The 57,671-nt window shown below is 60.3% G+C and carries 43 protein-coding genes and 1 pseudogene (1 of these 44 running past the window's edge); 17 read left to right on the top strand and 27 right to left on the bottom strand.

Annotation, left to right across the window (positions count from 1 at the left end; genetic code table 11):
* Positions 1-1,313: the end of a hypothetical protein gene (locus M5B97_RS00215; protein ID WP_248730347.1), read on the top strand. The gene continues 2,596 nt to the left of window position 1, outside the view; 1,313 of the gene's 3,909 nt are visible here — the last part of the coding sequence; its start codon lies off the left edge, out of view; its stop codon occupies positions 1,311-1,313.
* Between the two features lie 472 nt (positions 1,314-1,785).
* Here the strand turns inward: M5B97_RS00215 and M5B97_RS00210 are convergent, their stop codons facing one another.
* The 4 genes from M5B97_RS00210 to M5B97_RS00195 form a co-directional block, all read right to left on the bottom strand.
* On the bottom strand, positions 1,786-2,202 hold the full coding sequence (locus tag M5B97_RS00210; RefSeq protein ID WP_248730346.1) for a hypothetical protein: 417 nt from the start codon (positions 2,200-2,202) through the stop codon (positions 1,786-1,788).
* A gap of 135 nt (positions 2,203-2,337) precedes the next feature.
* Complete coding sequence (locus M5B97_RS00205; RefSeq protein ID WP_248730345.1) at positions 2,338-3,006, bottom strand: haloacid dehalogenase type II; 669 nt, start codon at positions 3,004-3,006, stop codon at positions 2,338-2,340.
* Between the two features lie 53 nt (positions 3,007-3,059).
* On the bottom strand, positions 3,060-4,415 hold the full coding sequence (locus M5B97_RS00200) for an aspartate aminotransferase family protein (RefSeq protein WP_248730344.1): 1,356 nt from the start codon (positions 4,413-4,415) through the stop codon (positions 3,060-3,062).
* A 26-nt stretch (positions 4,416-4,441) separates the two neighbouring features.
* A complete protein-coding gene (locus tag M5B97_RS00195) occupies positions 4,442-5,527 on the bottom strand; it encodes a phosphotransferase (protein WP_248730343.1) in 1,086 nt (361 codons plus the stop codon).
* Between the two features lie 547 nt (positions 5,528-6,074).
* Here M5B97_RS00195 and M5B97_RS00190 point away from each other — a divergent pair.
* Entirely contained in the window at positions 6,075-6,755 is a 681-nt protein-coding gene (locus M5B97_RS00190; protein ID WP_349292525.1) for a GntR family transcriptional regulator, read from the top strand.
* Between the two features lie 164 nt (positions 6,756-6,919).
* Positions 6,920-8,470, top strand: a complete 1,551-nt coding sequence (locus M5B97_RS00185) for a diguanylate cyclase (RefSeq protein WP_248730341.1) — start codon at positions 6,920-6,922, stop codon at positions 8,468-8,470.
* 126 nt (positions 8,471-8,596) lie between these two features.
* On the opposite strand, the gene M5B97_RS00180 is transcribed toward M5B97_RS00185, so the two are convergent.
* The 7 genes from M5B97_RS00180 to M5B97_RS00150 all read right to left on the bottom strand — a co-directional run bounded on the left by M5B97_RS00180 (position 8,597) and on the right by M5B97_RS00150 (position 16,643).
* Entirely contained in the window at positions 8,597-10,207 is a 1,611-nt protein-coding gene (locus M5B97_RS00180) for a gamma-glutamyltransferase family protein (protein ID WP_248730340.1), read from the bottom strand.
* 126 nt (positions 10,208-10,333) lie between these two features.
* Positions 10,334-11,113, bottom strand: a complete 780-nt coding sequence (locus M5B97_RS00175) for an amino acid ABC transporter ATP-binding protein (protein WP_248730339.1) — start codon at positions 11,111-11,113, stop codon at positions 10,334-10,336.
* A gap of 2 nt (positions 11,114-11,115) precedes the next feature.
* Positions 11,116-11,892, bottom strand: a complete 777-nt coding sequence (locus M5B97_RS00170; RefSeq protein ID WP_248730338.1) for an amino acid ABC transporter permease — start codon at positions 11,890-11,892, stop codon at positions 11,116-11,118.
* Positions 11,893-11,904: 12 nt separating this feature from the next.
* Positions 11,905-12,711, bottom strand: a complete 807-nt coding sequence (locus M5B97_RS00165) for an ABC transporter substrate-binding protein (RefSeq protein WP_248730337.1) — start codon at positions 12,709-12,711, stop codon at positions 11,905-11,907.
* 63 nt (positions 12,712-12,774) lie between these two features.
* Positions 12,775-13,446: a GntR family transcriptional regulator gene (locus M5B97_RS00160; RefSeq protein ID WP_134657218.1), complete on the bottom strand. Its 672-nt coding sequence runs from the start codon at positions 13,444-13,446 to the stop codon at positions 12,775-12,777.
* 280 nt (positions 13,447-13,726) lie between these two features.
* A complete protein-coding gene (locus tag M5B97_RS00155; RefSeq protein WP_248730336.1) occupies positions 13,727-15,862 on the bottom strand; it encodes a TonB-dependent receptor in 2,136 nt (711 codons plus the stop codon).
* A 181-nt stretch (positions 15,863-16,043) separates the two neighbouring features.
* Positions 16,044-16,643 carry a TetR family transcriptional regulator gene (locus tag M5B97_RS00150; protein ID WP_248730335.1) on the bottom strand — a complete coding sequence of 200 codons (600 nt, stop codon included), beginning with the start codon at positions 16,641-16,643 and terminating at the stop codon, positions 16,044-16,046.
* Positions 16,644-16,872: 229 nt separating this feature from the next.
* Between M5B97_RS00150 and M5B97_RS00145 the strand changes: the two genes are divergently transcribed.
* Both M5B97_RS00145 and M5B97_RS00140 read left to right on the top strand, forming a co-directional pair.
* Complete coding sequence (locus tag M5B97_RS00145) at positions 16,873-17,655, top strand: SDR family oxidoreductase (protein WP_248730334.1); 783 nt, start codon at positions 16,873-16,875, stop codon at positions 17,653-17,655.
* 92 nt (positions 17,656-17,747) lie between these two features.
* Positions 17,748-18,746, top strand: a complete 999-nt coding sequence (locus M5B97_RS00140) for an NADP-dependent oxidoreductase (protein WP_248730333.1) — start codon at positions 17,748-17,750, stop codon at positions 18,744-18,746.
* On the opposite strand, the gene M5B97_RS00135 is transcribed toward M5B97_RS00140, so the two are convergent.
* Positions 18,747-20,081 carry an LLM class flavin-dependent oxidoreductase gene (locus M5B97_RS00135; protein WP_248730332.1) on the bottom strand — a complete coding sequence of 445 codons (1,335 nt, stop codon included), beginning with the start codon at positions 20,079-20,081 and terminating at the stop codon, positions 18,747-18,749.
* A 23-nt stretch (positions 20,082-20,104) separates the two neighbouring features.
* On the bottom strand, positions 20,105-21,061 hold the full coding sequence (locus M5B97_RS00130; RefSeq protein WP_134657212.1) for an ABC transporter substrate-binding protein: 957 nt from the start codon (positions 21,059-21,061) through the stop codon (positions 20,105-20,107).
* Positions 21,062-21,342: 281 nt separating this feature from the next.
* Here M5B97_RS00130 and M5B97_RS00125 point away from each other — a divergent pair, with 281 nt between their 5' ends.
* The 5 genes from M5B97_RS00125 (at position 21,343) to M5B97_RS00105 (ending at position 30,014) form a co-directional block, all read left to right on the top strand.
* Positions 21,343-22,941 (top strand): efflux transporter outer membrane subunit, encoded by a 1,599-nt coding sequence (locus M5B97_RS00125; RefSeq protein WP_248730331.1) that lies wholly within the window; start codon positions 21,343-21,345, stop codon positions 22,939-22,941.
* 31 nt (positions 22,942-22,972) lie between these two features.
* Positions 22,973-24,160, top strand: coding sequence for an efflux RND transporter periplasmic adaptor subunit (locus M5B97_RS00120; protein WP_248730330.1), 1,188 nt, complete (start codon positions 22,973-22,975; stop codon positions 24,158-24,160).
* Between the two features lie 9 nt (positions 24,161-24,169).
* Complete coding sequence (locus M5B97_RS00115) at positions 24,170-27,238, top strand: efflux RND transporter permease subunit (RefSeq protein ID WP_248730329.1); 3,069 nt, start codon at positions 24,170-24,172, stop codon at positions 27,236-27,238.
* A 206-nt stretch (positions 27,239-27,444) separates the two neighbouring features.
* On the top strand, positions 27,445-28,314 hold the full coding sequence (locus M5B97_RS00110) for an oxaloacetate decarboxylase (protein WP_134657208.1): 870 nt from the start codon (positions 27,445-27,447) through the stop codon (positions 28,312-28,314).
* Positions 28,315-28,691: 377 nt separating this feature from the next.
* On the top strand, positions 28,692-30,014 hold the full coding sequence (locus M5B97_RS00105) for an OprD family porin (protein WP_248730328.1): 1,323 nt from the start codon (positions 28,692-28,694) through the stop codon (positions 30,012-30,014).
* A gap of 46 nt (positions 30,015-30,060) precedes the next feature.
* On the opposite strand, the gene M5B97_RS00100 is transcribed toward M5B97_RS00105, so the two are convergent.
* The gene (locus M5B97_RS00100; RefSeq protein ID WP_134657206.1) at positions 30,061-31,416 is read right to left on the bottom strand and encodes a PAS domain-containing methyl-accepting chemotaxis protein; all 1,356 of its coding nucleotides are present in this window, start codon (positions 31,414-31,416) and stop codon (positions 30,061-30,063) included.
* 185 nt (positions 31,417-31,601) lie between these two features.
* On the opposite strand from M5B97_RS00100, the gene M5B97_RS00095 reads away from it, so the two are divergent.
* The 3 genes from M5B97_RS00095 to M5B97_RS00085 all read left to right on the top strand — a co-directional run bounded on the left by M5B97_RS00095 (position 31,602) and on the right by M5B97_RS00085 (position 34,834).
* The gene (locus M5B97_RS00095) at positions 31,602-31,982 is read left to right on the top strand and encodes a RidA family protein (RefSeq protein ID WP_248730327.1); all 381 of its coding nucleotides are present in this window, start codon (positions 31,602-31,604) and stop codon (positions 31,980-31,982) included.
* A 447-nt stretch (positions 31,983-32,429) separates the two neighbouring features.
* Complete coding sequence (locus M5B97_RS00090) at positions 32,430-32,714, top strand: hypothetical protein (RefSeq protein WP_248730326.1); 285 nt, start codon at positions 32,430-32,432, stop codon at positions 32,712-32,714.
* A gap of 131 nt (positions 32,715-32,845) precedes the next feature.
* Positions 32,846-34,834 carry a U32 family peptidase gene (locus M5B97_RS00085; RefSeq protein WP_248730325.1) on the top strand — a complete coding sequence of 663 codons (1,989 nt, stop codon included), beginning with the start codon at positions 32,846-32,848 and terminating at the stop codon, positions 34,832-34,834.
* A gap of 64 nt (positions 34,835-34,898) precedes the next feature.
* On the opposite strand, the gene M5B97_RS00080 is transcribed toward M5B97_RS00085, so the two are convergent.
* A complete protein-coding gene (locus M5B97_RS00080) occupies positions 34,899-37,205 on the bottom strand; it encodes a hypothetical protein (protein WP_248730324.1) in 2,307 nt (768 codons plus the stop codon).
* A 135-nt stretch (positions 37,206-37,340) separates the two neighbouring features.
* Positions 37,341-38,243 carry a DMT family transporter gene (locus M5B97_RS00075; RefSeq protein WP_248730323.1) on the bottom strand — a complete coding sequence of 301 codons (903 nt, stop codon included), beginning with the start codon at positions 38,241-38,243 and terminating at the stop codon, positions 37,341-37,343.
* A 109-nt stretch (positions 38,244-38,352) separates the two neighbouring features.
* Between M5B97_RS00075 and M5B97_RS00070 the strand changes: the two genes are divergently transcribed.
* Entirely contained in the window at positions 38,353-38,793 is a 441-nt protein-coding gene (locus tag M5B97_RS00070; protein ID WP_248730322.1) for an Lrp/AsnC family transcriptional regulator, read from the top strand.
* Here the strand turns inward: M5B97_RS00070 and xylB are convergent.
* From xylB to M5B97_RS00040, 6 genes and pseudogenes are all read right to left on the bottom strand, one after another.
* Positions 38,762-40,261: a xylulokinase gene (gene xylB / locus M5B97_RS00065; protein ID WP_248730321.1), complete on the bottom strand. Its 1,500-nt coding sequence runs from the start codon at positions 40,259-40,261 to the stop codon at positions 38,762-38,764. The genes M5B97_RS00070 and xylB overlap by 32 nt on opposite strands.
* A gap of 7 nt (positions 40,262-40,268) precedes the next feature.
* Positions 40,269-41,270: a LacI family DNA-binding transcriptional regulator gene (locus M5B97_RS00060; protein WP_248730320.1), complete on the bottom strand. Its 1,002-nt coding sequence runs from the start codon at positions 41,268-41,270 to the stop codon at positions 40,269-40,271.
* A gap of 22 nt (positions 41,271-41,292) precedes the next feature.
* Positions 41,293-42,225 carry an ABC transporter substrate-binding protein gene (locus tag M5B97_RS00055; RefSeq protein WP_248730319.1) on the bottom strand — a complete coding sequence of 311 codons (933 nt, stop codon included), beginning with the start codon at positions 42,223-42,225 and terminating at the stop codon, positions 41,293-41,295.
* A 34-nt stretch (positions 42,226-42,259) separates the two neighbouring features.
* Positions 42,260-43,237, bottom strand: coding sequence for a ribose ABC transporter permease (locus M5B97_RS00050; RefSeq protein ID WP_134657200.1), 978 nt, complete (start codon positions 43,235-43,237; stop codon positions 42,260-42,262).
* Positions 43,230-44,762, bottom strand: a complete 1,533-nt coding sequence (locus tag M5B97_RS00045) for a sugar ABC transporter ATP-binding protein (RefSeq protein ID WP_248730318.1) — start codon at positions 44,760-44,762, stop codon at positions 43,230-43,232. Before M5B97_RS00045 ends, M5B97_RS00050 begins: the two co-directional genes overlap by 8 nt.
* A 281-nt stretch (positions 44,763-45,043) precedes the next feature.
* Positions 45,044-46,201: pseudogene (locus tag M5B97_RS00040) on the bottom strand (aminotransferase class I/II-fold pyridoxal phosphate-dependent enzyme); the annotation flags it as partial.
* A 253-nt stretch (positions 46,202-46,454) separates the two neighbouring features.
* Between M5B97_RS00040 and M5B97_RS00035 the strand changes: the two are divergent.
* Positions 46,455-51,446 carry a glycosyltransferase gene (locus M5B97_RS00035; RefSeq protein WP_248730316.1) on the top strand — a complete coding sequence of 1,664 codons (4,992 nt, stop codon included), beginning with the start codon at positions 46,455-46,457 and terminating at the stop codon, positions 51,444-51,446.
* Between the two features lie 11 nt (positions 51,447-51,457).
* Here the strand turns inward: M5B97_RS00035 and M5B97_RS27600 are convergent, their stop codons facing one another.
* The 3 genes from M5B97_RS27600 to M5B97_RS00025 all read right to left on the bottom strand — a co-directional run bounded on the left by M5B97_RS27600 (position 51,458) and on the right by M5B97_RS00025 (position 52,382).
* A complete protein-coding gene (locus tag M5B97_RS27600) occupies positions 51,458-51,592 on the bottom strand; it encodes a hypothetical protein (protein ID WP_283100813.1) in 135 nt (44 codons plus the stop codon).
* Positions 51,593-51,603: 11 nt separating this feature from the next.
* The gene (locus M5B97_RS00030; protein ID WP_167659621.1) at positions 51,604-51,765 is read right to left on the bottom strand and encodes a hypothetical protein; all 162 of its coding nucleotides are present in this window, start codon (positions 51,763-51,765) and stop codon (positions 51,604-51,606) included.
* A gap of 71 nt (positions 51,766-51,836) precedes the next feature.
* On the bottom strand, positions 51,837-52,382 hold the full coding sequence (locus tag M5B97_RS00025; protein ID WP_123718277.1) for a hypothetical protein: 546 nt from the start codon (positions 52,380-52,382) through the stop codon (positions 51,837-51,839).
* Between the two features lie 391 nt (positions 52,383-52,773).
* Between M5B97_RS00025 and M5B97_RS00020 the strand changes: the two genes are divergently transcribed.
* Entirely contained in the window at positions 52,774-54,183 is a 1,410-nt protein-coding gene (locus M5B97_RS00020; RefSeq protein ID WP_123718276.1) for a circularly permuted type 2 ATP-grasp protein, read from the top strand.
* Between the two features lie 2 nt (positions 54,184-54,185).
* Positions 54,186-55,136: an alpha-E domain-containing protein gene (locus M5B97_RS00015; RefSeq protein WP_123718275.1), complete on the top strand. Its 951-nt coding sequence runs from the start codon at positions 54,186-54,188 to the stop codon at positions 55,134-55,136.
* Between the two features lie 7 nt (positions 55,137-55,143).
* Here M5B97_RS00015 and msrA read toward each other — a convergent pair whose 3' ends face one another.
* Together msrA and M5B97_RS00005 are read right to left on the bottom strand one after the other, a co-directional pair.
* The gene (msrA, locus tag M5B97_RS00010) at positions 55,144-55,836 is read right to left on the bottom strand and encodes a peptide-methionine (S)-S-oxide reductase MsrA (RefSeq protein WP_248730315.1); all 693 of its coding nucleotides are present in this window, start codon (positions 55,834-55,836) and stop codon (positions 55,144-55,146) included.
* 83 nt (positions 55,837-55,919) lie between these two features.
* Positions 55,920-57,623: a cytochrome c biogenesis protein DipZ gene (locus tag M5B97_RS00005; RefSeq protein WP_248730314.1), complete on the bottom strand. Its 1,704-nt coding sequence runs from the start codon at positions 57,621-57,623 to the stop codon at positions 55,920-55,922.
* Positions 57,624-57,671: the final 48 nt, after the last annotated feature.

Here is a 57,671-nt window from a genome sequence, read left to right as displayed (position 1 = left end):
TGAGCCTGGCCAAGGTATTCGACGAGCTGACCGGCGCCGTTGCCTCGGACCTGCCCGGTTTTCTGCGCGATGTACTAACCCGGATAGCCGTGGGCGGATTGCACAGCTTCGACAGTGACTGGCAGGCTTACCATGATGCACTGAACCACTACGACCTGGCCAAAATCCGCGAGATGTTCGCCGCCGGCGGGATCAACCTGCCCACCGATAGCGGCCAGATCCAACTGATCGTGAACACCCCGGACCAGGAATGGTATCTGCTCGATCTTTCCATGATGTACCACTATGAAATGCAGCGTAACGGACAGCAGATCTCAGTGTCGCTCGAAGCGCAACTGTATGTTGTACCTCAGCAAGTCAGCATCGCCACATTGACGTTCCCACAGGGTTTCCACATCTTTTCCGACATCCAGTTCCTGTTGATCCGAGAACAGATCAAGGTTGAGGTCATGCCTAACAAGGGCATCGGCTTCAATGTCGAGATGGCGCCAATCGTCATCGGCAATGACAAACTGTTCAAGCTTACCGGCGCCCAGGGCTTGGGTGGCCCTAGTGTGTTGCTGTGTACCTTCTCGGACGCCAACAACCCGGAGCCGCACTATCGAGTTCCCGCGTTCCGGATCTCAGGCGAGGCTTATCTGTTGGGGATCGGCCCGCAAATCGATATCGATATCCAGACCGACCGTTGTCATTTCGAAATCAAGGACACCACTTTCGGCGGTTCGACCTTCAACCTCCAGGCCGATATCAACGGTATTGATTCAATCAACGCACAGGGTTCGGCCAGCGTCGGCATCGACCAGTCCATCGATCTGGGACCGCTCGGTACGCTAACCATAGACGACACCATTAATGCTGCCCTGGATTTTGGCTGCACAAAACAGGAAATATTTGCCAACGCCTCGTTCAGCTTCACAGTGGCCAGCAGTACTCATGACATCGCTGCCTTTGACCTGGATATCAACGTCGGTCCGCTGGGCAACCTGCCGGGCATCCTGCTGGACAAGATCAAACAGTTCTTTGTCGGATTGTTCCAGGACACGAAGAAATGGTTGGAATATGTCTACCAAGGCATCTTGAAAGGAATTGAAGGGATCGAGCAAATCGGTAGGGTCCTCAGAGACACCTTCAAACTCGCGTGGAAGCAGGCCGCCATCGTTTTGCAAGCCGTTGGCTATGTTGCCGAGGACGTGGAAAAGATGCTGATTGCAGTCTTCAACAAAACCGCCGAAGAAGCGCAAGAGATTGTCGATTTTCTCTACAACACCATCAAGAATTGCGCGATAAAGAGCGGTCTGCTGGCCGCCGCATGAGAGAGAGGTTGTGTTTCGGCCCAAGCTGATCCAGCGATAGCTACGGAGAAGGCGTTGACTGCTCGCCGGATCACCGATTAAAGGGGATTGATACAGGCTGCGGCCAAGAAACTACGAGGTGCTCAAAGGTGTTATTAACGCCCTCTTTGCTCTTGGGTTTAGCTCAGAGGACGGATTACTTATGAACACACTTTCGTGAACTTCTAGCTCGTTATAAGCACGAGGTCTTCCTATCTATCAATGGCTTGCAATTCTTATGAACGTATCACACCGGCCATAAGTTAAATCACGTGTTATGTCAGATATGTTCGTAAGGTGCCTATCCGCTGATTCGATAAATCTGCTTTTGACGTTCTATCTCCCAACGGGCCATCTCCTTCGCTACCACTGCTCGTACAGACTGCAGATGACAAAACGGCTTGTGACGAAAGCTATTTCCCTCTCGCACAAGCCGCATCAGAACGCAGCCAAATCAGAACTTGAACACCTGGTCCACAAGGTATTGCCCCCCAAGCACCACAAGGCCGCCAACCGACATGACATGCTTCCATGTGTCGTACTGCATCATTGAGATGATCCCCAGCCCGACGCCAATCAGAAACATCGTCGACAGCCAGAAAGGCCATGCTTTCGCGCAGATTTCGATAAGCGTCATGAGGTCTGCGCGCTTCAGGAACTCGTCGACTCGACGCCGGTACTCAGCGCCACGCAGAAAAGCGAGAGCAACCACGACGGCGACAATCGTGAGTGCTACCGCTGGAGAGATGACGGCTTTGGCGATGCCGGCGAACGTCATCGTAAAAGACCCGATAACGGCCAGTGTCGCCATGTACGCGGTTGCCGTCTCGTAGATTGACTTGCCTAAGGTGGGATCGATTCGCTTGTCCATGGAGTGCCTGTAGCGAGAGTGGGTGTAAGGCGATGATAAGACCCTCTGCAAGGAATGCACGCCAAAAGGCCCACTCGGAATTCAGTCACACATACCCACTGCCCTTCCTTTGCCCTATCGACCCCTTCCCCGCCCTCAGAGCCCGACCAACCCTGGCAGGCCGCCGATATCCGGGATCTGGTGGTAGCCGAAGGCGGCGTTGGCAGGCTGTTCATGCCCGCGAGCGACGAAAGCTTTGTGCTTGATCTTCATGTCGTGTGCCGACATCAGGTCGTAGCGGAAACTTGATGACACGTGCAATACGTCTTCCGGCCCGCAGCCGAGGCTGTCGAGCATGAATTCGAATGCCGCCAGGCGGGGTTTGTAGGCTTGGGCCTGTTGGGCGGTGAAGACTTTGTGGAACGGCGCACCGAGCTTGTCGACGTTGGACATGATCTGCTCGTCCATGGCATTGGAAAAGATCACCAGGGGAATCTTGTCGGCGATTTTCGCGAGACCCGCCGGCACGTCAGGGTGTGGCCCCCAGGTCGGCACGGCGTCGTAATAAGTCTGGCCTTCTTCGCGATATTCGATACCCCAGCGCTTGCAGGTGCGTGCCAGTGCAGTCTTGAGGATCTGGTCATAAGGCAGCCAGTCGCCCATCACCTGGTCCAGGCGGTAGGCGGCGTAGTCCTTGATGAATTGCTCCATTCGCTCAGCCGGCACGCGATCGGCAAACAGCTCGCGAGTCAGGGCGGCGGTCTTGAAGTTGGTCAACGTGCCATAGCAGTCGAAGGTGATGTACTTGGGGCGAAGAAAGCTCATGAGTGCGGTCCTGATGGGATATTGAGGTGATAATGCGTCGGTTCAGGTGTGCCCTACAGGGCGTCAAACGCGCTCTCCAGCGCATCAAGCAACCGCCCCGCTTCCTTTGCGGTCCATATCAATGGCGGGCGAATTTTCAGAATGCTCGCATCAGGTCCCGTGGCTGAGATGAGTACGCGTTTTTCACGCAAGTGGTTGACCACGCTCAGGGCGCTTTTCATGTCGGGAGTCTTGCGGGCCTTGTCGGTCACCAGTTCGACGGCGAAATACATACCTGTTCCGCGTACGTCGCCAATCTGCTCGTAACGTCTAGCCAAGTCATTAAGGCCTGCCATGATCAGGCCGCCCACGCGATTGGCATTGAGCATGAGCTGCTCTTCCTGGATCACATCGAGGGTGGCCTGCGCGGCGGCGATCGCCACACTGTTGCCGCCGAAGGTGTTGAAATAGCGCATGTCACGCCCAAAACTTGCGACGACTTCCGGCCGCACCATCAGCCCCGCAACCGGGTAGCCGTTACCCATGGGTTTGCCCATGGTAATGATGTCCGGCGCTACCCCATGGCGCTGATGTCCCCAGAAATGCGTGCCGCTGCGGCCAAAGCCCGACTGCACCTCATCGGCAATGAATAGGCCTCCGGCCTGGCGCACCACCTCGGCAATCGGTCCGAACACATCGACCGGATCACAGAACAGCCCGTCGGACGAAAACAGGCAGTCCGCAATGAACGCCGCCACGCCGCCGCCATGGCGCTGGATATCCTTGATCTGCGCCGCCACCTGGTCGGCCATATAGCGCCCCAGCGCCTCGCGCGGAATGCGGTAGGAGTCGGGTGCCGGCACCCGGCGAACATAGGGATCGAGCTTGGCGTTGACACCCAGCGAGGGTGAAAAGGCAGCCACGGTGGCCGAGTTACCGTGATAAGCCTCGGACGTCACGATAACGCCGGTGTTACCGGTGTGGTGACGTGCAATGCGGATGGCCAGGTCGTTCGCTTCCGAACCGCTGCAGGTGAACATCATCTGGCCGTCAGCCGCCATCTCACCGTCAGTGGTGGCGCGCAATTGTTCGGCATAATCAAGAATCCCGTCCTGCATATACCGGGTGTGGCTGCACAGGGTATTCATTTGTTCGGTGATCGCGGCCACGACGCGCGGGTGGCAATGCCCCACCGACACCACATTGTTATAGGCATCCAGATATTCGATGCCGTCCTTGTCGTACAGGTACGCCCCCTTGGCTCGAACAACGCCCACCGGCTCGTTATAGAAGAGACGATAGCCAGGAGCCAGAAGATTGGTTCGGCGCTGAATATGCTCGCGGGCGGAGGTGTCCAGATGGTCGGTATTGGCCGGGTTGAAGCCGTTGGGCATGTCACCGCGCACCGCTTCGATTTTTGAGTTGCTCATTTTGGATCCCCTCTAGCAAGGATGGGTTATTCGGCGAAGGACATCAGAAGCGAAGACATATGTGACGGTGATCGATTCAGCATCCAGTCAAGCTGTCGCCATCCTGGAGCGGCGTTCCTCAGGATATAGGCGCTGTTATGCGGGAAGAGCTGCGACCGCCAAGTCGTAATCAGCGCCCTGGTGATCAGGCGTGCCATCGCCAGGTGCGGGATAAGCGAAAGCTCGTCAGCGGTCAGGTCGGCGACACGCAAATACCCTCTCAGGAGGTCTTTCGCCGGGGCGAAAATGTCGACGTTGTTGTCATCTTCAACCGCGCCCAATTGGTTCATCATGGCCGTGGACACATCAATGGCGATGGCCGTTTTGACGGTGTCGCCGAAATCGATGACGCCGCTGACAAACTGCGGATGCTCTGCGTCTACCACGATGTTTGAGGTATTGAAGTCGTTATGCAGGACCTGCTTTCGACAGCCGGCGATCAAATGCTCGATCTCGAAAAAACGTTCAAGCGCCCTCTCCAGCAACTGGCGACGCCCAGGCTTGCCCACGCAGCTCATCAACGGTTCAAGCATTCCCAGGTTCTGAACGTCCCAGCAGACCTTGCGCGACTCCCCCGGATGAGAAAAGTCGGCGGTGGCCAGCCTCAACCGGGCGAGCAGTTCGCCAATGTGTTCGCGCCCCTGCGCTTTCACGCTTGTTTTGTCCAAGGGCGTACCGGGCAAAAAGCTCATCAGCCGCACGTGCCTGAGCTCGCCTTGAGTCGTTTCGATTTGAGCCAGGTACTCGCCGCCCAACGCTTGATGCACCCTGGGGATCGGCAAATGCGGCGCCTTGCGCCCAATGTGGCGCATGACTTCGATTTGCAGGGAAAGCTCTACCGGTGCTTCCTGGGGGTTAGCGATCTTGAGCACGTAGGATGTGCCGCTTGCGCTGTCACACCGGAAAGTATCGTCTTTTTCCGTCGCAAAACGCGTCAGATCGGCTTCGATCCCAAATTGCTCGAGCAGAATTCGAGCACCTTCCTCCAGGGATACGGGGGTGAACGAGGTCGCCAAATCGCCTTGCAATGCTGCAAGTTCTACACCGAATGGGGATTGTTGAATAAGGCTCATCGTTGCACTCCTGGCCTGGGCAAGCCACGTAGTGCTCGCTGTCGATGAGCAGATATTGTGCTACAATTTTTGTGATTGAAAGCTGTTTTTTAAAAAAGTTCGGCTTTTGCTGTGTGATATGCATATAGATATTTGATTTATAAGGTTAAAAATTAAAAACCATATTCATGCCTATATTTTCTCTGTAGAACAATTTATGAAATCTAGGTTTTTACCCCATAATGCGGGCCGAAAGGCTAAAGGCTTTTTGTAGAAGCGAGCTTGCTCGCGAAAAACTCACAGGCGCCGCGTTCATTCAGGCAACACGCGTTATCGTTGACGTTCTTCGCGAGCAAGCTCGCTCCTACAGACAGCACTTACGCTTAGCTGACTGGCATTAAGCCGAAGGGCCGGGTTGATGAGCCGCTGCTCGGTGCTCGATAGCTTCGTGATGCGCTTAAAATTATTGCGCAACGCTTATGGAATCCCGCAGCATTGCAGGTGCGCAGTGATCCGGGCACATCAAAATCGCGCGCGTTGTCGAGCCCCTACCCTGGTCGTGATTAACATGATTTTTCCCAGCGCAATCCCTGATACGAACCCAACAAAGCTCTCGGCGGTCGAGGCCTTGTCTGTAAAGCTCAAAGCCAGGATCCTGAACGGTGACTTTGAGCCAGGCGAGTTCCTGCGGGACATCAAGATGGCGGAAGAGTACGGGGTGGCACGCAATACGTTTCGCAGTGCGGCGCAATTGCTGGTGTCATTCGGCTTGTTGTTGAAGGTGCCCAATCGCGGCTTCTGCATACCCGAGTTCGGGCCGGATGACATTGTCGATATCGCTCGATTGCGTGGCGTACTGGAAACCGAGGCGGTGCGCATGATTATTCTCAATGGCGCAGTTCCCGTTGACGCGCTGAACGCCGTGGAAAAACTGCGCAATGCAGCCCCCGACGCCCCTCGTTCAGACATTGTCACCGCCGATGGTGATTTCCACCGTGCAATCATTCGCGCCAGTGGCAGCGCACGTTTGCAGCGCAGCTACGCCATGCTCGAGAGCGAGATTGAACTCCTTTTGGTGCTGCAACAGCCCTGCTATGAGGACCCCAAGCAAATCATCGCCGACCATGAGCACTTGATAGCGTGCCTGCGCAGTCGGGATTTCGAGACCGCGCGAGCCGCTTTTGTCGAGCATTGGGAAGATTTGAGCACGAAACTGCTGAGAGCCAATTTCGAGCGAAAACACGCTTGAGCGCTTTTACCTGATGCCTTGACGCAACCAGGCGCGTGGATGTTCAGCGGCGAACACAACGACCCATAGCGCACGGATGATTAAGTAATCCGAGCAGGTGCCGATAGATAAGGCATTGCCGTTTCTCATGCTCTATCGTCGACGTTCAAGGAACAACAAAGAAGATGCGTTCTCATTTGGGTGCTTTCAAGGTCTCCGATATGATCCTGTGCGCCCTGATCTGCCTCACCGGAATAGCCGTTACAGTCTTGGTGCTGACCTTCTATATAAGGACCGAGCAAGCGACAGCCAGCGTTGCATTCAAACTCGAGGTTGACGAGCGATTCAGTCGCGTACAGCGCCGGTTCAGTGTGCAAGACTTGAAACTGGACACGGTAAAGCGGTTCTTCATCAATGCCGATGACGTGACTGAAAAAGAGTTTATGGGGTTCGTCACGCCGCTGGTTGAGGAAGGCGAAACTTATGGCTGGGTCAGAAGGATTCTTCAGAAGGATCTGGATTCCTTTCGCGCCGCGGCGCTGCTTAATGGAACGTCCGACTTTTCCTATCATGAAGTCAACCCTCTCACTGGCGAGAAGCGCCCCCTCACTGAACGCGCCGAACACTGGATATTGCTCTACCTGCTGTCTCTGGATGATGTAACGATCACCCCAGGCATGGATGTCATGGCCAGCCCGAGTCGCGAGGCGCTGTTCACGAAGGCGCGCGAGAGCCATCAAATGGTCGTGTCAGACCCGCTGAAAATGTCCAACGGTCAGTCCGGCGTGTTCTTTGTTGCCCCCGTATTTCCCCCGGCCTCTACGACCCCCAATAGTGACGACGGCCTGGAGGGGTACGTTGTTTCCACCGTACGCCTGGCGTTCCTGATGGAGCAAAATATCCCATTGGCAAGCATGCTACGACTGAACGTGACGCTCTCGACAACTGACGCGCCGCCCGATGAGTATATTTATCAAAGCTCAGTTCCAGCAGCCTCTTCAACATTGTACGAACGGCGACTGCTCAACGTCGCCGACAATACCTACGTCATGCAATTTCGCCCCGGCCCGGCCTTTTCGGCCGCCAATAGCCACGTATTTTCCCGCAGCCTGATCATTGTATTCGGAGCCGTGTTGACGCTGTTGATGACCGCAATGGTGTTCTTGCTGATCACACAACGCACTCGGGCACTGTCGCTGGTTGCGCAGCGCACGCAAGAATTGCAGACCATGAATATCACCGATCACCTCACCGGTGCGTACAACCGACGTTACTTCGAAGCGTCAATGGAGCGCCTGATCGTTGAGGCAAACACTCAGGGCCGGCCGTTATCGCTGATAATGTTCGACATCGATCACTTCAAGCTCATCAACGACCGCAAGGGGCATTTGTGCGGTGATAAAGTCCTGCAGCTTTTATGCGCCCGGATCAGTGCGGCAACACGTAAAACCGACCTGCTGTGCCGAACGGGAGGAGAAGAATTTGCACTGATATGCCCGGATAGCCAATTGAACGATGCAAGGGCGTTGGCGGAAAAGCTGCGCGTGCTGATAAATGCCCTGCCGTTTGATGACGCCGGGCAAGTCACTTGCAGCTTTGGTGTTGCGACGTGGGTTGCGCAGGAGTCCTTCGATGATTTTATTCGGCGGGTGGACGGCGCTATGTACGGCGCCAAATTCGGTGGCCGCGATCGAGTACAACTCGCCACCCAGGAGGCTCTGGCTCCAAGCGTTTGAAGTACATTCTTACGCGCTTCTCCATCGCCGAGGATTTCGCGAGCGAGCCTGATCACCCGTAACGACCCACCATCCCCTGCATCCCTGACGTGCCCATCAGCGTTCAACGAACACGCCAGGTTTTACTCACCACACCGCGATATGCGAATCCGCCCTCGGCTCCGTACCTCCGCACAGCACGCCGCTGACGGGGTCGCGCAGAATGATTTGCCCGCGACCGTAGTCGGTCAGGTCGCTGGCAATCTGTACTTCATGGCCACGACGTATCAGCGCGTTGGCCAGGTCGCGGGAGGCGCCCTGCTCTATCCCGACCTTCATGCCGCCCAACCATTGCCAACGCGGTGCATCCAGTGCGGCTTGGGGATTGAGGCCGAAGTCCACCAGGTTCATCACCATCTGCACATGGCCTTGGGGCTGCATGTAGCCCCCCATCACACCGAACGGCCCGAGGGCCTGGCCGTCTTTGGTGAGAAAGCCGGGAATGATGGTATGAAAGGTCTTCTTGCCGGGTGCCAGGCAGTTGGCGTGAGCCGGATCGAGGCTGAATTCCTGCCCACGATTTTGCAGGGCGATGCCGCTGTCGGGCAGCACCACCCCGGAGCCGAAGCCGTGGTAGTTGCTCTGGATGAACGAGACCATATTGCCCTCGGCGTCCGCGGTGGCCAGGTACACCGTGCCACTGGCATGGGGGTCGCCGGGTTTGGGCAATTGCGCGTGTTCGCCGATCTGGTCGCGGCGACGGCTGCTGTAGGCATCGCTCAGCAGGTCGGCCACCGCCACGCGCATATGCAAGGGGTCGGTGATGTGGTGCAAGCCGTCGCTGTAGGCAGCCTTCATCGCCTCAAGCTGACGATGCCAGGTCTGCTGGCTGTCACGGTGATCGAAGGTGAAGCCTTCAAGGATCTTCAAGGCCATCAACGCCACCAGCCCCTGGCCGCTCGGGGGGATTTCCCAGACGTCGACCCCCCGGTAATTGATGTGGATCGGCTCCACCCACTGCGCACGGTAATCCTTGAGGTCGCCGGCACGCAGGTAACCGCCGCCGGCGCGGGAGTGAGCGTCCAGTCGTTCGGCCAGGGCGCCGCGATACAAGCTCTCGCAGCGGGTTGCGGCCAGTTCTTCCAGGGTACGAGCCTGGGCCGGGTTGCGGTAAAGCTGGCCGGCCAGCGGCGCGCGCCCGTCGATCAGGAACGTGTCGAACCAGGCGTCCATCGCGGCGTCCCGATGGCGAGTGAATTCGTTCAGGGCGAGCTGCCACTGATGGGCGACCACCGGCGAGACTGGAAAGCCGTCTCGCGCCAGGCTGATGGCAGGCTGCAGCAGTTCGGCAAAAGGCAACTTGCCGAAACGTTGCGACAGTTCCGCCCAGGCTGACGGGCAGCCAGGTACGGTGACCGGAGTCCAGCCGTACAGCGGCATCTGCTCATGGCCTGCCGCCTTGACCGCCTCAATGCTCAGGGCGGCCGGTGCCTGACCGTTGCCATTCAGGCCATGCAACTGGCCCTTGCACCACACCAACGCAAAAGCGTCGCCGCCCAGCCCGCAGCCGGTAGGTTCCACCACAGTGAGGGCCGCCGCCGTGGCGATAGCGGCGTCGATGGCATTGCCGCCCTTTTGCATGACCTCGATGCCCGCCTGGGCGGCTAAGGGTTGCGACGCCGCGACCATGCCGCGATGGGCAAAAACACTCTGGCGTTGCGATGGATAAGGGTATTCGTGAGCAGAAAATTTCAACATGGCAAAGGCTCTTGAAAGACGCTTGGATTCATTGGACGGATTGGATGCAGGTCCATTCCCTGGCTCATCACGCGCCGGATCGTTTCCAGCCGGTCGGTGCGCACGCCAGGGTTTTCCTCACAATGCTCATAACACGCGACTGAGAAAGGCTCGGGTACGAGGATGGTTGGGGCGGCTGAAAATCTGTTCCGGGGGGCCCTGCTCGATGAGTTCGCCCTGGTCGAGCACCACCACCCGATCGGCCACTTCACGGGCAAAGCCCATTTCATGGGTGACTATCACCATGGTCATGCCCTCCTCGGCCAGCTCTTTCATCACCTGCAGCACTTCGCCGACGGTTTCCGGGTCCAGGGCGCTGGTGGGTTCGTCGAACAGCATGGCTTGGGGTTTCATGGCAAGGGCGCGGGCAATCGCAACCCGTTGCTGCTGGCCGCCGGAAAGCATCGACGGGTAATGGCCGGCCTTGTCCGCCAGGCCGACCCTCGCCAGCAGACCACGTGCCTGCTCCAGCGCCTCGGCACGCGGTGTGCCGAGCACTTGGATCGGCGCCTCGATGATGTTTTCCAGGGCGGTCATATGGGGGAACAGATTGAAGCGCTGGAACACCATGCCGATATCGCGGCGCAGCCGGGCGATGTTGCGCTCCGAATCGCGCACCAGGCTGCCGTCACTGCGCTCGCGATAGCCCATGGGGCGGCCGTTGACGCGGATGCGCCCGCCCTGGATGTCTTCCAGCAGGTTGATGCAGCGGATAAAGGTGGTCTTGCCCGAGCCCGACGCGCCAATCAGCACCACCACTTCGCCGCGCCGCACTTGCAGGGTAATGCCCTTGAGAATCTGCAGCTCGCCGAACGACTTGTGAACGTCCAGCGCTTCGATGATCAGTTCTTCACTTTGGTGCGCCATGCTTAACGTCCCCTCAGCAATTTCAAGGTGCTACGCCCGAACATCCGGCTGGATGCCGGCGGCGGCGCGCTGGGCCGGTCGGATTGGCCGAAACGCGCCTCCAGCCAACGCTGGAAAAACCCCCACAGGGTGGTGAGCATCAGGAAATAGATCGCCACCACCAGGTACAGCTCGAAGACACGGAAAGTCGCTGAAGTGACCATCTGCGTACTGAGCAGCAACTCCTGTACGCCGATGACACTGACCAACGTGGTGTTCTTGAGCATCACGTTGAATTCATTGCCCAGCGGCGGCACGATCACCCGGAACGCCTGAGGCAGCACGATGCGCCGCATCAGTTTGGCAAAGCCCATGCCCAGGGAGCGCCCGGCCTCGTACTGGCCCTTGTCCACCGCGCCGATACCGGCCCGGATGATCTCGGCCATATACGCGCCTTCGTTCAGGCCCAGGGCTATGATTGCGGCCTGAATATTTCCCGGGATCACCAGGCCGAACAGGTCGATATCCTCGAAACGGAAAATCCCTCCCGCCGCCATTGCCGTGTACAGAAACACGATCTGCACCAGCAGCGGCGTGCCGCGCATCAGCCACACATACAAACGCACCGGCAGATGCAGCAACGGGTTCTTCGACAGCCGCAGCAACGCCGCCCCCAACCCCAGCAAACAGCCCAGCAGCATCGCCGACACCGCGATCAGGCAGGTCAGCCAGAGCCCGGTCAGGTACACGCCGCTGGGCTGCAGCAGGTACTGCCAGAACACACTCCAATTGAAATTCATCGCAGGTATGCCTCAGTCGAGTGTGTCGCTGCTGACATGCCATTTGTCCAGCAACTGCACGTAGCTACCGTCGCTGCGCATGTCGCTGATCACCTGTTGCACGGCGGCCGTCAGTTGCGGGTCATCCTTGCGTATGCCCAGGCCGGTGAGAATCCGGCTGAACGCCGGCACGCCCTCCTGGAACAGGTCCGGGGCCATTGCCGCGTAATAACCGGCGGTTTCCACGGTGGTGCCGTAGGCGTCGACCTGGTTGATGCGCAGGGCCTGGAAAGCATCGGTATCGGTGTTGTAGACCACCAGTTTCATCGGCGGCTTGCCGGCTTTGGTCAGGCTGTCGTTCTGGGTATCCAGCAGGGTCTTGATGGTGGAGCCATTGAGCACAGCGACTTTGTGCCCCGACAGGTCATCCAGGGTCTTGATGCCCTTGGGGTTGCCTTTTGGCACCACCACCGACTGGCTGGAATACATGTAGTTGACGATGTCGATCACCTGGCGCCGTTCGGGCTTGTCGAACAGTTGGTCGACGATCATGTCGCATTGCTGCGCAAGCAGTGCCGGCACCAGCCCCGAGAACGGAATCACCTTCCACTGCACCTGCTTGTTGCCCAGGCGCTTGGCGATTTCCAGGCCCAGATCGATGGTCAGCCCCCGCGGTTTCTGGGTTTCATCGAAAGACACCAGGGGCGGCGAGTCCATCCCCGAACAGTAAGTGAGCTTGTCGACTTTGAGCAGACGTTCCGGCACCTGGGGCGCGGCAAACACCCATTGGCTGAAAAGACTGAGGGAGAAAGCCACCAGCAAGACACGGCGTTTATGCATGACCAGACACTCCAGTTCGTTGAATAACGGGGCAGGACACAAAGTCAAAACACGACAGCTTTTTTATTGTTTTTCGGATTGCAGGAATTGAATCAGCGCCGGCACCGTGCCTTCGATGTGCTCACGCACCACGGCTTCGGCACGGGCAGCGTCACCGGCGCGAATCGCTTCAAGGATCACTGCATGCTCCTGGCGCGCGCTGAGAGGTTTTTCACCGTGCTGCAACCACAAGCGCATGGGCGCCTCGACCAGCGAGTACAGCGCCGAAATCTGCTTCAGCAAACGCGGTCGGCCGCTGAGGCTGCACAGGTATTCATGAAACGCACGGTGGCGACTGACCCAGGCAGCGCTCTCGTCGCGGTAGTCGTCCATTTCGTCCAGCAGGCGTTCCAGCGCCGCCAGTTGACGCTCGCCGATATGGCCGACCGCGACGCGCACCGCCAACCCTTCCAGGGCGCTGCGCATCTCGAACACCTCATGCAGCTCATCGATATCCAGACCGCTGACAACAGCGCCACGGTTGGGCCGCAGGGTGACGAGGCCCTGGGCATCCAGGCGCCGGAACGCCTCGCGCACCGGCATGCGGCTCATGCCGATCTCACTGGCAATATCTTCGGCGATCAGCCGGTCACCCTTGCGGTAACGTCCGTTACAAATGGCTTCGAGCAGAAAGTTGTAGGCCTCCTCCTCGGCAGTCAGGGGCTGGCGATCAACGTAAGCGGGGGCAAACTGCATGGGCTGCACCTTTGGTTTTTTGTATCCAATTATCCACGGATACACAAAAGCAGAATGCGTGCCATCTATCTTTGAGGAAGGTAACTCTTTGATTCGGCGCGAATAAACGCAACGATCCGGCAAGAGCGCTGAGTGCGGTTAAGACAATGTGCTACCAAATAGCACACGGAATGCGCCAGGAGGGGGCATGCTCCTGGCGTCGTAACAATCGATTTGCTACCCAACGAGGCAACCGCTGACCGAGACGGCGCATTGCACGCCGTGTTCTATTGGCCAGTGATTACAGGGTGTAGGAAATCCCCACCTGGACCGTACGCGGTTCACCAGGATAGGCATAGAAGTTCAGGAACGAGCCTTCTTCGTACTCACGATTGAACAGGTTCTTCACGTCAAGATTGAGCCTGACCTTTTCATTGACCTTGTAGTAACCCAGCAGGTCGACGACCGTGTAAGACCCCATCGAGAACGTGTTGTTGGCAGTCTGGCCGGCACGCTCGGCCACGTATTTGCCCCCGGCGCCCAGGCCCAACCCTTTAAGTGCGCCGTCCTGGAACTCATAAACGTTAAGCAGGCTGAAGCTGTTGCGCGGGATATTTGCCAGGCGCGTACCGGTGCGAACGGTCGTGTCCTTGGTCACTTCGGCATCCACATAGGCGTAGCCGCCGATCACCCGCCACTCGGGCGTCAGGTTGCCGGCCACGTTCAGATCGAAGCCGCGACTGCGCACCTGCCCCGTCGCGACATTGAAGGCTGAGTCAACGGGGTCGACGCCTTGAACATTTTTCTTGTCGATCTGGTAGACCGCCGCGTCGACGCTCAACTGCTGGTCAAGCGCTTCCCACTTCACGCCCATCTCATAGGACTTGCCCTCCTCCGGATCAAACCCGCCGCCTTGGCGACTCGCGCCCGTGTTGGGCTTGAACGAGCGCGCGGCATCAGCGTAGATCGCGACGGTGTCGGTGAGGTCATACATGACGCCGACCCGTGGGGTAACCGCGTTGTCGGCGGCGTTCCAGCTTTTGACATTCGGTACGTAGGATTCGTATTCGTGTTCGAAGCGCTCGAAGCGCGCGCCCGCCAGCAGCTTCAGACGCTCGGTCAGCGCCACCTGGTCCTGCACGAAGGCTGCGTAAGTCTTGAGGTTTTCTTTATCGTGGGTCGGCGTACGGGTCAGGGCCGGCCGTGGCTGACCATAGACCGGGTTGAAGATATCGATCGGGAATGTCCCCGCCGCAGCGCTGGAACGCTGGATGATTGACTTGTAATCGTAGTCTTCATACTCAATTCCGGTGAGCAGCGTGTGCTCCAGGCCCCCAGTGGAGAAGTGCCCGGTCAGGTTGAGCTGGTAGTCCTTGTCGGTCCATTCCAGCTTGCGGTAGTTGAAGTTGCGCTGCAGGGTACGCCCGTCGGCATTCAGGCTCGTCGGGTCGTTCGCCTCAACGCCATTGCCTTTCATCGTACCGTCAAGCCACTGGAAGCCACCGGCCAGGGTCCAGTTGTCGTTGAGCAGGTGCTCGAAACGCAACTGGGCCATGTTGTTGTCGTTGTGCAGGTCACCGGCATATTTTTCACCCCAGAAGGTGTCGCGTGACGGCGTACCACGCTGGTTGGCGAAACGGGTCAGGCCACGATCCAGCGGGTGATTGTTACGCATGAAGTCGCCTTCGAAGATCACCTTGGTGTCATCGGTGGCCTGCCAGGTCAGCACCGGTGTCACGCCGTAGCGTTCGGTTGAGACATGGTCCCGGAAGGTATCACCGCCCTCACCCACCACGTTCAGCCGATAGGCCAGGCGGCCTTGTTCATCCAGCGGGCCGGACGCATCGAGCGTGCCGCGTTTCATGCCCTGATCATCCAATTGGCTGCCCAGCGTGACCGTGCGCTCGGCCAGTGGCTGCTTGGAGACCACATTGAAGGTACCGCCGGGATCACCCCGGCCATAGAGCATGGTGGCCGGTCCGCGCAGCACTTCAAGACGCTCGATACCGTTGGCGTCCGGCATGCTCGGGTAGCCCCGATTGATCGGAAAACCGTTGCGATAGAACTCGGCGGTGGTAAAGCCTCGTACCGTGAAGCTGGTCAGCCCTTGCCCGCCGAAGTTGTTGGCCCGGCCAACGCCACCCGCATAGTCCAGGGCCTCCTGCAATCGAGTCGCACCAATGTCCTCGACCACGTCTTTGGGAACGACGCTGATGGACTGAGGGGTTTCATGAATCGAGGTGTCGGTGCGCGTCGCGCTGGCCGAGCGCGTGGCACGGTAGCCCTTGACCGGCCCTTGGGCCGTCTCATTGTCCATTTCGCCGGTGATCGTGGTCGCCTGCAATTCGAGGCTGGTATTTTCAGTGGGGGTCCCCTCCGCCCACGCCAGTGGGGAGAATGCTTGAAGCACACAGAGGGAAATCAGGGTACGACGCATGGATGCTGGACCTTGTGGACGAGTCGACGAGAAAGTGAGCCTGGCAAGAATTCGGCGGATCTTATATCAATAATTCTTGTTTGGCACTGATTCTCATTAACTGTTTTTCGAGTATCCACTGTGTATCAGTCGTTTAACCAATCCAGGCGAAAAAGACGCTCCACTGGCCCACACCAATCAATCAAGGGCCGACACTGTCACTGACAACCTCATCACCCGGTAACGAAGCCAGCATCTCGGCCCGGCACACCTCAAGAATCTCGTCAGCCAGCGCCGAATCGTCCGGGCAAGCACGCGACAAAACAATCGCGCCTACCGCTCGGGACAGCAGGTCGATCATTTGCTTTCTGCCCTCGTCCGCCGCGGTGTCCGGCCCCGTCGGGTATTTCTCCCCCAGCGTGCGCACGAGCTGTTCGATCCCTTCGGCGAAGGTCGTTCTCAGATCGTCCGATTGACGCGCCGCGTCGCCCCCTAACGCGGCCAGGGTGCAACCGTTGCTACGCCTGTCCCGATGTTCTCGCGTCACATAAACGTTGATGAAGCCTGGAACATCCAGCGAATCAGCCCCCACCATCGATTTGGACAGACTGCAGGCCGAGGCTTCGGCCATCAGGTCGGCCTTGGAGCCGAAATGCTTGTAGAAGCCTCCGTGGGTGAAGCCCGCAGCGGCCATGAGGTCCGCGACGCCGACGCCGTCAAAGCCGCGTTCACGGAACATCTCGGAAGCCGTTTCAACGATGTGCTCTCGATTGGCCTGGGCCTGGGCCTTGGTCACTCTCACGTGTAGTACCTCGCGTTCGCTGGAGTTCAGGCGGCCAATGATACATTGATGTTGGTCATAATCAAAACCGTTGACAGCTTAGATTTCGATCATCATCATAAAAACACGCAACAAGGACCTCCATCAGCACGCATCGAACAACCGACGCCGCTGAATCGAGCGCCAGCGCAGGCTGGGCAGTCATTGATCGCGCTTTTTGTTCCCCACTTCCCGCAAGAGAGATGAACCCATGAGCAATCGCCCCACTGTTTTGATCACTGGTGCCTCTACCGGCATTGGCGCCGTTTACGCCGCACGTTTCGCGCAACGCGGCCATGACCTGGTATTGGTCGCTCGGGACCAGGTCCGCCTGGACGCACTCGCCGCCCGGTTGCGCAACGAACACAAGGTCAACATCGATGTCATCCCGGCGGACCTGACCCAACTTGGCGATCTGGCCACCGTAGAAACCCGCCTGCGCGACGACGTCCGTATCGGTATCCTCGTCAACAACGCCGGCGCAGCCTTGTCCGGCAGCTTTGTCGACCAGAGCACCGACAGCGTTGCGCAACTGGTCGCTCTCAACACCACCGCGCTGGTGCGGCTGGCCAGCGCCATCGCCCCGCGCCTGGCCAAGGCGGGCGAAGGCGCGATCATCAACATCGGTTCGGTGGTCGGCCTGGCGCCGGAGTTCGGCATGTCGGTCTACGGTGCGACCAAGGCGTTTGTGCTATTCCTTTCCCAAGGCCTGAGCCTGGAGCTTTCGCCGCTGGGTGTGTACGTGCAGGCCGTTCTGCCCGCCGCAACCCGCACAGAGATCTGGGATCGCTCCGGCATTGACATCAACACCCTGAACGAAATCATGGAGGTGGATGATCTGGTGGATGCCGCACTGGTCGGTTTCGATCGGCGTGAAGCGGTGACTATTCCGCCGCTGCACGAAGCCGAACGCTGGGATGGCCTGCAGACCGCGCGTCAGGGCCTGCTTCAGCACATCCGCCAGTCTGCGGTTGCCCAGCGCTACCTGCCCTGACAGTGATCATTGAGTTGCGATCACACGCAGGCGTCGATGCAGGCGCACCAGACACTGCATCGACGCTACCCACCGACAGGAGCCGCACCACGATGAAAGCCTTTGTAATAGATCGCTATGGCAAGAGCGCCGGTCGCCTTGGCGAAGCGCCCGCCCCGATCGTGGGGGCCCACGACGTCTTGATTGAGGTGCATGCCAGCAGCGTCAACGTGCTGGACGCAAAGATCCGCAAAGGCGAGTTCAAGTTGATCCTGCCTTACTCGCTTCCGCTGGTGCTGGGTAATGACCTGGCGGGCGTCGTGGTGGAAGTGGGCGCGCACGTGCAACGTTTCAAACCGGGCGACGAAGTCTACGCCCGCCCGCCTGAAGCACGGATCGGGACGTTCGCCGAACTGATCGCGGTCAACGAAAACGCGATTGCCCTGAAACCTGCCAATCTCGACATGGCGCACGCCGCGTCCATCCCCTTGGTCGCCCTGACCGCCTGGCAAGTACTGGTCGAAACCGCCCGATTGCAACGCGGCCAGAAAGTGCTGATCCACGCTGGCTCGGGCGGTGTCGGCAGCCTCGCGATTCAGCTCGCCAAACACCTCGGTGCCTTTGTCGCGGCTACCACCAGCACGGCGAATGTGGAATGGGTCAAGGCACTGGGAGCCGACCTGGTGATTGACTACACACAACAGGACTTCGACAGCGTCCTGCATGACTACGACGTGGTGTTGAACAGCCTCGGCGCGGACGTATTGGCGAAGTCGCTCAAGGTCCTCAAGCGCGGTGGGCAACTCATTTCCATCTCTGGCCCACCCACTGCGCAATTCGCTCAGGAGCAAGGGCTGTCCTGGCCACTGCAGCAGGTCATGCGCCTGCTGAGTTTGGGTATCCGGCGCAAGGCGCGCAAACAGGGCGTGCGCTACGCGTTCGTGTTCATGCGGGCCGATGGCGCACAACTGCAACACATCAGCGCGCTGATTGAGGCCGGAGTCATCCGGCCGGTGATTGACCGCGCCTTCACCTTTGAAGCCACGGCGCAGGCGTTGGCTTACGTCGAGCAGGGACGGGCCAGGGGCAAGGTGGTGATTACGCTCAAATGATCACCTCGCCGATGGATGAAAGGATGAGGTGCTCGCAGTCAACCCCAGGCTTTCGCGCAACGTCGTCCCTTCATAGGCCGTGCGATACACACCGCGCGCCTGCAACAGCGGTATGACTTCCCGTGTAAAACGCTCGAACTGCTCCGGATGCCCAATATAGATATTGAACCCATCCACCGCCCGCGCTCCAAACCAATCCGCCATTTTCTGCGCAACGGTGTCCGCCGTCCCCACAAAGGCCCCCGGGCGCAGTTGCCGGCCGAACTCGACGGCCTGGCGCAGCGTGAAGCCCTTCTCCCGAGCCTGGTCGGCAATGCGTTTGGCGGCGGTGAAAAAGCTGCTGCGTGCCGCCTCCAGGCTCTCCTGCGGAAACGGCGCATCGAGGTCGTACTGGCTGAAATCATGCCAGCCGAAATTGCGCCCGAACTCTTTCAACGCCAACTCAAAGCTATGGTCGGCCTGATGGTAGTGCCGTTCGATTTCACGGGCGTGTTCATCGGTGTCGCCCACATAGATCTCCGCCCCCGGCATTACCAGTAACTGTTCGGGATCGCGACCGTGCTGCACCGCCCTGCCCTTTATATCCCGATAAAACGCCTGGCCCTGCTCGATGCTCGCCGCATGGGTAAAGATCACATCGGCTGTGGCGGCGCCCAGGTCGCGGCCTTGCTCTGAGTCGCCGGCCTGGAAGATCACCGGCTGGCCTTGGGGCGAGCGCTGGATATTCAGCGGCCCGACCACCGAGAAATGCTCGCCTTTATGATTCAGGCTGTGCAGCTTGTCGGGGTCGAAAAACCGGCCGGTGGCGCGGTCGCGCACAAAGGCATCGTCCTCGTACGAGTTCCACAGGCCCTGCACCACTTGGACGTGTTCGGCTGCGCGGGTATAGCGGGTGTCGTAGTCATAATGTTCATCGCGACTGTAATTGCCGGCGGTACCGGCGTCTCCGCTGGTGACCACGTTCCAGCCGGCGCGGCCTTTGCTGATCAGATCCAGGGAGGCCAGGCGGCGGGCGACGTTGTACGGTGAGTTGTATGAAGTCGTCAGGGTGCCGACCAGCCCTATATGCCGCGTACTCACGGCCAGTGCCGATAACAGCGTCAGCGGTTCCAGGCGATTGAGGTAGTGGGATGGCGACCCGGGCGTAATGAACTGGCTGTCGACGATAAACATCAAGTCGAACAACGCCGCTTCGGCCTGTTGCGCGATCTCGATATACCAGTCGATGTTGACGCTGGCATCGGCGGGCAGTTGCGGGTCAAGCCACAGGTTGTGGCGACCCGGCCCGCCACACCCCATGGTCAGGGCACCCAGTTTGAGCTGTCTTTTGGTCATGTCTGACGTGTTCCTTGCGGCATTCAGGGCTGTGTTTCAGCGACGGTGGGTTGCAGGGCCGCCGAGAACGAGGTGTCGAACAGACTGGCGGCCGGATAGGACTTGACCAGGCCTTGGCTGGCGAAGAAGTCCACGGTTTTTTGCGCCTCCACTGGCGATTGGGCTGTCACGGGCTCCACGGTGGTGCGCGCCCGGGCAAACCAGGCCCGGGCGATATCCGCGTCGGCCCGGGTGCGCTTGGCCCAGGCATCGGCATAAGCGTCGGCGTTGGCCGGGCTTTGGCGGGTCCAGTCACGGGCTTTCTTCAGGCGCTGGAGAAAGTCATTGATCGGCGCACGCTTGGCATCCACGGCCTTGGCGTTGGCGGCAATAAAACTCTGGGCCGGGATCAGGCCGTCAGCCGTCGCGAGCACGCGCGCACCTTGGCGTTCCTGCTGCGTGACATAGGGTTCCCAGGTAGCGATGACGTCCACTGAGCCGCCTTCCAGTGCATGGGAAGCGTCCAGCGCACTGAGGTAGCGCAACTCCATCGAGTCCCGCGAAACCCCGGCTTTATCCAGTGCGGTCAGCAGCAGTTGCTGGCTCCAGGACCCTTTCCACACGGCTGCCCGCTTGCCCGCCAGGTCCGCCAGGCTGTGGATCGACGAATCCTTTCTCACCAGGATGGCCACGCCGTCGAGGTTCTGCCGGCTGACGGCGATAACCTTGATCGGCGCGCCCAATGCGCCCAGGAACAGCACCGGCGCGTCACCGAGCAAACCGATGTCCAGGCTGTTGGCATTGAGCGCTTCGGCGACCGGCGAGCCCGCGGTGAACTGTTTCCACTCCAGCTGATAAGGCAGGTCATCGAGCACACCCGCCGCCTCCATCACGGCCTGAGCGTTGTAGCTTTGGTCGCCCACCACCAGCGTTTGCGCGTGCGCAGTCAGACACAGCAATGCGGCAGCCATCGCGGCCACCAGTTTTGTCGGATAACGCACATTTATCTCCAGTACCTGTTCGTAAGACCGACAAGATGGGGGACTCACACCAGCCTGTAAAATACCAATAACGCATAACCTAATGCTGCAATAATGCTGAGTATGCATTTTCAGATCTGTCTATACGCCCGGTACAACGCGTCGATATTGCTTAGCGCCCTGCACCACCTACACTGATTTGAATCCAGCGCCCCGAGGGCCTTTTCCATGGCTCGCCTAGATCCACCTGCACGCATTGCTCAACAAAAAAAACAGTGACCCAACTGATTAATCGAGTCGATATGAACGAGCAGCCGCGGTGGCGTGTTTCACATCCTCTGGCTCCGCTTAGCCTGCTGTGCCTGGTGCTTGCCGGTTGTACGGTCGGGCCGGATTTTGCCCGCCCCGAGGTACCCGCAGAGGCCGATTACACCAGGGAAAAGCTCGCCACCACTGCCAAGGCCGACATCGACACCGGTGGCGCAGCGCAACGCTTGATCGCAGGGATGGACATTCCGGGGCAATGGTGGACGCTGTTCCGCTCACCGACGTTGAATGACCTGGTCGAAGAGGCCCTGCGCGCCAACCCGGATGTGAGTGCCGCGCAAGCAGCCTTGCGCCAGGCCAACGAGCGGGTGTACGCCGACCAGGCATCGCTGTTTCCCTCGGTCGACGCCAATCTGCAAAAAGCCCGGGAGAAAGTATCCGGCGTCACGACGGGCGCACCGTCGTCGCCGATTCTCACGGTCAGCTCGGCATCGCTCAGCGTGTCGTATGCCCCGGACGTGTTCGGCGGCACCCGACGGCAGATCGAATCCACCACGGCCCAGGCCGAGTACGAACGTTTCCAGCTGGAGGCCACCTACCTCACGCTGACGTCCAATGTGGTCAACACGGCGGTGAGCCTGGCGTCTTTGCGCGATCAAGTGGCGGCCACCGAGGCCATCATCCGCCTGCAAAGCGACCAGCTCGACGTGTTGCAGTCCCAGCGACAACTGGGTGCCATCGGCAATGCCGACGTGCTCACCCAACAGACCGCACTGGCCCAGACCCGCGCCACCCTGCCGCCCCTGCAAAAGCAATTGGCGCAGACCCGCAACCAACTGATGGCCTACCTGGGCCGCTTTCCCAATCAGGACCGGGGCGAACGTTTCCAACTCGCCTCCCTGCACCTGCCGCAGGAGCTGCCTGTCAGCCTGCCCTCGGCGATTGTCGGCCAACGGCCGGATGTGCGTTCCGCCCAGGCTCAATTGCATCAGGCCAGCGCCAATATCGGTGTGGCCGTCGCCAATCAGTTGCCGCAGTTCAGCATTACCGGCTCCGTCGGCTCCACGGTGGCGAGCGGGAGCCGGCTGTTTTCCGCCGGCTCGGGCGTCTGGAGCCTGGCGGGTTCGATCGCCCAACCGATCTTCGATGCCGGCGCCCTTGAACATCGCAAACGCGCTGCCGTGGCGGCCTATGACGAATCCGCGGCGCGTTATCGCGGCACTGTGTTGACCGCGTTCCAGGATGTGGCCAATGCACTGCGCGCGTTGGAAGCCGACGCCGAGACACTCAACCAGCAGGTCGCCGCCGAGCGTTCCGCGCAAGCCAACCTGGACCTGGTGCAGGCCCAATTCCGCCTGGGTGCGGTGGCTTACATCAACCTGCTCACGGCCCAGCAGACCTACCAGAACACGGTACTGGCGCGCGTCAGGGCGCAGGCTGCCCGCTACAGCGATACCACGGCCCTCTTCCAGGCATTGGGTGGCGGCTGGTGGAACCGCGCCGATGTAGACCCCGCCACCCAGGGTCACCCGGACCGCTTCGGGCTGCCGTCGTGGCAGGAGCTCAAACCGGCCGACAAGCAGAACGCGCATCGCGCCATCGCTACGCCCGCCAAAGCGGCGTGGTTGGACTGAACCCCGAATCATTGAAACAGCGAGACTCTCCATGGCCGACGTCCAGACTGCCTCTCCCCCGCCCACCGAGCCCGGCGTACCGCGCAAACGTCGACTGTGGCGGCCGATGCTGATCATGCTCGCGTTAGTGCTGGTGATTGTCGCGATTATCGTCGCGGTGAAATTCGTGCAGATTTCCGCGCTGATCGCCCAGTCAAAGCAGCCCTTGCCCGCCGCCGTGGTCACCGCCATGCCCGTGCCCTATGCCGATTGGCAACCCAGCGTGACGGCCGTGGGTTCTATGAAGGCCGTTCGCGGAGTCGACGTCACCACAGAAGTCGGCGGTATCGTGCGTACCCTCGGCTTCACGCCCGGGCAAGAGGTAGCGGCCCAGGCGCTCCTGGTCCAGCTGAATGCCGACTCCGACATCGCGCAACTCCACTCCCTTGAAGCGACTGCCGACCTGGCGGGTATTGTGCTCAAGCGCGACAAGGCGCAACTGGCGGTCAATGCGATATCCCAGGCCCAGGTCGACACCGACACAGCAGACCTGAAGGCCAAAGTCGCCGCGGTAGAACAGCAACGCGCGCTGGTGGCAAAAAAGACCATTCGCGCGCCGTTTGCCGGGCGCATCGGGATCACCCGCGTCAACCCGGGCCAATACCTCAACCCAGGCGACAAAATTGCCACGCTGCAGACCTTCGATCCCATCTATATCGACTTCACGGTGCCACAGACCCAGCTCGAGGCCATTGCCATCGGCCAGGGGGTTTCGGTGACTGCCGACGGCCTCTCCAAGCAAACCTTTACGGGCCGGATCAGCACTGTCGACACCCAATTCGATTCGGCCACGCGCAACGTCACTGTCGAAGCCACCGTCGAGAACCCCAGGCAAAGCCTGGTGCCCGGGATGTTTGCGCGTGCCGTGGTCAATTCGGGCGCGCCCCAGCGCTACCTCACCGTTCCACAGACCTCGGTGACCTACAACCCTTACGGCACCACGGTGTTCATCGCCACCTCGAGCAAAAACGACAAGGGTGAAGAGGTGCTCAGCGCGCAACAGACCTTCATCAAGACCGGCCCGGCCCGCGGCGATCAGGTGGCGATCGTGTCCGGTGTGAAGGAAGGCGATCTGTTGATCACCAGCGGCCAGATGAAGCTCAAGAATGGCTCGCCGGTGAAGGTCGACAACAGCGCCGCGCCGCTGAACGACCCCGCTCCGACTCCCCAAGAACATTAAAGGTGTCCCATGAAACTTACCGATACCTTTATCCACCGGCCGGTCTGGGCCGTGGTGGTCTCGCTGTTCATCCTGATCCTGGGGCTGCGCTCGATCTTCGAACTGCCGGTGAACCAGTGGCCGCGCACCGAAAACACCGTGGTCACCATCACCACCGCCTACTACGGTGCGGACGCGTCCACCGTGGCAGGCTTTATCACCCAGCCGCTGGAAGCCGCTATCGCTCAGGCCCAAGGCATTGACTACCTGTCCTCATCGAGCATTACCGGCGTCTCGACCATTACCGCTACCCTGCGGCTGAACTACGACGCGAGCAAAGCCCTCACCGAGATCAATACCCAGGTCAATTCGGTGAAGAACCAACTGCCCGCCCAGGCTCAGGAGCCGGTGCTGACGGTGGCCGTCGGGCAAACCACGGACGCCATGTACCTGGGGTTCTACAGCGACACGCTGCCCACCAACAACATCACGGACTACCTGGTGCGGGTGGTCAAACCCAAGCTCGATTCGATCCAGGGCGTGCAAACCGCAGAGATTCTCGGCGGTCGCCAGTTCGCCCTGCGCGCCTGGCTCGACCCGGACAAACTGGCGGCGCATAACGTCACCGCGCAGGACGTGTCCACCGCCCTGGCCAACAACAACTACTTGTCTGCGGTGGGCTCGACCCGTGGGCAATCGGTGACGATCGACCTGACGGCCGGCACCGATTTGCACACGGTGGATGAGTTCAAGCGCCTGGTCATCAAGCACAACGGCGATGCGCTGGTGTACCTGGAGGATGTGGCCACCGTGACGCTTGGCGCCGAAAGCTACGACAGCAGCGTGGCATTCTCCGGCAAGCGCTCGGTATTCATCGGCATCAAAGCAGCGCCTACGGCGAACATCCTGACGGTCGCCGACAGCGTGCGCGAGGCTTTCCCCGAGCTGCAATCGCAATTGCCCAGCGGGGTGCGCGGCGAGATCGTGTATGACTCCACCGAGTTCATCAACACGTCGATTTATGAGGTGGTAAAGACCCTGGTCGAAGCCATGATCATCGTCTCGGTGGTCATCTACCTGTTCCTCGGTTCGTTTCGCGCGGTGATCGTACCGCTGGTGGCGATTCCGCTGTCGCTGGTCGGCACGTTCTTCGTCATGTACCTGCTGGGTTACTCCATCAACTTGCTGACGCTGCTTGCCCTGGTACTGGCGATCGGGCTGGTGGTGGACGACGCGATTATTGTGGTGGAAAACGTCGACCGTCATATCAAGGAGGAAGGTAAAGGCGTGTTGGAAGCCGCGCTGATCGCGGCGCGCGAACTGGGCGGGCCGATCATTGCGATGACCGTGGTGTTGGTCGCCGCGTATGTGCCTATCGGGCTGCGCAGCGGCCTTACGGGCGCCCTGTTCAAGGAGTTCTGTTTCTCGCTGGCGGGCGCCGTGACCGTGTCGGCCGTGGTGGCGTTGACACTCTCGCCGATGATGACGTCCAGACTGTTCAAGCCCGGCCAGGAGGAAGGCCGTTTCGCCCGTCGGCTCGACCATTACTTTGACTGGCTTCGCAAGCGCTACCATCGCGTGCTGTCCGGCGGGCTGAACGTCTGGCCGGTGTTGGTGACCTTTGGCTTTATCTTGTTCCTGCTGGTCGCCGCCAGTGGCATGACCGCCAAGAGCGAACTGTCGCCCACCGAAGACCAGGGGTTGGTGTTCATGCAGATCAAAGGCCCGCCGACAGCCTCGCCCCAGCAGATGGAGCGCATTGCCGACCAGGCCTTCCAGATTGCCAACAAAGAACCCGAATATGCGCAGATGTTCCAACTGACCGGCCTGCCGGCACTCAACCAGGGCCTGGGTGGCGTGCTGCTCAAATCCTGGGCCGACCGTACACGCTCCCAGGCCCAACTGATTCTGGACCTGCAGCAAAAATGGAACCAGGTACCGGGCGCCAGCATCGCGGCCTTCCCGCTGCCCTCCCTGCCGGGTGCCCAGGGGTTGCCGGTGCAGTTTGTGATCACGACCACCGACTCGGTGGAAAACCTCAACGAAGTCGCGCAAGCGGTCATGGCCGAGGCCCGCAAACAACAGCTGTTCTGGTTCGCCGACATGGACTTGAAACTGGACAAACCGCAGGCCAGGCTGGTGGTCGACCGGGAGAAAATTGCCGCGTTGGGCATGACCCAGGCCGATGTGGGCGCGGCGTTGTCGGCCGCCTTGGGTGGCAACTACGTGAACTACTTTTCCACTGCCGGGCGCTCGTACAAAGTCATTCCCCAGGTGTTGCAGGTCAACCGTCTCAACCCCGAGCAGATTCTCGATTACTACATCCGCACGCCCACAGGCAGCATGATCCCGGCACGCACGGTGGCGCATATCGAGACCTCGACCCAGCCGGAATCGATCAACCACTTCCAGCAACTCAACTCGGCGACGCTGGGCGGCGTCAGTGGTGTGGCCCAGGGTGAACTGCTGGCGAAACTGAACACGATCCTCAACAACGTTGCGCCTTCCGGCTACACCTCGGACTTTGCCGGCGAGTCGCGGCAGTTCATGCAGGAGTCGGGTGGTTTCGTCGGCTTGCTGATGTTTTCGATCCTGATCGTCTACCTGGCCCTGGCCTTCCAGTTCGAGAGTTTCCGCGACCCGGTGGTGATCCTGTTCTCCGTGCCACCGGCGCTCTTCGGTGCGCTGGCCTTCATCACCATGGGCTACGCCTCGATCAACGTGTACACCCAGGTTGGCCTGGTGACGCTGTTGGGGTTGATCACCAAGCACGGGATTCTGATCGTGCAGTTCGCCAATGAGTTGCAGCGCGCCGGCCACAGTAAGCGTGAGGCGATTGAAGAAGCGGCCGCCGTGCGCCTGCGCCCGATCCTGATGACCACGGCAGCGATGGTGCTGGGCGTAGTGCCCCTGGTGTGGGCTTCCGGTGCCGGGGCTGCGGGGCGTCATGACATGGGGTTGGTGATCTTCGCCGGCTTGTCGATCGGCACGCTGTTGACCCTGTTCATGGTGCCGGCGATGTACATGTTCATGGGGGCCACGCACGCTCACGACGCGGGGCAATCGCTGCAGGAGCCAGCGCCGGCGAACGCTCCGTGACCCTCCCACAGGGCAAGTGACACGTCTCGCGTAAACCCTGGAGACGTGTCCAATTCTTCCGAATTTACGCCCCAAATTGGTGCCCCATGTTGGCGGCGCCTACCTCATGCTCAAACGTCATAATGCCCGGCCCGTCTGCATGGTAATCTCGCGCCACCATGAATAGACATTGATCGTCACTGAAGACGACAGAGCCAGGAAAGAACATGCCGAAAATCTCTCACTCAGCGTTGCGCCGCAACTTCCGTGAATTGCTTGCCAAGAAAATGTGCGTTGAAACCGCCTCGGTTTTCGACCCCATGTCCGCGCGTATCGCGGCCGACCTAGGGTTCGAGGTCGGTATCCTGGGTGGCTCGGTCGCTTCGTTGCAGGTACTCGCCGCCCCCGATTTTGCGCTGATCACCCTGAGTGAATTCGTTGAACAGGCGACCCGTATCGGGCGCGTGGCGCAGTTGCCCTTTATCGCGGACGCCGACCACGGTTATGGCAACGCCCTGAACGTGATGCGCACCGTCGAGGAACTCGAGCGTGCCGGCGTCGCGGCGCTGACGATTGAAGACACCCTGCTGCCGGCGCAGTTCGGGCGCAAATCCACCGACCTGATCTCCATCGAAGAAGGCATCGGCAAGGTCAAGGCAGCGCTTGAGGCACGTGTCGATCCGGAACTGTCGATCATCGCCCGCACCAACGCCGGTGTATTGCCGACCGCAGACGTTATCGAACGCACCAAGGCCTATGAAAAAGCCGGTGCCGATGGCATCTGCATGGTCGGCGTCAAAGACTTCGCCCACCTGGAGCAGATCGCGGCGAACCTCACGGTGCCGTTGATGCTGGTGACCTACGGCAATCCCCAGCTCAACGACAGCGAGCGCCTCGCCAGCCTGGGCGTGCGTGTCGTGGTGGCCGGCCATGGCGCCTACTTTGCGTCGATCAAGGCCACCTACGACAGCCTGCGCGCCCAGCGTAAGCTGACCCACAGCACCTCGAACCTGAGTGCCACCGAGCTGACGCATACCTACACGCTGCCGGAAAGCTATGTAGCGTGGGCTGAAAAATTCATGGATGTGAAAGAGTAACCGTCAGGGGCACACACAGATTGCCTCCATTCAATTGTTGGCGCTGCAATGCCCTGCCCCTACGTTAAGCGGATATAAAAAATCCGCCGCAGAACCTGCGGCGGAAAACCAAAGGGTTTTGTCGAAGCAGAGCGGCTAAGACCCTGACCACGCTACACCCGTAACCGATTAAATAATGTGAAGTTTAATTAATCGAGTTTAATCCCGCACAGGGCTGCGCGCCGCGAAAAATCTGCTGATAATCAAGCTCGACAACACGTCGAACACAATAAAAACGGCACTGCGCTCACCTGAAATACCTGCCCATAAAACCTGTACACCTTTTCAATAAAGTGCGGTGTAACTGTGCGCGTTCATTATTCCGGGGAAATAAGAACATGATCAAAAAGTGGAGCCTGTTGACGCTGGCGATAGGTGTCAGTATCAGCCAAGTCACCTTTGCCGAGTCCGTTACCGACCAGGCGGATTCCAAGGGGTTTATCGAAGGCAGCAGCCTCACCGGGCTGCTACGCAACTATTACTTTGACCGCGACCGCCAAAGCGGCAAGGCTGACAACCGCGACTGGACCCAGGGCGCGATGCTCAACTACGCCTCCGGCTTCACCCAGGGCACGATTGGTTTTGGCGTGGACGCCTACGCCTACGGCGCGATGAAGCTCGACGCTACGCACGCCGATGCAGGCACCGGTGACCTGCCGACCGACCGTCATGGCGACCCTGAAAACGGCTACGGTTCAGTGGGTGCAGCGGTGAAGCTCAAGGTCTCCAAGACCCAGCTGAAATTCGGTGACATGCAGCCTACCGCCCTCGTCTTCGCTACCGGCGGTACGCGTATTTTGCCGCAGACCGCCACCGGTTTTGACCTGACCAGCAGCGAGATCGCCGGGCTCGACCTGGAAGCCGGGCACTTCACCAGCACCAACAGCGGCATGACCAGCAACCATGACCACGATATCTACGCCACCTACGCCAACGTGGCGGCCAACAGTGCGAGCTTCGTCGGTGGCAAATACACCTTCACACCGTCGTTGAGCGCCACGCTGTATGCGGGTGAGTTGGAAGATATCTGGCGCCAGTACTACACCAACCTCAACTACGTCATTGCGTTGGGCAATGACCAGTCGTTGGCATTGGACGGCAACCTGTACCGTACCCTCGACACCGGCAGCGCCAAGGCCGGGGCGATCAACAACACGACCTACTCGGTTGCCGCGGCCTACTCGTTCCTGGCGGCCCATACCCTGACGCTGTCGTTCCAGAAAGTGCATGGCGACACGCCGTTCGACTACATCGGCACGGGTAACAATGGCGCGGGCGAAGGCGGCGATTCGGTGCTGCTGGCCAACTCGATACAGTGGGGCGACTTCAACGGCCCGGGCGAACAGTCCTGGGGTATCCGTTACGACCTGAATATGGCCAGCTTCGGCGTCCCCGGGCTGAGCTTCATGACCCGCTACGTCAACGGTTCCGACATCAATGGCACGCACACGCCGGCCAACAGTGCCTATGCCGGCGACTACGGCGCCGAGGGTGACCACCACGAGACCGATGTGGAGGCCAAATATGTGCTGCAGAGCGGCCCGGCGAAAAACCTGTCGTTTCGCATACGTGACGCCATGGTTTCATCCAACGCCGATCAGGGCGATGGGAAGTTGAATGAACTGCGGGTGATCGTCGATTACCCGTTCACCCTGTTGTAGCCGCTGAATGCACCGGCCAGCCAAGTGGCCGGCCGGTGCCCAGGCACTACCCAACCCAACCGACGGCCGTTTTAGGGATCACTTCGGACTCGTCCAGTTTCGAGGCAAACATGCTCACCGCGCGTACGGCGTCGCCGGTGCTGGTACGGATCTGCAAAATCACCGAGCCGGCCTGGTCCGCCAGGTTGACGCCGCGCTGCGCGCCCTCCTGGGTCGCGTTCATGCTGGACACCGCATCGCGGGTTTCCGAGAGGATCATGCCGATCATCTCGGCAATTTCCGCCGTGGAGCGGCTGGTTCGCCCCGCCAATTGCCTGACCTCGTCGGCCACCACCGCAAAGCCACGACCCTGGTCACCCGCCCGGGCCGCCTCGATGGCGGCGTTGAGCGCCAACAGGTTGGTCTGGTCGGCGATACCGCGGATGGTATTGACGATTGCGGTGATTTGCTCGGAGCGATCGCCCAACTGCCCGACCAGCCGTGCCGAGGCACCGATATTATCGGCGATGCGGCGCATTTCAGCGGCGGTCTCTTGAATCACCTCGGTGCCATGCTCGGCAAAGCGCTCGGTTTCCGACGAAATATGATAGGCCCGTGAGGCGCCGCGTGAGTCTTCCTCGAATTTCTCCACGCGCTCGGTGATGTCGCTGGCGAACTTGACGATTTTGATCAATTTGCCATCGCCGTCGTACACCGGGTTGTAGCTGGCCTCCAACCACACCACACGGCCATTTCTGCCGATACGCTTGAACTGTCCGGTAAAAAACTCTCCGTTGTTCAGCCGGCGCCAGAAGTCGCTGTATTCACTGCTGTTGACCAGTGCCGGCTCGCAGAACATGCGGTGGTGTTTGCCTTTGAGTTCCGGCAGTGAATACCCCATCACCTGCAGGAAGTTGTCATTGGCGTCGAGTACCACCCCGTTCAAATCGAACTCGATAGCCGCCATCGCCCGGTCCAGTGCAACCAGCCTGCTGCGGGTGGCGGCTTCCTGTTCGACTTTTTGCGTCACGTTCAGCGCGTACTTGACCACTTTCAGCACTTGGCCCTTTACGTCCAGCACGGGGTTGTAACTGGCCTCCAACCAGACAGTGTTGCCGTGGGAGTCCACACGTTTGAAAGTACCCGAGACGAATTTACCGGCCCTCAGATCATTCCAGAACGCCGTGTACGCGGGACTGCCGGTCAATTCAGGCAGGCAAAAATCACGATGGGTCTTGCCGACCAATTGGTCTGCGCTGTACCCCATGGTCGCCTGGAACGCCTCATTGGCACGCAGCACTCTGCCGGTCAGGTCGAATTCGACCACCGCCATGGAGCGTTCGAGTGCGCTGAACAACCCTTTGTATTGCGCCACCTCGGCCGTCCTGGCCGCCAGTTCTGTTTTCAATGCTTTATTGAACATGACGTACCCTCACTCGAGCGCTGTTTCACTGGTGCTTGAGTGTAGTATCGGCAGAAAAATAGCGACTTGAGGCGCAGAAAATAATTATTAATTGACGCCAAGTATTTGCTCATCAACCCCATGGAAGTGACCTGTGCAGCGCCAGTGTTTAGACTGGCGCCCCCCTTCTTCGACCCGAGCACATCATGGCCAACCACGACCTGAGCTTTATCCCCGATCCGGATGCTGATTCGATCTCCTCCGATGTCGTCGGCTTCAACGGCATCCTGGTTTCCACCCAGGTTCCGACCCGCGCCGACGGCAGCCTGGAACTGGGCGATATCACCCTGCAAAGCGAATGCACCCTGCAAGCGCTGAAAGTCGCCCTGGAGAAGGCCGGCAGTTCCATGGACCGGGTGATGCACCTGACCATTTACCTGACGGATATGGCTGACCGCGCCGCGTTCAACGAGGTCTACAAACGCTTTTTCGCCAAGCCATGGCCGGTGCGTGCGGCCGTTGGCGTTGCCTCCCTGGCCGTAGAAGGCATGCGCGTCGAAGTCACCGCGATGGCCGCCAAGGCCTGAGCAGCCCTCCGATAAAGTACGCGGGACCCCAGTGGGGGGCACTTGCTCCCGATGACGGTGCATCAGTCGCAAATAAGCTGACTGACCGGCCGCTATCGGGCGCAAGCCCCCTCACTCGAGCTGTGCCGCGTGGGTGACATGCATTGTTAAAGGCCAGCAAGTCATATCCCTTTAATTTGCAGGACGTTTCCTAGACAATCCCACCGCCTTGCGCCTGCTCACTTCACTGGCTAGCCTTCGCTCCGTCGCTGCATATCAGCGATCGGGTGTAAGATCCCGTGTATTGCAGACATGATGCGTACAACCGTCTATGGCGGCTGTGTGCGGGCAGACTTCGGTCTGGCCGGGTCCTGCTCTCCGGTATCTCACCCCGCACATAGCTGCCACCTTTTTTGACGTGTGAGATCGGCAAAAGAATGGCTCCCTACCTGAGCAGGTACTTCATTCATGAACAAAATCGTCCCCGACCCACCTCGCGAAATCCTCGACCGCGCCCTGCGCCATTACCTACAGCCCGCCTCACCCCCCTCATTCACTGTGCACCACGACCTCAGCTTCGAAGACGCCCTCGCCCAAATCTGCGACCTGTTGCGCTGCGCAGCCGCCACTGCAGCCGCCACTCGCCAGGCACCGAGCAGCGATCAGTTTCAGATGGCCGGCGCCACTGAACACCTGATCGACAGCGCCAAAACCCTGGCCGACAGAGCGCTGGAGTGCCTGCACGCCGCATAACCCCCTGTGGGAGGGAGCAAACCCCTCCCACAGGGATTGTGGTTTACACACCAGCCCTATGGTAGGTGCCCGCCCGGCGTTTCACGGCTACAATGCGCGCCTCAACCGTGACAAGCCTGACTAAAAAAACTATGTCCTTGCCCAAGCATCACCTGGAATTGCTCAGCCCTGCCCGCGATGTCGCCATCGCGCGCGAGGCTATCCTGCATGGCGCCGATGCCATCTACATCGGCGGCCCAAGCTTCGGCGCGCGCCATAACGCCTGCAACGAAGTGAGCGATATCGCTCAACTGGTGGAATTCGCCCGGCGTTACCACGCCCGCGTGTTCACCACGATCAACACCATCCTGCATGACAACGAGCTGGAACCTGCGCGCAAACTGATCCATCAGTTGTACGACGCCGGCGTCGATGCCCTGATCGTGCAGGACCTGGGGGTGATGGAGCTGGATATTCCGCCCATCGAGCTGCACGCCAGCACCCAGACCGACATCCGCACCCTGGCCCGCGCCAAGTTTCTCGACCAGGCCGGTTTCTCCCAGTTGGTATTGGCCCGTGAGCTGAACCTGCAAGAGATCCGTGCAATCGCCGACGAAACCGATGCCGCCATCGAGTTCTTCATCCACGGTGCCCTGTGCGTGGCGTTCTCCGGGCAGTGCAACATCTCCCACGCGCAGAATGGCCGCAGCGCCAACCGTGGCGACTGCTCCCAGGCGTGCCGCCTGCCCTACACGTTGAAGGACGATCAGGGCCGGGTCGTGGCCTTTGAAAAGCACCTGCTGTCGATGAAAGACAACAACCAGAGCGCCAACCTGCGTGCCCTGGTGGAAGCCGGGGTACGTTCGTTCAAGATCGAAGGCCGCTACAAAGACATGGGGTATGTGAAAAACATCACCGCCTACTACCGCCAGCGCCTCGACGACATCCTTGAAGACCGCCCGGACCTGGCGCGCGCGTCCAGTGGCCGGACCGCGCATTTCTTCCTGCCCGACCCGGAAAAAACCTTCCACCGTGGCAGCACCGATTACTTCGTCAGCGATCGCAAGATCGACATCGGTGCCTTCGACACCCCAACCTTCACCGGCCTGCCGGTCGGCGTGGTGGAAAAAGCCGGCAAGCGCGACCTGCAGGTCGTGACCCATGAGCCGCTGTCCAATGGTGACGGCCTCAATGTGCTGGTCAAACGCGAAGTGGTCGGTTTTCGCGCCAACATTGCCGAGCCTAAAGGCGAGTTCGAAGAGGACGGTGCCAAGCGCTACCGCTACCGCGTCGAACCGAATGAAATGCCGGCCGGTCTGCATCAATTGCGCCCCAACCACCCGCTGAACCGTAACCTGGACCATAACTGGCAACAGGCACTGCTCAAGACCTCGGCCGAGCGCCGTATCGGCCTGTCGTGGGTGGCACGCCTGCGTGAGGACCAACTGCAAGTCACTGCTACCAGCGAAGAAGGCCTCAGCGCCAGCGTCACCCTGCCCGGCCCGTTCGCCGTGGCCAACAAGCCGGAACAGGCACTGGAAACCTTGCGTGACCTGCTCGGCCAACTGGGCACCACCGAGTACCACGCCACCGATATCCAGCTGGACGCGCCGCAAGCGTTCTTCATCCCCAACTCGCAGCTCAAGGCATTGCGCCGCGAAGTGATCGAAGCGCTGACCGCCGCTCGCGTTGCCGCTCACCCACGCGGCGGGCGCAAGGCTGAAACCTCGCCGCCGCCGGTGTACCCGGAAGCGCACCTGTCGTTCCTGGCCAACGTCTACAACCAGAAAGCCCGTGATTTCTATCACCGTCACGGCGTAAAGCTGATCGACGCGGCCTTCGAAGCCCACGAAGAAACCGGCGAAGTACCGGTGATGATCACCAAGCACTGCCTGCGCTTCTCGTTCAACCTGTGCCCTAAACAGGCCAAAGGTGTGACGGGCGTGAAGACCAAGGTGGCGCCGATGCAATTGATCCATGGCGATGAAGTGCTGACGCTGAAGTTCGATTGCAAGCCCTGCGAGATGCACGTGGTGGGCAAGATCAAGGGGCATATCCTCGGCCTGCCGCAGCCTGGCAGTGTGGTCGGCCACATCAGCCCGGATGACTTGCTCAAGACTATTCCGCGCGCACCGCACTGAGTCAAACCGGCGAGATGAACCACCAGGCTTCGGAAGAAACCGACGCCTGGTGGTTCAGAGGCTTTCAACCAAAGTAGTTTGCAAACGTGTTGGGCCCTGCGTAGACAAAGTTCGACGGTGTCAGTTTTATTCCTTTTTGAAACTTCAGCTCAACGAACGGGCTGCCTGCGGTGACAGGGCCTAAATTCGTCGGCACCTGGTCAGTGCTGAAGATCACCATGTAGTCACCTCGCCCTTCATAGCGTTTGTTACCCAGGAACAACAGGGTTTCGACATTCTCCCCATTGAATTGCTGCCCCGGGGGGTTAACGTACACACCGCCTTTTGCCCCCGCGCGCGTGGTTTCACGCGAGGCATCGTTGATGCTCAACTGCCGGGTGATGGCTTCCGCGCCTTCCTTGCTGGTGTAGTGAATATAAACGGGCTGCCCGTTGTACGTGCCCGAATCCACCACCGACTGCCAATCTGGATGGTTCACCAGCCGCTGATTCACTGCAGCGTTGCCGGGCGCCTTGAGTCGACCTTTCGAGTCTGCCTCAGATGCCTCCCCTTTCTTTGCGCCCGAGCGCTCACCGCCTTTAAGCCCGCGCCTGGCCCAGACGCCTGTTTCGTCCGGCCTGGCGATAATGCCGCTGCTCACAAGCCGCGTCGGGTCTTTCGGGTCCGGTACCCGCAGCACATAGTGCACGTTGTCGCCAGCGTCAGGCTTGGCACCAGCAAAGTACCGGGCACCGTTGTACTCAATCTCGCGCATGCCCGAACCGGCCCTGGACAGAGGCGTGGCGTTGAACTTGAACTGGTTGATGCCCGTGGCGACAGACTTCGAGGTATTGGGTGCCCACTTCATCCCCTGCACACCGCCTTCCCATGCGACGCCTGCCGCGCCAGGGTTGAAGGCGTAACCGGCAAAGGTGCCTGAAGGTTTCAGGAATTTCGGAATGACCGGTTTAAGCAGGCGGATGCCACCCTCTACCAGACCGGCAGCAGCTTTTTCGACCGGCAGTACCATTAGAAGAATATCGATCCATATTTGCGCGAGCCCTTCTATCGGGCGCCCCGCAACAATGGCTTCGACCCCGTGCCAGAAAGGCACAAAGCCTTTAAGCACTTCGCGACGATTCTCCCTTTGTTCCTTGAAAGCCTGATAGTTTTCCCTGTCGTTTTTCTCGGCCTCAGTCACGCGTTCCGGGTCCTCTTGTGCCCAGTGCAGCAAGTCCAGATCGCTCCTATAAAACAACTTCTCACCGGCCACCGTTGATACCTGCCGGTTGCGCTCCTGAAAGAGTGCCTGCGGGCTGGAGGGGGGTGTCGCGCTTTGAACAGGCGGGGGAAATACCCCCAGGGGCTCCAGCGTATAAAGCTGCGCGGAAAAAGGCGTGTTGTCCGGCTTTGCACCGGGCTCCTTGTCCACTTTGGTCTGGAACTGAGTGCCTTGAATATTTGGCTTTGCCCAGGCAGTGAACGTCTCGGAGTAATTACCGTCGGGCAGGCGTTTTTTGCCGATGACACTGTTGCCCTGGAATACACCGATACAGTCATCCCGTTTAACCACCGTCCCCTGTTCAGGGCTGACTTCATACACGCTGGTCTTGCCCTTATGGACGGCTTTAAGCAAGAACGTACGGCGCTCGAGCTCGCCGTCCTTGCCCGGTGACTTCAGTGCATACACGCCGACTTCACCCTGGGCGATGGCAACCTGATCCGGCACGAGCATGGTCGAGAGCACGTGTTGGATGATCGTGGCGTAAGCGGCTTTCTTGGACGCCAGATCGGATTTGAAGTCTTCACCGAACTGTTTGTCGTCGTAACGCGCCACCGGGTAGGTTGGGTTAGCCGGGTCGGCGTGGCCTTTGATGGGGGACACCTGCTGCGTGCCGAGGAAATAGTCCTTCCTCATCGGCATGGGTGTCGACAGGCTGCTCACGGCGCCCGCCATGTCCTCCAGCTGTTTATCCAGTGCGGCAACGGCTTTTTGAATGTCGGCCTGTGAGTATTCGGTCTTTTCCTCAAGGATTCCATTCGCCACGGCCCATTCCAGCGCTGGCCCCACGCGGGCAGCGGCGAGGAAAAGCGCCTGCTCGTGCGTCACGGCCGTGGCACTCATTTTCCCCGGCCATACGATCAGTTCTTCCTGGGTCATCCGCTTCGACGAGCCCGGCTCGATTCCTTCGGCCAGGTTGACGCCGTGCTGGAAATTCACCCAGCGGATGGAATTTTTGCTCAGCGTCGGCGGAGCCTGAGCCAACTCAGGCTTTACCGCTGAGGGAGCGTCGGCCGCGCGCACGTGACGGGTGTTGCTGGGGCCTGCTACCGCTTGAACATGCCCGGCCAGGTAGTCAGGGGTTGGAAAAGTTAACAGGGTGGTTTTCATCGTTGATCATCATGGTGAGGAATTTTCTCGAGGCTGCGGTTGAACCCGCAGCCTGGTATCCGCCACCCTGTGTGGTGCTTGCGTAGGAATCTGTTCCATCTCTTCGTGAGAGATAGACCTACACATCACACCTTTTCATTCGACTTTCATTCGAGCATGGGTTTGCCGGTGCCACCACCAGCCCCGCTGCAACCCCGCCGCAGCCAGCAGAATCGCCGCCACCCCCAACCATTGCAGCCACCCCAGGCGATGCCCGAACGCAATCCAGTCGACGAAAATCGCCGCAATCGGGTAAATGAACGAGAGCGCGCCGGTCATCGCCGTCGGCAGTTTCTGGATTGCGCCGTAGAGCAACACATACATCAAACCGGTGTGCACCGCACCGAGGGTCGCCAGTGCCGCCCACGCATTCCCCGTTGTCGGCAGGCTGTTCCAGGGCACCAGCGGGGCCAGTAACAACGCGCCGGTGATGACCTGGATCAATGCCATCAAATGCGGCGGCACTTCCTTCAGCCGTTTGATGATCAGCGCTGCAACCGCGTATAAAAACGCCGCGCCCAAGGCCAGGGCAATGCCCGTCAAGTAATCACCGCCGCCGCTCTGTTGCTCGCCATGGGCGCTGACAATCGCCAGCATGCCGAGGAACGCCACACTCAACCATGCCAGTTTCTGCACGGTGATCTTTTCCCCGAGAAATACCGTCGCCAACATCACCAGAATGAACGGTTGTACGTTGTACACCGCCGTACTGATGGCGATGGAGGCGCGGGAATAGGATTCGAACAGCAGCAGCCAGTTGCCGACGATGGCCACGCCGCTGAGCATTGCCAGCCCGAGTTTGGCCCAGGTGAGCAAGTCCATGCGCAAATAGCCGAGTAATGCGCACACCAGCAACAGCGTCAGACCACCTATCACGCAACGCCAGAACACCACTTCGATGACCGACACGCCGGACACCAGCACAAACCAGCCGATGGTGCCGGAAATCAGCATGGCGGCGACCATTTCCCATGACCCGCGACGCAGGGATGTATCCATGATTGAGGCTCCTCAAGTGAGGCTCAATTATGGCAATCTGCTTGATGGCGGCTCCAGCGACTAAAAAAGGCGAAATACCCTAATCACCTTTACTTATTAGGCCAACCTCATGATTGACACCATCGACCAGCAACTGATCGCCGCCTTGATGGACGACTCGCGTCTGTCCCTCAAGGCCCTGGCGGGCGTCACCGGCCTGTCATCGCCCAGCGTCGGCGAACGCCTGCGCCGTCTTGAAGAACGCGGCGTACTGACGCACTACACCGTCGACATCGACCCCAGGCACTTCGGCTACCTGCTGCAGGCCATCGTGCGTATCCGCCCGTTGCCCGGCAAATTGCAGGAAGTGGAGCGGCAGATCCAGGCCATTCCCGAGTTCACCGAGTGCGACAAGGTCACCGGTGATGACTGCTTTATCGCCCGTTTGCACGTACGCACCATGGAACAACTGGACACCCTGCTCGACCGGCTCAACGCCTATGCCGAAACCAACACGGCCATCGTCAAGAAAACGCCGGTCAAACGACGTTTGCCGCCTTTGGCTGATTGACGCTATGCAGCGCCTTGGCGGCCGCCAGCAACCCTTGGAACTTGCGATATCGCAGGCTCAACAGCGGCTGTCGCGTCAGGTCAGGCCAGTACCGCGCCTTGACCGGCATGCCGGTCTCCAACAGCTTGTCGCCCTGCCCGATCGCCAGGAACCCCAGCTTCGCCGCCCCTATACACGCACTCAATTCGCTACCCTGCAGCGTGAAGACTTCCCGCTGCACAATATTGGCCAGCAGCTGTGCCCAATACTCGCTGCGCGCCCCGCCACCGACCAAGGCAAAGCGCTCGACCTGGGCGCCGGCCGATTGCACCGCGTGCAACGCATCCAGCAAGCCGAAGCCCACACCTTCCATCACCGCGTAACCGAGCATGGCGGGTGTGCAGTCATGGCCCAGGCCCATAAAGCCGCCGCGCAGCAGCGGGTCGTTGTGGGGTGTGCGCTCACCCGCCAGGTACGGCAGAAACAGCGGCATATCCACGGGCACGGGCTGCTCGATCGGCCATTGCGCCTGGACCTGATCCAGTAAGGCTTGCTCATCCGGGATGCCCGTCAACCGCGTGACCCAGCGCAGGCAACTCGCCCCGGCCAGCATGGCGCCCATGGTGTACCAGCGATTGGGCAAGGCATGGCAAAAACTGTGCACCGCACTGGCCGGGTTGCCGGCTGCGTGATCCGTGATTGCGACAATGGCCGCGCTGGTGCCCAGGGTGATGAAACCGTCGCCGGCGTGGATTGCACCAATGCCCACGGCGGCTACCGGGTTGTCACCGCCGCCGCCGGCGATCACCACGTCAGGTGGCAGCCCCAGCTCGCTCGCCGTCGCCGCCGACAACCAGGCACTCGCGGCACCGCCTTCGACCAGTCTGGGCAACTGTTGCGGCGTCAGGCCCGTGGCTCGCACCATCGGGGTAAACCATTCACGCTGCGCCACGTCCAGCCAGAGCGTGCCGGCCGCATCGGACATGTCACTGATACGCTCGCCACTCAAGCGCAATCGCAGGTAATCCTTGGGTGACAGCACACAATCAATCGCTGCGAATACCTCAGGCGCATGGCGTTGCAGCCACAGCAGCTTGGGGGCGGTCAGCCCGGCCATGGGCAGGCTGCCGGTCACTTCGGCAAAATCGCTGCCCAGTTGTTCGGCCTCGGCCACGGCCCGTGAGTCATCCCACAGGATCGCCGGGTACAACACGCGGTCGTCCTGCCCGAGCAAGACCGCGCCGTGCATCTGCCCCGACAGGCCGATACAGGCCACGCGGGCATAGGCTTCATGGGCACGCAACTGCTCAAGCGCCTGCACGCAGGCCTGCCACCACGCTTGCGGCGCCTGTTCGGACCAGCCGCTGTGACGCCGCGACACACTCAAGCGCACGCCGGCATGGGCGAGTACGACGCCGTCGGCGTCCATCAGGATCGCCTTGAGCTCCGAGGTGCCGAGGTCTATGCCGAGGGAAACAGGATTGCTCATACGGGGGTTATTCCAATCCAATACAGCCACATGAATGACGAAGTTGCAGGGTGGGCGCCATCCGCACGCTCTGGGTCGGTGCGTCGGGCGCAGCCATGCGTTGCAGCAGCAGGTCGACCGCACGCGCGCCCAGCGCCTGCACCGGCTGGGCGATCAAGGTCAGGCGCGGCACAAAAAAATCCGCCCAGTCAAAATCATCGAAACCTACCAGGGCCATCTGCCCGGGCACCTCAATCTGCGCGTCACGCAACGCCTGCATGGCGCCCAGGGTCATCAGGTTATTACCGGCCATGATCGCCGTGGGCGGCGCCGCCAAACCCAGTAACTGCGCCGTGGCCCTGCGCGCAGGTTCCGTGTTGGAGCCGCCATTGACCAGCAATTGCGGATCAAACGCCAGCCCTGCCGCGTGCAATGCGGCGCGATAACCCGCCACCCGTTCATCCGTGGTGCTGAAGCCCTCGCGCCCGGCGATGAAGCCGATGCGGCGGTGGCCATGGGCGATCAGGTGTTCAATGAGGGCCTGGGTCGGTTGGGCGTTCTCCACCCCGACCTGGTCAAACTGCGTGCTCATCATGCGGTCCACCAGCACCGTGGGAATCTGGTTGGCGCGCAGATAGTCCAGCGCCTTGGAGCCGTTCGAGGGCGCCAGCACCATCCCGTCAACCCGCCGATGATGCAGCGCCGTGACCACGCGCAGCTCCTGCTCCGGATCATCGTGGGTGTCGACAAACAACATCATGTAACCGTGCTTGGCACACTCGGTTTCGATGGCATGCACGGTTTCGCTGAAATAGTGGTTGGACAGCGCCGAGATCGCCACGCCAATCGTGCTGGTGCTGGAGCGGGCCAGGGAACGCGCCAGGGTGTTGGGGATATAACCCAACTCCTGAATGGCGCGCTGTACCGCCTGCACCGTGCTCGGGCTGACTTTGCGCGTACCGTTCAATACGTGGGAGACGGTCGAGGTCGACACCCCCGCCCGGCTTGCCACGTCATCCATGGTGACCACGACGCTGCACCTTCTCAGTCGATCAATGTTTGCTCGACCAGCCGCTGTACGTACTGATGTTGTCGCGGGTGATCAGTTTCGGCGTGAGCAGGGTCACCGCTTTGGCCGGGGCCTTGTCATTGAGAATGTCGTTGCCCACATTCACCGCGGTCTGGGCCATGGCCCACGGGTCCTGGCTGGCGGACGCCTGGATCTGGGTATCGCTCTTCAACGCGTTCTCGATATCCGGCGCACCGTCCACCGAAGTGATGATGATGCCGCTGCGTTTCAGTTGCTTGGCCGCCAGGTCGCTGCCGATGGCCTGCGGGTCGTTGATCGCGAACAGCCCGTCGATTTTCGGGAAGCGCGTCAGGTAACCCTGCATCACGTTCAAGCCGCCTTCGCGCGAGCCTTTACCGTCCTGATCGTCCGAGAGCACCTTGATACCCGGCGCGGAGGCCAACGCCGCCTTGCAGCCTTTGACACGGTCGGTCACGGCGGTGACCTGCGGGCCATTCTGGATAATGACGTTGCCCTGGCCCGAAAGCTTGTCGACCAGGAACTGGCAGGCCAGCTTGCCGGCTTCGACATTGTCGGTCTGCACGGTCGCATTCACGCCCTTGGCGTCCACATCCACCGCCACCACCACAATCCCGGCGTCACGGGCTTTCTTGATCGCCGACGCCATGGCCGATGGGTCGACGGCGTTGAGCAGGATCAAGTCGACCTTGGACGAAATGAAATTATCGATCTGGGAAAATTGCTTGCTCAGGTCATAGTCGGCCGACACCGAGGTGACCTTGACGCTGGGATTGATCGCCTTGGCCTGGGCCGTGGCCCCGTCGGCCAGGGTCACGAAATACGGGTTGCCCAAGGAGCCCATGCTGATGCCGAGGGCCTTGAGCTCACGGGCTTCGACGGCTTGGGACATCAGGGCAGCCAAGGCAATGACGGGAAACACTCGTTTGAAGTTCATGCCGGTCTCTCTTGTGATTGTTGTGTGAGTGAAATCAGGTCCGCGCACCGGACTGGCGATAACGATCGAGCGCCACCGCGCCGATGATCACGATCCCCTTGATGATGTACTGCCAGATGTCCGACACCCCCAGCAGCACCAGGCCGTTGGTGAGCACCGCGATGATCAGCGCGCCGATCAATGTGCCGCCGATCGTACCGACGCCACCGGTGAAACTGGTGCCGCCGAGGATCACCGCGGCGATTGCATCCAGCTCGTAGGACTGGCCCAGTTGCAGGCCGTTGGCGGCAAACAGGCGTGAAGCGCTCATCACCGCGCCTAGCCCGGCCAGTGCGCCGGACATTGCATAGACAAAGAGCAGCACCTTCCACACCTTGATTCCCGATAACCGAGCCGCCTCCGGGTTGCCGCCCACCGAGTAGATCTGCACGCCCATCACCGTGCGGCGCAGGATGAACCATGACAGCGCGACCACGGCCACGGCGATCACCACCAGCCACGGCACGCCGAGGATCGAGTCATTGCCGATAAACGCGAACGGCAGGTCGGGGTTGAACACGGTCTTGTCGTCCGCCAGCAAACGTGCCAGGCCACGCATAGCGGTGAGTGCACCGAGGGTGACGATAAACGGCGGCAGGCGCATGAAGGCAATCAGTCCACCGTTGACCAGTCCGAGCAACAACCCGAAACCGATACCCGCGGCGATTCCGAACATGCCGAACTGCGGCGACATCGACGCCTGCAAGGCGACCACGGCGGATGCGGCGAGAATCGCACCGACCGACAAATCGATACCCGCCGTCAGGATCACAAAGGTCATGCCTGCCGCCAGCACCACATTGACCGAAGCCTGCTGGGTGATGATCGACAGGTTCTGCACGGTGAGGAAGTTCTCACTGGCCAGGGCAAAGCCCACCAGCAGCAAGACCAGCACCGGCAACATGCCCACCGTGCGCATCAGTTCACGCACGCGTTCGGTTTTATCCGTTGTTGTAACCGTCAATTCAGCCATGGGCAGCCACCTGATCGCCACCAGTGGCGAGGTCAATAATACGTTCCTGGGAAATGGCGTGGCCGGAAGCCCCGCCGACTTCGGCCACCAACTCGCCTTCGCGCATGATCAGCACGCGGTCGCAGGTGCCGATGATTTCCGGCAGCTCGCTGGAAATCACCACGATGCCCACCCCCGCCAGCGCCAGTTGATTGATGATGCGGTAGATCTCCGACTTGGAGCCGATGTCCACGCCCCGCGTTGGTTCGTCGAGGATCAGCACATGCGGCTTGACCTCCAGCAGCCGTGCCAGCAGCACCTTCTGCTGGTTGCCGCCGGACAACGCGCCGACATTGACCTTGCCCGACGCCACGCGAATCGACAGTGACTTGATCGCATCGGCAGAGCGCTGTGCTGCGCGACCGCGATCGAGCACGCCACCGGCGCGGGCATCCGGCACACAGGCGCAGACATTGATGTTGTCGGCCACGCTCATGTCGAGGAACAGCCCCTGGGCCTTGCGGTCTTCGGTGAGGTACACCACGCCGGCCCGAATGGCATCCGCCGGGGTGCGCAGTTGGGTCACGGTTTTGCCGACCACTTCAAGGCTGCCGCTGGTACGTGGGTCGGCACCGAAGATCAGTCGCGCAAGCTCTGTGCGTCCTGCCCCGACCAGCCCGGCAATGCCGAGTACTTCGCCGGCGTGCAAGTCAAAGCTGCAAGCGTGCACGCGCTTGCCATCCGCCATGTCGCGCACGCGCATCACCACATCGCCTGGGTTATAAGCGGCGTGTTCCTTCTTGTAGAAGCCCGAGAGGTCGCGGCCCACCATCATTTTTACCAGCACCTCGGCCGACAGCGCCTCGCGGGTCAATTCGCCGATGTACTGGCCGTCTCGCAGCACCGAGACCCGGTCCGACAGCTCATAGATTTCCGCCATGCGGTGGCTGATGTAGATGATCGCCAGGCCCTGGCTGCGCAGTTGTTTGATCAATGCGAACAGGCGGTCGGTCTCGCGGGACGACAACGGTGTGGTGGGTTCGTCCATCACCAGGATCCTGGCGTGGGCATGCAGCGCACGGGCGATTTCCACCAGTTGACGCTCGGCAATCGACAGGCTGCTCACGCGGGTGGAGGGCTTGAACTCGGCGCCCAGTCGTTGCAGCACCTCGACGCAGCCCGCCTGCATGCCCTTGCGGTCGATCGTCCAGCCACGCCGGCGTTCGCGGCCCAGGTAGATGTTCTCGGCCACGCTCAGGTTCGGGCACAGGCTCAGTTCCTGGTAGATCACGGCAATGCCGAGGGTCTTGGCGGTGGCGGGGTCGAAGGAGGCGACGGGCTGGCCGTCGATGCGGATTTCACCGCCTGGATCGGCCTGGTAAGCGCCGGAAAGAATTTTCATCAGAGTCGACTTGCCGGCGCCGTTCTCGCCCATCAGGGCATGAATTTCCCCGGGGTAGACCTTCAGGCCGACATTCTTGAGCACCCGCAAACCATTGAAGGTTTTGCTGATGCCCTGCATCTCAAGCAAGGGATCAAGGCTCATGGCTGAGCTCCTGGATTTATTATTTTTGTTGTCGAATAGCCCCGACTCTAGATCAGATACATTTCTTTACGCAAGCGCTTGCGTGTGCCGTTTATCGTTTGGTTAAACGTTTCACCAAGCGAAAAAGGTGCAATTTCTGCAATATTGAACGGCCAGAAGCCGCCCCTACGGGGCCGGCCACCGGTCACTGTGCTGTCGGGTAATCACGCACCTTTGAACGTGGCCACCACCGAACCCTGGGGCTTGCCGACAAATGCCGGGGGCTCATCGGCCAGCTTGGCCACAAAGCCTGCGATACGTCGGCACGCTTGGGCCAGACGCTCTTCGCCAAGGGTGAAGGACAAGCGCACAAACCCTTGGGCAGGCTCACCAAAAGCCGCCGCATCGAGGACCGACACGCCCGCTTCGCGGAACAATCGCCAGGCGAAATCCAGTGAGCTGAGGCCGGTGCCACGGACATCCACCAGCACAAACATGCCGGCTTGAGGGGCCTGCACCTTGATGCCCGGGCAAGCGCTCAGCCCGGCCACCACCAAATCCCGTCGACGCCGGTAGATCTCGCGCATGCTGTGGGTCACGTCATCATGGGCCAACACCGCCGCCGTAGCGGCTTGCATCACAAACCCAGGCAACCCGTAGAGCATGCTCAACACCAGGGTTTGCGCGTGGAGGACCATCTGCGGCGCGGCGATGATCCAGCCGATGCGCCAACCGGTCATGGCATGGGACTTGGACAAACTGCCGATCACGATGCAACGCTCGGCCATGCCCGGCAACGCGGCCAGGCTGTGGTAGTGGCCGTCGAACACCAGGCTTTCGTAAACCTCGTCGACCACCACCCACAGGTCATGGGCAATGGCCAGGTCGGCGATGGCTTGCAGCTCCTGGCGGTCCAGCACTACGCCAGTGGGATTGTTCGGGTTGGAAAAGAAGATCGCCCGGGTGCGTGGGGTGATCGCGGCGGCGAGCGCCTGCGCATCCAGGCGAAACCCCGACTCCGGCAAACACGGTACCCGCACCAGCGTCGCCCCGCTGGCATTGAGCGTGGCTTCGTAGGTGACGTACATCGGGTCGAGCACCAGCACTTCATCCCCGGCCTGCAGCAGGCACAGTGAACTGATGAACAACGCGTTTTGCGCGCCGGGCACGATGATGACGTTCTCGGCGCCCAGGGCGCGCGACAGGCTTTTGCTGTAGCGCGCCGCTACGGCCTCGCGCAAGGTCTGGCGGCCGGGGATCTCTGTGTAGTGGGTATCCCCTTCGCGCAAAGCGCCGACGGCGGCCTCGGTGATGAAGGAAGGCGTGGCGAAATCGGGGTCGCCGACGCTGAGGATGATGATGTCTTCGCCCTGGCTGGCGGCGTCGAACGCGGCATGGTGAATGTCCCAGGCAGCCACGCCCTGCCCTGCAATTCGCTTAACGAAGGGGGAAAACCGCATGCCTGAGTCTCTCTTCAAGTAGAAAAAGCGCTGGAGCGTTTGGGTGCAAACGCAAGGATGCGGTCAACATAGATCAAACTCGACAGTCGCTCAAATGCACAAGAGTGAAGCCCAGGCGTGCGAGTGGAAACACAAGGTAAAGGAGCTGTCGAGCGAGGGGCGGAATCAAAATGGCGCCCATCGCGACACACGGACAATGCCACGGTAGTCGTTGATTCCGGGCGTCATCCACCCCTTTCAGGTGACAGTTCTCATGACCAGCGTTTCGCTTTCCAATGTCACGCCACATCGCCTTCCCCTCGCCCTGGCCACCGCCAATCCGCAGCCGCTCTCCGGGCAAACGCGCGGGTTGCCTGCACCCTCGACCCAGCGTGAAGGCTCACGCGCCGAAGGTGATCGTGAGCTTGCAATAACGGAGTATCACAGCGCGCTGCTGCGGGCGGCCAATCGGGAGCGAAACATCACGCTGCGCAATATTCCCTCGCACTCGACCTTTGGCCAGTGGTGGACGCAGTTGCATGACGCCTTTCAGTCACCCGACGTGCGTCAGTGGGTCCGGGACAAAGGCATCGATACGACGTCGATCAGGCTCAACCCAACGTCGGGCCAGATTACTTTTTCGCTGCAGCGCGCGCTTGATCCCGCACAGAAACTCCACACGGTCGGGCAGGACGATGCGCGCTGGGCGGCTATCAGTGGCCCTGTTCTGCATGCCGCCAGGGTTATTGCCGCGGGCCACGCCGATACAACGTTCAAGCCACCGGCCAGTCTTTCAGATGAGCCGGTTCCCTGGTGGTTGATCGGCCGGTTTTACAACGAACCGCAGGACCTCACCGGGCCTGCGCTGCGTGAACGCGCGAAAGAGATCGACAGAAACCAGGGGTTCACCCCGCTCGACCCAGGCATCTCGAAACAGGTGATCCAATCGCGAAGCGAGGAAGCACTCCAGGCGCAAAAAGCGTTTATCGGCGATATCGAAAACCGCTACAGCGCTGCCAGCGAACTCCGGCACCTGGCGGCGTCCGTCGAAAATGGCAGCGCGCACAGCGGGCAGATTGCGGATGAAATCAAGGCCAGGACACTCAACCTGTCATCCGACAGTGCCTACCGTCCGTCAAAGCACGGCACGTCGAACACCGTCGCGCTGTCGCAATACCTCACGGACCATGGGTTGAACCTGCCCGACAGTCACGAAGAGCTGGTCAACCTGGCAACCGCCCTCTCCACGCCCACCCCAAAGGCCGCTGTACATGGCAACCTCGCTGGAGCTTTGAGGTGGCTTGACGAGGAAAGCCTGCAACAGCTCAAGGCGGATATCCGCGGCGGCACGTTCGGCAGCGTCACGCTGAGCCCGTTCACCAATGCCTTGGATTACCTGTTGGACAACCGGCCGATCTCTGCCGACGAACTCAGCCATCCGCGCCTGCTGATTGAGGCATTGATCAATTCCCCCAGGGGGAAAGCCCTGGGGGAAGCCATCCAAGCCGTATTTGCGCAGCGCGGCGTCAAGGGCACCGGCACCGATTGGTTGCTGGCGGCGTTGAATCTGCAAGTGGATAGCGACGCTGGAGACGGTTTGAAGATTGAAGGTTATCGCCTGGTCTCGCCGGAAAATGTGGGCAAGACCGCCGCCATGGTTTTCAAGGAGCTGGTCAATCATCTGGTTGCCCGTGGAAAGGCATCCTCTCCTGAAACAGCCATGCTCCAGGCGCACTGGATACTGGCCAGGCTGGCACCGGAATTCCGGGTCCGGGGCATCCCCGACACGATCGTCCCGGGAACCCACAGTTGGGTCAGCTTTGCCACCGTGGTTGCGCGCATTGAAGCCAAGGCGCCAGGGGCGACGGCAGCGATGAGCTATGCGCAGATCATGCTTGAAGGCAATACCGCACCGGTCAGCGATGAGGAAAGCGCCACGGAGTATGCCGCCCAGGCCAACGCACTCAAGGCCTGGGCCGTCGCCAACGGCCAGGCATATCCCTCGACCGAGGCGGCCATGGCCGAAGTGCGCAAGGCGTTCACAGCCCAGATCAACGAGTTGAAAGAGGCGGCGCAAACAGACCTCGGGGCACTGCCGACCACTCGGGCCATTGCACTGGAGCAGTTGAAAAAAGCCCTGCCGCACATGGACCCCAAGTTGTTCGATGAAAAATGCATCACCGTGCAGCCCGCCCACAAACGATTGCCAGGGCCTTATTCGCTACTGGACAGCTACATCGATGGACGACCGTTGTTCTGGACACCGAACCGCGCGGATTTCTGGAGCGAGGAAGCGCGCCAGTTCACCAATTTGTTCAAAACCAGGGAGAACGAACAGAAACCTGATGAAACGCCGGCCGCCTGGGTTTCTTCATCCAGCGCATTCAACTTCGATGAGGTTCGCGAACGGCTGAAAAGCCTGCCGCGTCCACAGGAGCTGTTCGAGCAACAATTCTCCGGCTTTTCCAATGCGTTGAAGAAAACCACGGCGGCGCAGTACAAACTCCTGCTGGCTAAACTGCCGCTGGAGGACCGTCAGCATCTGCAGTTCGGGAAAATGACGATCCGCAAGGAAATCAGCTACCACAGGGCGGATCATCCGCTGCGAGTGGCAGACGGCGTACTGCTGGTGGAAACCGAGTACAACGGCAAGGTCATGCACTATGCGATTGATCGGACCAAGGGCACCATCACCCGCCGGCCCGGGCAGACCTATCACGAATACGCGCCTACCAGCGGCATTCTCCCTCACCCCGGCAAGCGCTACGACGTGATCAAACCTGCGGGTGACTACCCGGCAGCTGTCAGGGATGAGACAACCGATGCACGAGGCGCGCCCGACAGTTTCAACAGTGCCAGGACCCGGTACATCGTGGATGCGGTGCTCGACGACCTGCATCTGCCCGAGGTGGAGCGCTACGCCAAAGGGGCCACCACCTTCGATACTCAAGTACCGCTGCACGAAAAGATCGAGCAAATCGTCACGGGCCTGATTCCATTCAAGTCAGGGATCGAGAACATCATCAACGGCAACCTCAAGGAAGGCCTCGTTGAAGTCATTGTTGATCTGTTCGGTTTTGCCGTCGGTGTGGGTGGCGCGCTCAAAGGTGCCAAAGGCTTTATCGCGGGAGCGTCAAGCCTTTCGAAAGTCGGCCATGTGGGCAAGATCATTGGCCGGGCAACGGTGGGCGCGCTGAACCCATTGAGTGGCCTTGATGACCTGGCGCGCGGCGCCTGGCATGCAGGCAAGCAGTTGGCCAGCGTCTCGTACCACGGCGTCAGGCAGCTGCGCGCTCAGCGTAGCGTCAACTTGCTTGAGCTGGCCAAAAAGCCGGACGTCGCCGAAGGCACCTACAAGGCACTCAATGGCGCGGTTGAAAACAAAGCCCTGGCCAAACTCGATGAGGCGTCAGGCCAGTGGTACGCCTTTGACCCTCGCACCCGGCAAGCCTTCGGCAAACCGCTGGATAACTTCATCGCTGATTCTCCCGGCGCCGGCACCCCCGACAGTTTGCAAGCAATAGGCAGCGCTGATGCGGTCAAGACCGCCGGCCTGCAACATGGCCTGGCGGCGAAAGGACGGTTCAAGGCTGGACACGAGACGGTGGAAGGCATAGCCGTCATGTTTCAAGGCAACTGGCACCGATACGATGCGATCAAAAAACAACCCTTCGGGGCGCCTTTGAAAGACTTCGTTCCTGACCGCATCGCGGCCGGCAATGAGGTGCGGCCCCTGGACACGGGCCTCTTGGGTTATGAAGCCAAGTACATCGCTGCCGACGAACTGGCGGCCAAGGGCCTACAGGGCAATGTCTATGTGGGCCGTGGCCAAAATGAATACGTGAAGGTCGATGGAATGCTTTACAAGTCCCGGCTCAAGGAAGGACAACGTGTCATCCAGCATCCCAAGGGCACGGGGCCTGATATTCCTGTGAAGGATCTGGGGGCTTCAGGGTGGGAGCCCGCCACCAGGGCTGCGCGTTTGCTGGGCGGCACGAGTGACATCCCCTTGCGGTGGAAACTGGGCGACAGCACGTATGTCGTGCCTATGGACGACATTAAAGTCGTGGAAAATTCGACAACCCCGTTCACCCTCACCTACAAGGGCGTGGCGCATAACGTCATCTTCGACAGTTCGGCGGGAGCCTGGAAAGAAAGCAATCTGTCCACCGGTGTCGATCCGCTCAACCCGGCGTACTTCTGGCGAAGCGGTAAAGGCAAGTGGCAACGAGGACCGTTCAACGAGTTCGTAAAAGCCAGAAAGGCAGACGCACATAATTACTCGTTCGTTGATGTCCTGCCGCCTTCGGCCGTGAAGGTCCCGAACGATATCAAGCCGATCCCCAAAAACCTTCACTATTTCTGGGCGGGCCAGGAGATCCCCCCCAAGCTGATGGACACCCTGGTCAACAATGCCACCCAGGCCCCCGGGTACAAGTCCATCCTGCACGTGGATGCCGATACGCCTGCCATTTTCCAAAAGATAAAACACACCCTGGAAACCAAGGCCCCGGGTCTGGAAGTGAAGAACCTTCACGAGGATGACGTATTCAAACAGTTGAAAGGCGACGAAATGTACGACTACTTTCGACAAGGGCAAGGGAAAAACCTGGCTGCCGCTTCAGACGTTGCGAGGTACCCCATCGTCAACAAATACGGCGGGTTCTATCTCGATACGGATGATGTGATCCAGGCAAAGGTCGGCACTTATGGGGTAAATGCCGGCGCGAGTGATGTGCTGCTCAACAGACCGGTTGCCCACAGCCTTACCGACTATAAACCGTTCTATAACACCAGCAACTTCGGCACGCAGGCTGGGAACCCGGTCATCACCGCCATGATCGACGAAATGAAACAGCGCTTCGCCTCCAACAAACCCTACTTTGCCGCGAACCGGCCCACAGTGAGCAAGGGCGCAGACGGCCGGGTGCAATACACACCCGAATTCAATACTTACGAGAGGAAGATTTTTGAGACTGTCGGTCCAACGCTGTTCAATCAGGTCCTCAAGTCGAAACGACCTGACATGTACGACTTGGGCTTTGATGGCATCACCAAGGAGTCGAGGCTGGTCAATGGAAAGCTCGAATCACACGGCCCGATAGTCAACATCGAAAACGATGTCCGCCAGTACTACATCCGGCAGGGCATCGTCCCCCCTGAAACCCTGGGCAAACAGTTGGATAAACTGAAGCAGCATTACTACCCGCTTCACCACACGTTCAAAGTCAGGATTGGTGCCGAACACTCCTGGATCAATGCCTGACCTGTACAGGATCAATCCTGATCGTCTGTATTGCCCTCATCCTGCGCTTCATCCGGCTCCGTCAGTGGCACTTGAGCATCATCCATCAACGACCCAGGATCTTCATTGCCTGGGTCGTTGGGTTCTTCATCAGGGTGATTTGACATGACTGTTTCCTCTAACCGCCCGGGGTATCGATGTCGGCATCGGTTTCAGGCTTGGGCTCGCGCTCCGGCTTGAAGTCTGGACTGTAGTCGTTTTCCTTGGCTTTGGGGTCTTTGGCCGGCGTAGGGTCCTTGGGAGCGTCGGCACCGCTGGCAGGTTGTTTGTGTGTGTTCATGGGTCACCTCTTGGAAAAATATCACCTGGGTAGAGTTAAGGTCGCGCCTCGGGCGATGAAGTTCCATCGGTTCAAGACACAGGGTTGTCTACCTGGATGTAGATCGAATAGGCGCCCAGTAATACCCAGAACACCATGAACAGCCATGGCGCGCGCATCGAAAACAGCAACGACTTGCGGTAGCCCTTGTGCGACGACTCCGTCTCGCAGAACAGCGGCGAATCATCGTAGGCCAGTCCCATCACCGGTTCGCTACGCAGCAGTTCGCTCTGCTTGTAGTGCCAATGGTCGATGATTTCATAGGCGGCGCGGATACCCGGCCAGGCGTTCAACGAACTGAGCACGCCCAGGGCGGCGAGGAACACCGGCACTACCAGGGTGAACAATTTGCCCCACTCGGGATTGAGGTTGCCCATGCCCGAGACGAAGGCGATCACCAGAAATGACTGCGCAGTGAGGTAAGCATCGGTGCGGTTGGCGAGGATGCTGGTTTCGTATTGTATCTCCCGGCGATAGAAATCCAGGCGGTCCTTGGGCGAGCCGAAGATCTTGGCGTTGTGTTCGCTGTGATCGGTCAGGGCTGCTTCGGGCGTATCGGGCGAGATGATTCTGGGCAATGGGGTGCTCCATAAGGTGTCGAGTCTCTTTAGAAGAATCGTGGGACGGTGAAGTTCAAGTATTGTCATGCACCAATTTGGCACGCCGCCTGCCCTGGCAGCGAGCGCGGCTGTTCGCGCCGGCGTGCGCGGTGCTCAAACGCTCGTCCGCGCCGCTGCCCAGGCAGGTGCGCTCGCTGCCTGCCGTTTCGGCACAGGCTTTGCTTAACCCTTTCATCACCCCACTGCCGCGCTCGTCTAAAGGAGCTTTCGTTACCCCCCGACCCAGAGCCGACCCCATAAGAAAGTAAGGACCAGGCCCGTTGGCACTCTGCGCCACGGCCTTATAAAAATGCGTTTTTTGAAGCGGCAGTGCCATCCGAGCGTTACTCGGCACTGACAAGGTACTGGAATGGCTCGATCTTTCTTTGATGAAATGAATGACGCAAACGGCGCGTGCCGTGCGCACTATCAGGAGTTCTCGCGCTGGCTGGCCAACACGCCGCCCGACCTGCTGGCCCAGAGGCGTCGCGAAGCTGACCTGCTGTTCCATCGCGCCGGGATCACCTTCACCCTCTACGGCGACGAGCAAGGCACCGAACGCCTGATCCCCTTCGATATCATCCCGCGCAGCATCCCCGCCAGTGAATGGAGCGTGATCGAACGCGGCTGCATCCAGCGCGTCAATGCCCTCAACCTGTTTCTTGCCGATATCTACCACGACCAGCGCATCATCAAGGCCGGAATCATCCCGGCGGACCAAGTACTGGGCAACGAGGGTTATCAGCAGTCGATGGTCGGCCTGGACCTGCACCGAGGCATCTACTCGCATATTTCCGGTGTGGACCTGGTACGCGATGGCGACGGCACCTACTACGTGCTCGAAGACAACCTGCGCACCCCCAGCGGCGTGAGCTACATGCTCGAAGACCGCAAGATGATGATGCGCCTGTTCCCGGAAGTGTTCGCCAAGCAGCGTATTGCGCCGGTTGACCACTACCCCAACCTGCTGCTCAAGACCCTGAAAAGCTCCAGCCGCCTGGACAACCCCAATGTGGTGGTACTGACGCCAGGGCGCTTCAACAGCGCGTTCTTCGAACACGCGTTCCTCGCCCGGGAAATGGGCGTGGAACTGGTCGAAGGCGCCGACCTGTTCGTGCACGACCTCAAGGTGTTCATGCGCACCACCGACGGTCCCAAGGCCGTGGACGTGATTTACCGGCGTATCGACGACGCGTTCCTCGACCCGCAGGCCTTCAACCCGGAGTCGATGCTGGGCGTACCTGGCCTGGTCGCGGCGTACTGCGCGGGCAACGTGGTACTGGCCAACGCCATTGGCACGGGCGTGGCCGACGACAAGTCGATCTACCCGTATGTGCCGGACATGATCCGCTTCTACTTGAGTGAAGAACCGATCCTGCAAAACGTGCCGACCTTCCAGTGCCGCAAGCCGGATGAGCTGTCCCACGTGCTGGCCAACCTGGCCGAGCTGGTGGTCAAGGAAACCCAGGGGTCCGGCGGCTACGGCATGCTGGTGGGGCCGGCCTCGACGGCCGCCGAGATCGAAGACTTCCGCCAGCGCATCAAGGCCCGCCCCCACGCCTATATCGCCCAACCCACCTTGAGCCTTTCCACCTGCCCCACCTTTGTCGAAAACGGCATCGCGCCACGGCATATCGACCTGCGCCCATTCGTGCTGTCGGGCAAGGAAACCCGCCTGGTGCCCGGTGGCCTTACCCGCGTGGCGTTGAAGGAAGGCTCGCTGATCGTCAATTCGTCGCAGGGCGGCGGTACCAAAGACACCTGGGTGGTGGAGGACTGAGTATGTTGAGTAGAACCGCCGCAGATCTGTACTGGATGTCCCGTTACCTGGAACGCGCCGAGAACCTGGCGCGCATGCTGGAAGTCAGTTATTCGCTGTCGTTGATGCCCCAGGCCGGGCGCAGCGATGGCCTGGACGAATTGGCGATGTCGTTGCTCAGCAGCGGCACCCTGGACAGCTATCTCGAACGCCACAAGCAGTTGGACGCCGAACGCATGCTGCACTTCTTCGCCCTCGACGCGGAAAACCCCGCCAGCATCTACAACTGCCTGCGCGCGGCCCGGGGCAATGCGCATGCGGTGCGCGGGCGCATCACCGCCGACATGTGGGAAAACCTCAACGCTACCTGGCTGGAAATGCGCAGCATCGCCGCCGGTGGCCTGGCACGCCACGGCATCAGCCACTTCTGTGACTGGGTGAAGCAGCGCTCGCACCTGTTCCGAGGAGCGACGTCGGGCACCATAATGCGCAATGACGCCTATCGGTTTATCCGCCTGGGCACCTTTGTCGAGCGCGCGGACAACACCTTGCGCCTGCTGGATGCGCGCTACGAGATGTTTGGCGAAGAGTCGGAAGAAGTCAGTGACCTGTCGGCACGCGGTTATTACCAGTGGAGCGCCCTGCTCCGCGCGTTGTCGTCGTTCGAGGCCTATACCGAGCTGTACCCGAATGCGCTGAATGCACGCTCGGTGTCGCAGTTACTGCTGTTGCGCAGCGATGTGCCACGCTCGCTGCATGCGTGCATCGAGGAACTGAACCATATCCTGGCGGACCTGCCCGGCAGTTATGGGCGCACGGCGCAGCGCCTGGCGGCGGAGTTCGAGGCGCGGCTGCGCTACACCGGTATCGATGAAATCCTTGAAGACGGGTTGCACAGCCGCCTGACGGACTTTATCGACACCGTGCGCGAGTTGGCGCGGGCGATTCACAGCTCGTACCTGGAAGTCGTCTGAGCAGCGGCTATTGGTTCTTTACCAGGACAGGCTCGGCGCGATACTGGTCGGGAAACAGTTTCTTCAACTGCGCCACTTTGGGCAGATCATTGATCACGATGTACGGGTAAGACGGGTTCTCGGTCAGAAAGTCCTGGTGATAGGCCTCTGCCGGGTAAAACGGCTTACCCGTTTCCACCTGGGTCACGATCGGCTTATCGAAGGCTTTTGCGGCGTTCAACTGCGCGATATAGGCCAGGGCGACTTTTTGCTGCTCGGCATTCTGCGCAAAGATTTCCGAACGGTACTGGGTGCCGCTGTCCGGGCCTTGGCGGTTCAGTTCGGTGGGGTTGTGGGCCACCGAGAAGTAGATCTGCAACAACTTGCCGTAGCTGACCTTGCTCGGATCGTAGGTCACCAGCACCGATTCGGCGTGGCCGGTGTCGCCTTCGCTGACCGATTCATAGCCGGCGGTATTCGCGGCGCCGCCGTCGTAGCCGGACACCGCGTTCGTCACGCCTTGCACATGCTGGAACACACCCTGCACGCCCCAGAAACAGCCACCGGCGAACACCGCCGTTTGCAGGCTGCCCGACGCCGGCAGGTCCAGGGCAGGCGGCGCAATCATCACGGCATTTTCAGCGCCGCCCAACGAAAAGGCCGAGCTTTGGCCGATGAAGGCGGCGAAAGCAAGAGCGGGCAAATATTTGAGCAGTGTCATCAAACTCACTCCGTTGCAATTGAATAAACGCGGTCAACCCGGAGGGAGGGACTTGTGCCCTGCCCCATTGATCGGGTTGCAGTTCAGCCGAACGTAAAGGCGTACGCCGCCACATGCGGGTCGAGAAACTCGATACTGAAGGTACGGTCCTGCACGGCACCCGGTTGGCGCACCAACTGGTACAAGCGTTGCTCGGTCACGGTGCCGCTGCCATCCGGTGCCACGTCGGAGCCGTGAGCATCGCCCGGCGCCTGCCCGTCGACGGTGACCTTGAAACGCACCGGCTTGCCATCCGCGCCTGGCCCCAGCACCAGGTGCAGGTCACGGGCATGAAAACGGTAGGCGATATGCCCGCCTGCCTGATCGAGCGTGACCTGCTGGCCACCGATGTTCCATTGGCCGCCCAGGGTCCAGTCGTTGAGGGCCAGAGGGCCGGACTTGACGAAGTGCTCGGCGCGCTGGAAGCCCAGGTAGGTTTCCGGCGACTGCACCTCGTTCACGTCCGACGCCCGTTGCACGCCCTTGGCGTCGGCCTCGATCAAGCCCCCGGCAACATGGGTTGCCCCGGCTTCACGCAGCAACTGCTGGATCACCCGTTCCGACTCGGCGTACTCACCTTCGCCAAAATGGTGATAACGGACCTGGCCCTTGGCATCGACAAAGTAATGCGCCGGCCAGTACTGGTTGTTGAAGGCGCGCCAGATCGTGTAGTTGTTGTCGATCGCCACCGGGTAGGTGATGCCCAGGTCCCGCATGGCCTTGGTGACGTTATTCACATCCCGTTCAAAGGCGAATTCCGGGGCATGTACGCCAATGACCACCAGCCCCTGGTCGTGATACTTCTCGGCCCAGGCTTTGACGTACGGCAATGTGCGCAGGCAGTTGATGCAGGAGTAGGTCCAGAAATCCACCAGCACGACCTTGCCTTTCAAGGCTTCGGCGCTCAATGGCGGGCTGTTGAGCCACTGCACCGCGCCGTCCAGCGGCGGCAACGTACCTTCGACCGGCAGGCTGTCGGTGTGGTTGGCGGCCATTACCATCGCGCCCTGCGTTTTTTGCTCGGGTTGTGTGTTGAGGCGGTCGACCAGACGTTGCTCCAACCCACTGGTGGAAGCCGTCGACAAACGTGACAACACGCCGGTATCCAGGCCCAGGGCGATGGCAGCCACGCCGGCCAGCATCAGCACACCGAGGCCACGGCGCAGCCATTCACCGGCGCCGAGGGAGCGCTTCATGAAACCAAAGACTTTACCGCCGACCAGCAATGCCAAGGCCAGGGAGGTGGCAGCACCGGCGGCGTAAGCCAGCAAGAGCAAGGTAGTACCGATACTGGCGCCCTGCAGCGCAGCGCCCGTGAGCAACAGCCCGAGGATCGGCCCGGCGCAAGGTGCCCAGAGCAGGCCGGTGGCCACGCCGATCAGAAACGAGGCGCCCGGCCGCGGTTGGGCATCGACGCCCGCGGCTTGCGACAAACGACTGCCGGCGGCTACCAGGGGCCGTGTCAGGCGCTCCGACAGTTGCGGCAGCAGCAGCGTCAGACCGAACAGGGCAACGCACAGCAACGCGAGCCAGCGACCGTATTGATTGACTTGCACCACCCAACCGCCGCCCACCGCCGCCAGCGTTGCCACCAGGGCGAACGTCACCGCCATCCCCGCTAACAGCGGCAAGCCACTGCGCATAAACGGCTGCCCGGTGCGAGCGAAGACAAAAGGCAGAACCGGCAGGATGCACGGGCTGACGATAGTCAGCACGCCGCCCAGATAAGCGAGAACTAGCAGCCACATTGAAACGTCCCTTATAAGTAGAAATAAACATCGAGAAGGAGAAAGGCA

The sequence above is a fragment of the Pseudomonas sp. MWU13-2517 genome, assembly GCF_023242545.1.
Taxonomy (GTDB): Bacteria; Pseudomonadota; Gammaproteobacteria; order Pseudomonadales; family Pseudomonadaceae; genus Aquipseudomonas.
This window is presented reverse-complemented; position numbering and strand designations above follow the sequence as displayed.

Excerpts from the sequence above, each read along its gene's own strand:
- M5B97_RS00020 (WP_123718276.1), top strand. The coding sequence starts at position 52,774 with ATGGCTCGATCTTTCTTTGATGAAATGAATGACGCAAACGGCGCGTGC.
- M5B97_RS00095 (WP_248730327.1), top strand. The coding sequence starts at position 31,602 with ATGGCCAACCACGACCTGAGCTTTATCCCCGATCCGGATGCTGATTCG.
- M5B97_RS00115 (WP_248730329.1), top strand. The coding sequence starts at position 24,170 with ATGAAACTTACCGATACCTTTATCCACCGGCCGGTCTGGGCCGTGGTG.
- M5B97_RS00055 (WP_248730319.1), bottom strand. The coding sequence starts at position 42,225 with ATGAACTTCAAACGAGTGTTTCCCGTCATTGCCTTGGCTGCCCTGATG.
- M5B97_RS00135 (WP_248730332.1), bottom strand. The coding sequence starts at position 20,081 with ATGACCAAAAGACAGCTCAAACTGGGTGCCCTGACCATGGGGTGTGGC.
- M5B97_RS00005 (WP_248730314.1), bottom strand. The coding sequence starts at position 57,623 with ATGTGGCTGCTAGTTCTCGCTTATCTGGGCGGCGTGCTGACTATCGTC.
- M5B97_RS27600 (WP_283100813.1), bottom strand. The coding sequence starts at position 51,592 with ATGTCAAATCACCCTGATGAAGAACCCAACGACCCAGGCAATGAAGAT.
- M5B97_RS00155 (WP_248730336.1), bottom strand. The coding sequence starts at position 15,862 with ATGCGTCGTACCCTGATTTCCCTCTGTGTGCTTCAAGCATTCTCCCCA.
- M5B97_RS00105 (WP_248730328.1), top strand. The coding sequence starts at position 28,692 with ATGATCAAAAAGTGGAGCCTGTTGACGCTGGCGATAGGTGTCAGTATC.
- M5B97_RS00185 (WP_248730341.1), top strand. The coding sequence starts at position 6,920 with ATGCGTTCTCATTTGGGTGCTTTCAAGGTCTCCGATATGATCCTGTGC.
- M5B97_RS00075 (WP_248730323.1), bottom strand. The coding sequence starts at position 38,243 with ATGGATACATCCCTGCGTCGCGGGTCATGGGAAATGGTCGCCGCCATG.
- M5B97_RS00035 (WP_248730316.1), top strand. The coding sequence starts at position 46,455 with ATGACCAGCGTTTCGCTTTCCAATGTCACGCCACATCGCCTTCCCCTC.
- M5B97_RS00085 (WP_248730325.1), top strand. The coding sequence starts at position 32,846 with ATGTCCTTGCCCAAGCATCACCTGGAATTGCTCAGCCCTGCCCGCGAT.
- M5B97_RS00145 (WP_248730334.1), top strand. The coding sequence starts at position 16,873 with ATGAGCAATCGCCCCACTGTTTTGATCACTGGTGCCTCTACCGGCATT.
- M5B97_RS00200 (WP_248730344.1), bottom strand. The coding sequence starts at position 4,415 with ATGAGCAACTCAAAAATCGAAGCGGTGCGCGGTGACATGCCCAACGGC.
- M5B97_RS00030 (WP_167659621.1), bottom strand. The coding sequence starts at position 51,765 with ATGAACACACACAAACAACCTGCCAGCGGTGCCGACGCTCCCAAGGAC.
- M5B97_RS00015 (WP_123718275.1), top strand. The coding sequence starts at position 54,186 with ATGTTGAGTAGAACCGCCGCAGATCTGTACTGGATGTCCCGTTACCTG.
- M5B97_RS00175 (WP_248730339.1), bottom strand. The coding sequence starts at position 11,113 with ATGGCGCACCAAAGTGAAGAACTGATCATCGAAGCGCTGGACGTTCAC.
- M5B97_RS00140 (WP_248730333.1), top strand. The coding sequence starts at position 17,748 with ATGAAAGCCTTTGTAATAGATCGCTATGGCAAGAGCGCCGGTCGCCTT.
- M5B97_RS00180 (WP_248730340.1), bottom strand. The coding sequence starts at position 10,207 with ATGTTGAAATTTTCTGCTCACGAATACCCTTATCCATCGCAACGCCAG.
- msrA (WP_248730315.1), bottom strand. The coding sequence starts at position 55,836 with ATGACACTGCTCAAATATTTGCCCGCTCTTGCTTTCGCCGCCTTCATC.
- M5B97_RS00165 (WP_248730337.1), bottom strand. The coding sequence starts at position 12,711 with ATGCATAAACGCCGTGTCTTGCTGGTGGCTTTCTCCCTCAGTCTTTTC.
- M5B97_RS00050 (WP_134657200.1), bottom strand. The coding sequence starts at position 43,237 with ATGGCTGAATTGACGGTTACAACAACGGATAAAACCGAACGCGTGCGT.
- M5B97_RS00170 (WP_248730338.1), bottom strand. The coding sequence starts at position 11,892 with ATGAATTTCAATTGGAGTGTGTTCTGGCAGTACCTGCTGCAGCCCAGC.
- M5B97_RS00100 (WP_134657206.1), bottom strand. The coding sequence starts at position 31,416 with ATGTTCAATAAAGCATTGAAAACAGAACTGGCGGCCAGGACGGCCGAG.
- M5B97_RS00125 (WP_248730331.1), top strand. The coding sequence starts at position 21,343 with ATGAACGAGCAGCCGCGGTGGCGTGTTTCACATCCTCTGGCTCCGCTT.
- M5B97_RS00080 (WP_248730324.1), bottom strand. The coding sequence starts at position 37,205 with ATGAAAACCACCCTGTTAACTTTTCCAACCCCTGACTACCTGGCCGGG.
- M5B97_RS00045 (WP_248730318.1), bottom strand. The coding sequence starts at position 44,762 with ATGAGCCTTGATCCCTTGCTTGAGATGCAGGGCATCAGCAAAACCTTC.
- M5B97_RS00120 (WP_248730330.1), top strand. The coding sequence starts at position 22,973 with ATGGCCGACGTCCAGACTGCCTCTCCCCCGCCCACCGAGCCCGGCGTA.
- M5B97_RS00090 (WP_248730326.1), top strand. The coding sequence starts at position 32,430 with ATGAACAAAATCGTCCCCGACCCACCTCGCGAAATCCTCGACCGCGCC.
- M5B97_RS00070 (WP_248730322.1), top strand. The coding sequence starts at position 38,353 with ATGATTGACACCATCGACCAGCAACTGATCGCCGCCTTGATGGACGAC.
- M5B97_RS00205 (WP_248730345.1), bottom strand. The coding sequence starts at position 3,006 with ATGAGCTTTCTTCGCCCCAAGTACATCACCTTCGACTGCTATGGCACG.
- M5B97_RS00110 (WP_134657208.1), top strand. The coding sequence starts at position 27,445 with ATGCCGAAAATCTCTCACTCAGCGTTGCGCCGCAACTTCCGTGAATTG.
- M5B97_RS00160 (WP_134657218.1), bottom strand. The coding sequence starts at position 13,446 with ATGCAGTTTGCCCCCGCTTACGTTGATCGCCAGCCCCTGACTGCCGAG.
- M5B97_RS00190 (WP_349292525.1), top strand. The coding sequence starts at position 6,075 with ATGATTTTTCCCAGCGCAATCCCTGATACGAACCCAACAAAGCTCTCG.
- xylB (WP_248730321.1), bottom strand. The coding sequence starts at position 40,261 with ATGAGCAATCCTGTTTCCCTCGGCATAGACCTCGGCACCTCGGAGCTC.
- M5B97_RS00210 (WP_248730346.1), bottom strand. The coding sequence starts at position 2,202 with ATGGACAAGCGAATCGATCCCACCTTAGGCAAGTCAATCTACGAGACG.
- M5B97_RS00195 (WP_248730343.1), bottom strand. The coding sequence starts at position 5,527 with ATGAGCCTTATTCAACAATCCCCATTCGGTGTAGAACTTGCAGCATTG.